The sequence below is a fragment of the Planctobacterium sp. R6 genome (genome assembly GCF_055755215.1).
Genome location: NZ_JBVTQY010000036.1, coordinates 1 through 49,100, shown reverse-complemented (window position 1 = coordinate 49,100; position 49,100 = coordinate 1). Strand labels below are relative to the sequence as shown.

The window sequence follows — 49,100 nt, the reverse complement described above, 5'->3', positions numbered from 1 at the left end:
TTCACTCAAACCTGTCATCCACCCCCTGTCTAACAATACGAAAAACTGAGGCGACAACTATCCTGACACAGGGGGAGACTGCGAGTTACCGTGAATCCAATAATGTAACCGGCGTCCGATGTCTGATAAAGGGTGAAATGCGAAAATGGGTAATGATTACCCTCGCTATCAGTTAACAGTGATAAGTCTATGTCGGCATCTGCAATCAGGTTTTGCAACGACACTGTGCGCTGTTCGCCATCAGGATGCTTTTGATATAGACAAATCGACACATTGCAATATTGTAAAGCCGCCATCGTACCATCGCTAAAAACCGTAAATGTTTTGTAATGAGACTCAGGTAAATCCGGGCTGGTTTGCCAATTTTCGCCATTGTCGACAGAGGTGACAATGGGCGTTACCGAGAGATTTGCGAAATCGCGATACGCAACCAGCAATTCACCTTGAGGATTTATCTGGATAATGGGCAAATCATGAATCTCCGGGCTATTGGTGAGCTGGGTCGCTTTGTGTGGCTGATGGGTTTCCTGACAACTATTTTCAGTTTCACAATATACGGTGAAATTGAAATCTTCTTCTATCTGGTAGGCATTATTTTCTGTTCCGTCACAGTCATAACTTCTCAGGGAGCAATAAATCGTGACCTTGGTTTGGTATTCAATCTGGTAGTCAGGGGCCGGAAAATAAACTCGCCAGGACTGCTGCTGGCTGTCCCATTGCCCATTGAAATAGCCATTGCTGCTTAAACTGGTTATTGGTTGATTGGTTTGTGCATTGTAAACCGTATATTGAAGATTCCAGCCATTGTCAGACAGCAGTGCTTGCTTTTCTGCGGAGTAGCCGCGAACCCGGAAACTGACAAATTGGCTTTGCTGGTAGCTTGCTGTGTTTCCAAACAAGTCGATGAGGTCAACGTTGTCCTGTTGGCCGTCATTGTCATCGTCATTATCCATGTTATCGCCAAAGCCATCATCGTCGAAGTCACTATACTCCTGGGCATTTAGCGGGAATTGATCGTTTTGATCTGTTACGCCATCGTTGTCGTCATCGCTATCGGCATTATTTCCGATCCCATCCAAATCAAAATCAGCCCATTCCGTTACGTCAACGGGAAATGCATCGACAGTATCTTCGTACCCATCATTATCATCGTCTAAATCAGCGTTATTGCCGACGCCATCCGAATCAGTATCTAACCATTCACTGCGTTTTGTGGGAAATGCGTCTTCGTCATCAGGGACGCCATCGTTGTCATCATCGGGATCGGCGTTATTGCCAATGCCGTCCTGATCGGTATCTTCAGACTCATTCGCATCGTCAGGAAATGCATCTATGATATTGGCAATGCCGTCATTGTCCCGGTCGTCCGTCACATTTGCCTGGTTGCAGGCCGTCAGGCCAAACAGACTGATTAATATTAGGGTGGCTAGGGCGTGTTGATCTTTCGTGATTGGTTTTTGAGCGGCATGGTAAAGAGTTATAATTTGCTTCGCCAAAAGTAAAAGAACAACTCACTACCATGCCGAGACTAATGCTAACTGATCAGCGATGGCAAAAGCTACTTCAAGTAATGAAGAGTACTGGCCGCATTTACAACAAACCAGAACATAGAATGACGTTTGAAGGGATATTATTCCGGTTGAGAACCGGCATTCCGTGGCGTGATTTACCCGCAGAATTTGGCAGTTGGAGTGCCGTTTATCGCCGATTCAATTTATGGTCAAAAAAAGGTTTATTGAATATGTTGTTCAATGAGTTAGCCAAATTATCTGATTACGATTGGGTCTTTGCTGACGGTTCAATTATCAAAGCTCATCAGCATAGTACCGGAGCTGCTACTACTGATAATGAATGCATTGGAAAGAGCCGAGGTGGTAACTCCACAAAAATTCATCTAGCCGTGGATAGTGGCGGGCTCCCCATATATTTTGAACTATCAGAAGGTCAGAGAAATGATATCGCTCGCGCTCAAAGTCTGGTTAATCATCTAAGGGAAGTTAACATTTTCGTCGGCGACAAAGGGTACGATAGTGATACATTGAGGAAATATATTGAAGCTAAAGGTGGCGCTTCAGTCATACCAAAACGAAACTATGGTCAGGATATAGACAAAGACAGCGTTGATTGGTGCCTCTATAAATATCGCCACCTAGTTGAAAACGTCTTTGCTCGAATAAAGCATTATCGTTCAATATCAACAAGGTATGAAAAGTTAGCAAGGAATTATGCCAGTATGGTATCACTGGCATTTTCGATGATGTGGCTACCCATGTACTGCTGAGTAAAATATGTACAACAAAGATCAACACGCCCTAGTGTGTAGTGCACGGTTCCTTCTCCATTTTTTATTGCTTTCATGCCTATAGCTATTTGCGCCAAATAATTAGAAATTAATTATCCGGATGCGGGTATTCTCGATGTTTCAGATGAACTTAAACTGAAAATAAGGTTAATCAAAACGCAATAGCTGATTCTGAAAGAGGGGAGGCAGAACTTTGAGCACCGGCCACAGATGCAAAAATGGCAGCGGATTACCCTGCCACCACTTCTATGGTTTGTACTTTTGAGTAGGGCTTGTTACTTTTTTTGCCTTTAATCAGAATTGTGACCGAATGCCTGCCAGGTTCCAGGGCATGGTATTTTAATCTGTAGATCCCGGCTTTGTGCTCCGGTGAAAAGCCGGCTTCATCCTGAAAAGAGATTTCCGGAGACCCATTAAATTTAAACTCAACGTCCTGGTAGCCTTTGGGAATACGATAATAAATTGGAATCGACGCGTCTTTACCCTTGGAAGTAAGCACTTTTTTGGCATGTTTTAATGAAATCGGTGCCACCAGTTCTTCAATGTTGGGAGCCGGATACTGGGCATGCATTACCGGAAAACGACCAAATCCTGCGGTGGCATGCCTGTCACAGGCCTGCGTACTGGTTACCACAACACTGAGCAGCGCCCCTAAAACGAACGTCGCATGTTGAAACCATTTTGTCGTCAATAGTCGCATTATTAATCCTCGTAGGGGGTAACCTGATTCATGGCCAGTCGGTAGGCTGAAACACCCATCGGGTTTTCTTGTTTTTCTATTTTGAGGGTGCCTTCAAACCAAAATGGCTGACTGAGGTGAGTCAGTGTAATTCCTTCGCTGCTTTTGGCAAAGATAATTTGATTGGGTGGTGGCGGTGGCATGTGCAAACAGGCTCCAAAATAGGGAACAATAAAATATTCGGTGATCTTTTCATCATCGGAGGTTTCCAGCGGCACGATAAAGCCCGGGATTTTAATCTTCTGCTCCGCCATCGTTTCAACCACTCTGGTTGAGCGTAGTGCCTGCTGAAAGCGCTGTGCTTTTTCGTCTTCAAAGTTTTTTTCAGTAAAATTATCGACGGAATCTTGTTGGGAGCCATCAGCGATGTCGAATAACACATCTGGCGGATTTAGTAAGGCCTCCAGATCATCCTGTGGGATCAGTTCTATCCATTCAACTTCTTTGTAGACACCGTTGGCCTGGCTAACGGAAAACACGATATTCAAAAGCAGAAAAATGACGATGGCTGTCACGGAGCGCAATGATGACCGTTTAAATGAATTGAAAAGCATAATTGAGTTCAGGGTACAAAAAGGGAAATAAGTTTGTTGTTATAACATAACAAGATGGTGGTGTGTATTCTTAACTGGACAGTTTTGGTGCTGACATGCAAAAAAAAGCGGCAGGTTTGAGATTTTTTTGTAACAATAAATTGCTGTTGATTGAAAATGCGCGGCTATAGGGCTAGCGTCTCATCCTCACTAATAAAACGGATAATAACACATGAAACTTTCTCTACTTGGTTCAGTGATCGCACTGGCGCTAATGGGTTGCAGTGATAATCAAACTGCGCAACAACAAAATCAAACAACTCCAACTGCTGCAGAACAAACTGCTGCACCCACAGCTGAGCAAGTTGAGGCAGAAACCGCACGTCTGAACCAATGGTTCGATGAGAAGTATGAAGAAGGTATCATGCGCAGCCCAATTCAACTGGCATTTTTGGGACGCAAAGAGCGACAGGGCGAAATTGATCAGATGTCTGAGGCGGCCTTAGAAGAAGATCTGGCATTTACCCGCAAAAACCTGGAAGAGTTAAAATCTTCCTTTGATTACAACAAGTTAACCGATGATGCCAAAATATCCTATGATGTGTGGGTGCATGAAGCTGAAGCAGATATAGCCGCAGACGAGTTCCGATACAACGGCTATGTCTTTGAGCAGATGAACGCCATTCACACTTTTTTCCCGACGCTGCTGATTTCTTTCCACACGGTGGAAACCAAAGCCGATATGGATAACTTTATCAACCGCCTGAAAGAAACCGGGCGTGCGTTGGATCAATTGGTCGAAGGCTCTAAAAAGGTAGCAGAAAAAGGCGTCAGACCGCCGTACTTTGCGTTTGAAGAAGTCATTAAATCATCACAGGCAATTATTACCGGCGCGCCTTTTGATGATGGCGAAGACAGCTCTATCTGGAGTGCGGCAAAAGGTAAAATTGCCGCCCTGGTGGAAAAAGAAGAAATCGATGAACAAACCGCAGAGCAGCTGACCAGTCAGGTTAAAGATAATCTGATGAACCATTTTCAACCTGCTTACGAAAGGCTGATTGCCTGGCAAAAACTGGATCAACCCAATGCCAGTAAAGAAGCTCAGGGCGTTAGCGCTCTGCCCAATGGTGTCGCTTATTACAATGAGCGATTAGCCAATCAAACAACTACATCATTAACCGCTGATGAAATCCATGAGATTGGCCTGAGTGAAGTGGCGCGTCTGCGTGAAGAGATGATTGCCTCAAAAGAAGCTTTTGGCTTTGAGGGTTCGTTGGCGGAATACTTTGTGTTTCTGCGGGACACCAAAGATGATGAGCGCTTGTATTATCCAAACACTGACGAAGGTCGTCAGGGCTATATTGATGATGCGACAGCCGCGATCAATAACATCAAAACCTTATTACCTGACTATTTTGGAATCCTGCCAAAAGCTGACATGGTGGTAAAACGCGTGGAGCCTTTCCGCGAGCAAGACGGGGCAGCGCAGCACTATTACCCGTCAACTCCTGATGGCTCACGTCCGGGCATTTACTATGCTCACCTGTCTGATATGACAGCTATGCCAAAGCGTGAGCTGGAAGTTATTGCCTATCACGAAGGTTTGCCAGGTCACCATATGCAAATCGCGATCGCCCAGGAGTTAGAAGGTGTACCCACTTTCCGCACTCAGGCTGGCTTTACCGCGTATATTGAGGGCTGGGCTTTGTACACAGAATGGTTGGCGAAACAAATGCCAGGAACTTATCAGGACCCGCTATCTGAGTTTGGTCGGTTAGGTTCTGAGATGTGGCGTGCGATTCGTCTGGTATTGGATACCGGTCTCCATGCAAAAGGCTGGACTGAACAGCAGGCGGTTGATTACTTCAAGGAAAATTCAGCCATAACTGAAGAGCAGGCGCGTTCAGAAGTGCGTCGCTATATGGTTTTACCCGGTCAGGCTACCAGTTATAAAATTGGTATGTTGAAGATTCAGGAGTTGTTAGCTAAAGCAAAATCCGAGCTGGGTGAGCAGTTTGACTATCGCGAGTTCCACGACGTAATTCTGGGAGGTGGTGCTGTACCATTGTCCGTTTTAGAAAGAGTGGTAGACAGCTGGATCGCGTCTAAAAAAGCCTGATAACTTGTCTTTTTTGTTTTCGAAAAGGTGACCTTAGTGTCACCTTTTTTGTCTCTCCTATAATTTTGCACAACGACTTGAATCTTCAGTCAGGGCACACATATCGGGGCTTATAACAATCTTATAAAGTTTGAAATACATGTATCCCGTCACATTAGAATCCTTATCCGCTACCCGGCGCAGAGCTGCGCAGTTTATAGAAAGTCCCTGGGTTACGCGCATCATCATTACTTTGATTTTACTTAACGCAATTACCCTTGGACTGGAAACCGATAGAGACATCTATGCCCGCTACGGCACTGTATTGCAATGGGCTGATAAGTTTTTACTGAGTGTGTTTACCCTTGAACTGGCCATTAAATTTTATGCCTATCGCGGGCATTTCTTTAAATCCGGCTGGAATGTCTTTGACTTTGTCATTGTCACTATTGCCTGGATTCCTGCCAGTGGGCCATTATCGGTGTTACGCGCCTTTCGTATTCTGCGGGCATTGCGTTTGCTGTCCGTGGTGCCGCAAATGCGACGGGTTATTTCGGCGTTGGGGCATTCAATTCCGGGGATGTCGTCCGTGATTGGGGTGTTGCTGTTGATCTTTTATGTGTGCGCCGTTCTGGCGACAAAGCTGTTCGGGCAGCACCCGGACCCTAATATGCAGGAATGGTTCGGCTCCATCAGTGCATCTGCCTATACCTTGTTTCAGGTGATGACGTTGGAAAGCTGGTCGATGGGCATAGTCCGGCCCACTATGGATATTTTCCCCTGGTCCGGCGTGTTCTTTATTCCTTTTATAATTGTCACCAGTTTCGCGGTGCTGAATTTGTTCATCGGTATTATTGTGGATGCCATGCAAATGGCGCAGGTAGATTCCAGAAAAGAAGACAAGGAAGAAATGAAGGAATTCACCCACGATGAAATTATGCTGTTAAGTGAGCAAATCGATATGTTGCAAAGTCAGTTGAGCAAAATGCAGCAGCAGTTAAAGCGCCCAGGAAATACAAAGCCACTTTGAACATTTCGTCAAAGCGTAAACATTGCTCCTGAGATTAATATCATTGCCACACAAACCCATTATTTTGTTTGGCTCCAACAGGTTAAACAGGTAGATGCCGTCAGTGAGTTGGTAGCATAAGTAGAAGATATGAAGATAAATACTAAACACAATGAAGTTTTTGAGTTTCGCCCAATAACCACCAGTGACAAGGCCATGTTGGTTGAATTTTTTGAAGGGTTATCTCCTGAAACCTTATCTAAATTTGGGCCTCACCCGCTTACCAGCAAATACTGCAATGAAGCACTGATCCCCAACTTAGGAAAAGATGGCGTTTCCAGGTATATTATTGCTTCGAAAGAAAAAGTTGTCGGGTATTTTATCGTTGATTTTAATGAGTATCCGCATGAGAGAGCCAGATACAATGCGTATCAGATTGACCTGGATTTTCGGGTCGATCCGGTATTTGCTCCGTGTATCGCTGATACTTATCAAAACCAGGGAATAGCCGGCAAGGCAATCAAAGCGCTGATAAGCACTTTACAGGACAGCAAGTTGCGAAGCCTGGTGCTTATGGGTGGTACTCAGGAGCCAAATACACTGGCGCGAAACTTTTACAAACGCCATGGTTTTCAGGAGTTAGGTGAGTTTTATACCGATTACAATGGATTGAACAACATTGACATGAGATTGATGTTATAGCGTGAACCGGTAATGATATACGCCAAATTCGCTGCTTCGTTCGAAGTCGACGTTGGCGTTTTCAAAGGCCCAGTTCATGGCATCGTTATCCACCAGTACATCCGCTTTAAAGTGCTTTATTTTATATTCCTTGCCCAGTTGAAAAAGACGCTTGATAAAGAAGCTACCCAGTCCCTGACCCTGCCAGTCGTCCCGCACCTGAAAGGCAATCTCGGGGATGCCATCACTGTCATCTAAAATCCATTGCCCAATGGCGACAATTTCGTGTTTTGCGGTTTCCGGGGGCGACAGGGCGACTAACGCCATATCCTTGCTGTAATCGATGTCTGAATACTGTTTCAGGATCTTTTGTGGCAAGGAGCGCAGCTTGGAAAAATAGCGCATATAAACGTTTTGATCCGATAGTTTATGAAAAAAGTCTCGTAACAGGTCTTCATCCACGGCTTTGATGGGGCGGATCAGCACTTTTTTCTGATGTCTGGTGGTATGCACACATTCCCAGTTTTTAGGGTATATAGACTTAAATGAGTGTCCTGGCTGGGCAGAATGTACCAGATAAGACTGTTTGGCCTGTTCCAGCAGCTTAGCCCGGTATTTGGGGTGTGCGATATCAATCAGCGCCAGACAGCGCTCTCTGATACTTTTACCAAACAGGAAGGCGGTACCGTATTCGGTGATGACATAGTGCACGTCAACCCGGGTAATCGTGACGCCAGAACCTTCCGGCAGTGACATCAAAATATTTGAGTTGCCTTTAATGCTCAGCGAGGGCAGCGCCACTATGGGCTTACCATTAAGTGAATAACCCGCCGCTCTGATGGAATCATCTGAGCTGCCAACCCCGGCGTAAAACCGATTACCTACCGAATCAACCGCCACCTGTCCGGTTAAATCCACCTTCAATCCGGTGATAATGGAGATCAGGTTGTTGTTTACGGCAATCCGGTCCAGTCGATTAACATAATAAGAGGGGTGAAACTCAATGGCCGGGTTTTTGTGGATAGCCTTGTACAGTTCACTATTGCCATAGGCGTGACAGACAATTGTTTTGCCTTGATGCACATTCTTTTGGCTGTTGTTGATCACGCCTTCCTGGATCAGTTTTAACAGTTTGTCGGTGAGCAGATCCGTATGCAGTCCAAGGTTTTTGCGTTTGCGCAAATAGGGAATGAGATCATCTGTCATGGCTGTCAGGTTAAATTTCAACGTGGCGCCATCGGGAATTTCGAACAGGATATTGGCGGCGATTTTATCTAAAACGGTCTTTTCTATTTTAAAATCACCTAACCAGGGAAATAATTCGTCTTTATCGGGCAAAGGGCTGTGATTCTCTGTCCACCAGTGAATGTTTTCAGCTTTGATCAGTGAATTGCCCGCAGTCCAGGGCATATTTTCACAGATTTCGGCAATCACGATTTGCGCCGACTCTACTGCTTCCTGACTGAAATCCACCCCGGTGCCCAGACTACAATAGCCGTTATTGTCCGGCGGTGTTACTTTAATAATGGCGACTTCAATGGGGATGCGCTTTTCCCTGATCAGACGGTGTAACCTGGCACTGGACACCGGCATATAGTCGGTGATGCCCTCACGGATATTTTTGGCGGCGCGATCAAAAGCATAAAAAGCCGTGGTGCGGATTCGGCTGACGTTTTGTTCCAGGTGGGGCAGCTCGCCGCCGGGAATAAATTGCAATATGTTGATATCTACCAGGTTGTGGGCGCCGGTGACGATGGCATTCAATGTACAGTGCGCTGTAGCAGCAGTACTACCAATGAATATCCGGCTCCCGTCGGGTACTTTCTCAGCCACCTGATCAAAGTTGAGCTTCTTAGCCTGCCATTGTTTGGATGCAGCATAGTCAGATACGCTATTCAAGGGCTTGCGAAAGCCTAACTTACGCCAAAACACGGGTGCTCCGAATAATTATGTTGGGGTCATCGGCATCATAGCCAACCTGACAGGCCATTACGACAGATTATTTGCCATGATTAACCCGGTTGAAGCTGTCAGGGCTTCATTTTACTATAGCGCCTTTGTGCATTGTCACACCAATATTTCAGGTAAATTTTGCAGTTCATACAATCACTTCCAATCAGTCAGCATCTTTCTGCGATAGCAGCACAACTGGCAAGTCATAAACGCCTGGTGCTGACTGCAGAACCCGGTGCGGGCAAATCAACCGCCGTGCCTTTGTACTTACTCCAGCAGGACTGGTTAGAGGGTAAGAAAATCCTGATGTTGGAACCCAGACGGGTAGCGGCTAAAGCCATCGCTCATTTCCTGGCGTCGCAATTAGGAGAGGCCGTGGGTCAACGCGTTGGATATCGGGTGAAAAATGAGGAAAAAGTCTCTCAGTTTACCCGATTAGAGGTGGTGACTGAGGGCATTTTAACCCGTCAGTTGCAGGGTGATCCCGAACTGAGCGATGTTGCTCTGGTGATCTTTGACGAATTTCACGAACGCAGTGTAAATGCCGATTTGGGACTGATGCTGGTGAAAGAGGTAATGTCAGCATTGCGGGAAGATCTGCACTGTTTAGTGATGTCGGCCACCATAGATAGTGACGCGATTAGTAACTATCTCGATTCCGCACCGGTGCTGCACTGCGAAGGACGCACCTTTCCGGTAAGTGTGCGTTATCAGGCGAGGCACAACAAACGATTGCAGGAATCGGTGTGGCAGGCAGCACAGGAGGTGGTATGTACCGGAAAAAATGCGACAACAAACCGGGACATTCTGGTATTTTTGCCCGGGCAAGGGGAGATAAATCGCTGCATTGAATACTTTCAGGAAAAGCTGCAAACCGATAATTGCAGCTTGTTGCAATTGTATGCGGCTTTACCACTGTCACAGCAACAAGCCGCACTGGAGCCGGACCCACAGGGACGGCAAAAAATCATTTTTGCCACTAATATTGCTGAAACCAGCTTAACCATTGACGGTATTGGTCTGGTGATCGATTCCGGTTTGGAGCGGCAAATGATTTACGATGCCAAAACCGGAATGTCTCGGCTGGAAACCGGCTATATCGCTAAATCTTCGGCCACTCAGCGCAGTGGCCGTGCAGGTCGAACCGCTGAAGGTCTGGCTATTCGGCTGTGGTCTGAAAGCCAGCAGCAACAGCTGGCAGACTTTCGTCAGGAAGAAATATTGCGCACCGATTTAATGGACACTGTGCTGGAACTGGCGGTATGGGGGCAGCATGATTTTCAACACATTGACTGGTTAACCCCACCGCCAAAAGCGCATTTTGAGCGCAGTGTTCAACTGTTAACCATGATGGGCTTTCTTGAGCAGTCAGGTAAGCCCAGCGATAAAGGCAAACAGGCCTGCCAGCTCCCCTTGTCGCCGCGTCTGGCAGCTGTGTTACTGGCAGCAAAGGGTGAGCAGGAGCAAATGATCGCGGCTGATATCTGTGCGCTGTTAAGCGAGCAGGACGTGCTTCGAAACTTTCACAGCGTCGCCTTTTCTCACCGTCTGCAGGCACTGTGGCAGGAAGCTGACTACAAAAACTGCATTCGCTATCAGGTCTTAAAACAGGTAAAAGCCACAGCATCAAAACTAAAAAAGCGGATGGGGCTTAAACACCTGATATTGCTGGCAACAGAGCAAAGCTTTGACCTGGCTGCCCGGCTGCTACTGGCAGGGTATCCCGATTTACTGGCAAAACAACGTCAGACGCAGGGCAATACCTATTTACTGGCGAATGGCAGGGGGGCTGAATTAGATATGTCTGACCCTTTGCTTACGGCCCCCTGGTTGCTGGTGCTGGATATCAACGCTCAAACTCAAAGCGGACGTATCTGGTTGGCGATGGCCATCAGTGAGCAGAATGTCAGTGAGTTTGCGGCGATACAGGCCAGCAACGAAGAGAGTGTGTATTGGGATGACAAAGCCGGAGCGGCCCGAATTAAAATTAGCCGAAAATTGGGCGCGATCGTCTATCAAAGCCAGATCAGCGCTGACCTGAGCCTACACCAAAAACAGCAGTTTATGCTGCGACAGGTGAAGGATAAGGGGTTGTCCGAATTAAACTGGACACAAGACTGTCACCGGTGGTTACAGCGCGCAGCTTGGCTTGCTTCGGTGGATGAAACGTTTCCCGGCATTAATGAACGCGCGTTATTAAACAGCTTAGAAGACTGGTTGTTACCCTACATAGGCACAACGACAACATTACCCGGATTGCGCAAGGTAAACCTCTTGCCACTGCTCACTGCGACCCTTAACTGGGAGCAGCAAGGATTATTAGAACAGTATGCTCCTGAACAGTTTGTCGCGCCAACCGGCGACAGATTCTCCATCACCTATGATGCTGCCCAGGGACCAATCGTGTCGTTGCAATTGCAGTCTTTGTTTGGGTTAACGGCGACCCCGTTATTGGGGAACAATAAAGTACCACTGCGTTTTGAATTGTTGTCACCGGCAAGGCGGCCCATACAAACCACCAGTGATCTAAACGGATTTTGGCTAGGGTCTTATCATGAAGTGGCGAAAGAAATGCGTGGTCGATATCCTAAACATCGTTGGCCAGAGCAGCCTTTGTTGGAAAAACCGGGCAAGTCATTGAAGAAAAAATCACATTAGCGGGCAAAAACCACCCCGGAGTTAGCGTCTGAGATCATCCTTGGCTCTCAAATTCCGGGGCAGTTAAAAACGAGGTTAGACGCTATCAGGCGTTGTGATCTTCACACTCCGGCTTTTGCTCGCCGTCTTTTTCATCACATTTTGGCTTCTGCTCTTCGTCTTTTTTCTCGCACTCAGGCTTGGTGGTGCCGTCGTCGTTTTTGCAATCTTCCACGCTGCTGACAACTACCGGCTGCAGGGTTTCAAGGGTGTTGGCTGAGGCGCTGGTGAACATCGCTGCAGTGATAAGGTAAGCCAAAGTAACAAATACTGTTAATTTCTTCATAGGAATGTCTCCGTGAATTTAATTGTTTATTTTCTTAATTTGGCTTCGACAGGTTGATTAACACTATCAAAGCTTCGATAAGACTATGGCGAATTCTGTGCCAACTTTTTAAGTCTTTGATATTTATAGAAAATGTTATTTTTGGTGGGGTTTTAATCAGGAATTTTTGTTGGGCAGAGGCAACAGTTTTCAGACAAGGTTCAGCCGGAAACTAATTTGTATGCCTTGGTTATTTTGTAAGGTATTGAAAAATAACAAAAAACATTAACCTGTGGGATGCTTTTCTATACTGTCTCAAAAAAGCGACAGCTTAACAGCGCAGCGCTATTAGCTTAAAGTATGGCCCCAGTTAACAGGTAATTGCAGGGATTTAAAAAATAAACAATGCCTGATATTTCAATATCTTCAATGTCATTGCGCACGCTTATTTTATGGAGCTTTAGCGCTGTTACACTGCCGCTGGCATTGGTGTTGGCCTCATCGATGATGAGTGTAGGAGATGTGTCTTCTAAAGGGGTTAGTGCCGTAAAGCAAGTGGCTGATGTGGTGTTTACCAGTCAACAACTCTCTGCCTTATTGAATAATATGGAGCGCACTGCCAGTCAGTTTCAGGTATTGTCAGATGCGTCCCTTAAGCAACAATATCTGGCCTACCGCACAGAGTTTTTATCTACCGTTGAAAATGCCTACGGTGGGGCGCACTCATTACACCTGGATGAGGTACTCAATCAGTTGAGCGCGGCAGAACAAAAGGTATATGTCCGGGTTGTAGGAGATGAAACCTTTACACTGGCTGCGTTGCAGAGCGGCTTTGGTGAATTGCACGGCTATGCTCAGACACTGTTTAGAATGAATAACGATATTATTTCTGCCGAAATAAACGCCATTGAGCAAAGTGCATCTGAGGTGTCCGATAAACTTTTGCGTTCAACGCTGATTTTCCCTTTTACCTTGTTACTGGCTATTTGTTTTGTGCGAATTATCAACCGACCTCTGAAGCAATTGATGCCTCAACTTAAGCAACTGGAAATTGGTGATTTAAGTCATCCGGTAAAAGTAACCGGGGCCAAGGATATCAGGGACATTGCCGTGACCATTGAGAGTATGCGGGCACAACTTTTACGCCTGGAAGAACAAAAAACCTTAACCTTGCAGCATTTGTCTCATGAACTTAAAACTCCGCTGGCTGCCATAAGAGAAGGCACCGAACTTTTGTATGACGGCACGTCAGGACAGTTGAACGAAGCACAACACCATATTGCCGGGATATTGCGCAGCAGCACCGGTCGTTTGCAAAAGCTGATTGAAGCCCTGCTTGATTTGAATATCATTATTGCTGCTAAACTACCGGAACAAACCCAGTATTGTGATATTGAACAGGTGGTCTCGGGGATACTGAATGATCGCAGCCTGGAAATCAGGGCTAAATCATTAACCATTGCATTCAGCAATAGAACAAAATCACCATTGCCGATGTATGAAGACCATTGCCGGATCGTAATGGATAATCTGTTGTCCAATGCCATCAAGTTTTCTCCTGAGCAGGGCACGATTACGCTGTCGGTGGATAACAAGGGTGAGCAGACTCAGATCGTCGTGGAAGATCAGGGGCCAGGTATTCCGGTGGATGATACTGAGCAGGTATTTGAATTGTTTTATCAGGCCAATAATCAACCAGACAGCAAAGTAAAAGGAAGTGGGATGGGCTTAACCCTAACGCGGGAAATTCTCAATAAGTATGGTGCAAAGGTTTGTATGAGCAATCGTGCAGCACAGCCTGGATGTCAGGCCATTGTTCAGTTGCCAGTTAATACGGAGACAAATTAATGCGTGTTTTGCTATGGGTTTCTGTGTTGTTTTTTATGGCGGGGTGCCAGTCTCTTACAGCATCAAAACAAAAAAACAGCGCAATTGAAATAAAATCAGTGCGCCCGACACAACAGGATTTACCGGAAATTAACTGGAGTGCGCTGTACCTTGAATACAAAGCCATGACAGTGGACGAACTTGAACAGTCGTTGCTGCAATTGCAGGCGGCACCGGTTACAAAAGAATCTGCCATAAGGCAGGTTTTTATTTATCTCACACCACATTCGCCGGTTAAAAACAGCCACATGGGCAGAACACTGCTGCGCCGTTGGCTGTCAGATTATCCGGAAGAAGCGACAGGTCAATGGCAACTATTAATGGATACCCTGACCGAAACCACGCGATTGTCGGAGCGTTTGCAAAAAAATACCGAAACTCATCAAAGCCTGTTGCAGCAGCTGGAACAAGGCAAAGTGCAACTACAGCAACAGATTGAGCAGCTAAAATCTATCGAGCAACATATCAATGACAGAGATAACCGAACCAACGGCAAATAATCCCATGCAACGTATTCTGGTGGTAGACGATGATGAGGATTTGTTGACCCTAATAGCAATGCGGTTACGCGGCGCCGGTTATCAGGTGGACAGCACTTTAAGCAGTGAGTCAGCTTTAGGCATGATAGAGGCCAGTCGGCCGCAGTTATTGATCACCGATATGCGCATGGACGGCATGGATGGTATGGCGTTGTTTAAAGCCGTGCGGGCTAAATATCCGGCATTGCCAGTGATCATATTAACCGCCCATGGCACGATTCCGGATGCCATAAATGCCACTAAACAAGGGGTATTTTCTTATCTGACCAAGCCATTTAACAGTCAGGAATTGCTGGAAAATGTCGCTCAGGCACTGCGCCTTAATCCCACTACCGATTGTGATCCACAAGATGCGCAACAGCTGCCGATGGATCATGAGATCATATACCGCAGTAACATCATGAAAGAAGTGCTTCTGCTGGCCAGTCAGGTGGCTCAAACGGATGTCAGTGTGTTTATTAACAGTCAGTCGGGCACGGGGAAGGAGCTGCTCGCAAAAGCGATCCATCACGCCAGTGACAGACGTAACGCGCCGTTTATCGCAGTAAACTGTGCTGCCATTCCTGAAACCCTTCTGGAATCTGAGCTGTTTGGTCACGTCAAAGGCTCATTTACCGGCGCAAACAAAGATCATCTGGGTCTGTTTCAGGCCGCGGATGGTGGCACTTTGTTTTTGGATGAAATCGGTGATATGCCGCTGAGTTTTCAGGTAAAACTACTACGGGTATTACAGGAAAAAGAAGTGCGTCGGGTTGGTGACACACAATCGGTCAGCATTGATGTCAGGGTTATTAGCGCGACGCATAAAGACCTGGAACAGGCTGTGGAAGACAAAGAGTTCCGCGAAGACCTGTTTTACCGCCTGAATGTTGTGGAATTGCGCTTGCCTTCTCTGGCGGAGCGACGAGACGATATCCCCTTGCTGGTAAATTACTTTTTCCAGCAGATTTTGCAACGTATCCAAAAGCCGCTGACAGGTTATACCGATGAAGCAATGGCACTGCTGATAGCAGCCCCCTGGCCGGGCAACGTCAGGCAACTTCAGAATGTTGTGGAACAAACGGTAGCATTGAGTCAGGGGCCATTGATCTCCGGTGAACTGGTGCAGCGGGCATTACGCATGAAATCCCCTGATACCCCATCACTGTCTTCAGCAAAAAATGATTTTGAACGGGCTTATCTGGCGGAACTGTTAAATGCGACGCTGGGGAATGTTACCCAGGCGGCAAAAATAGCAGGACGCAACCGTACCGAGTTTTACAAATTGCTGGACAAGCATCACTTAAAACCCGAACAATTTCGCTAGTTACCGCATTAAAGCCCATGACTGCTGAATGTGCCGTTGATATCCGGGTTGCGTCGCTGAACGGGGTGTGACTGTGCATTTTTTGTGGCCAATCCAATAAAAATCAAAAAAATTAAAAAAAATTTCATTGCATAAAAATGGGTAATGGCAAAGGTGGGTGCAGGAGGCTTATTTGCTTGGTACTGGCTCTGCTAAGGCAATTGTGTTTAATGGGTTTAGGTTTAGTAAAAGTATCCCTGATGTTGGGTCTGTCAGGGTAGCGTTGAGCTGAATAATTATGGGTTTTTTTGCATTTTAATCTATCGTACTGTGATGCCTATCCTAATTTGTTCGTCTTGTTTCACCTATCCCTAAATCCCTTAAGTTGATTTAACTGAAAAGCTTGTGATATACCTTGAGTAGTTCAAAAATAAAGCAAAAGTGAGCTTGTGGTGAATACCTTTCTTGCAACAGCATCTGACAACTGCGCGCCTTCAAGGCAGTCACAGTGTGTTGATGTTGCTATGCCAGCCACTCATTGCGCTTTGCTATCCCATACCATTACCTATCCAGAATGCTCAACAGATTACCATCTGTCTGAGTGGTTTGACGAATAGTCTCTATCTGAAACTGCCCGATATTTCCGCTTGCAAATAGCGGGCGTATTCCTGCAAGCAAAAAACAATAAAAACAATCAAAAACTGTTAACAACAACTGTTGGAAAAATCTATGAAAACATCAATGAAACTGGTGTCTACCATGACACTTTTGGCTTCGTCTGTGGCCAATGCCTGCCTCACGCAGGAAAGCGAGTCGAATAACGCTGAATCCAATGCTAATGACGGCATCTGTAGCGGTGTACTGATTGAGGGAAGTATCAGCTCCCGCAATGACAGGGACTGGTATCGATTCGATGCCGCCAGCAGCGGTACTATCAGTATCTTGCTGGATCACAATGGCAATGACGATTTCGACTGGGATCTCTATCGCTCTACCGGCAGCGCTATTGCCTCCGGGGCCACCATCGCTGTACCTGAAACCGGATCATACTCTGGTGGTGCCGGTGAGTACTTTTTGAAAGTGAGCCGCTATAGCGGTACGGGGTGGTATGATCTGACTATTAACTACCCTGACAGTGGTTCAGGTGGTGGTGGCGGTTGTACTCAATACGGCGCTCGCCCGAGCAAACCCGGTGGATTACAGGCGTTTATCAGTGGCAACGCTCAGGATGTTTGTATCGCTGAACCGGCACAAGGGGCTGTGTTGTTAATGGGCGGCGGTCCTGATGTGGATGCGTCGTTTAGCCAGCGGGTCAATCCGCATATTGATGGTGGTGATGTTGTCGTGTTGCGAACTTCTGGCACTGATGCTTACAACAGTTACCTGCTGCCGTTAACCGGCGCAAATTCGGTTGAAACAATTATCGTAGATACTGTTTCCCGTGCTAATTCCGATTATGTGGAATGGGCGATTAAATCTGCTGAATTTGTGTTTATCGCCGGTGGTGACCAATCTGATTATCTAAATCAATGGCAGGGCACTAAGGTGCAGACAGCACTGCAACACGTCTATAGCAACAACGGTATCATTGGCGGTACATCGGCGGGCAATGCGGTACAGGGTGAGTATGTGTACGACCCCGACGGGGTGTTAGGTGCTATCAGTGAAGAAGTGGTAACCGATTTATGTCATGAAACCGTGAATATCTCGACTAACTTCCTGAATACCCCGGTGATGGCAAATATCATAACTGATACGCATTTCGCAGAGCGTGACCGCATGGGGCGGATGGCTAACTTCCTGGCTAATATTGGTTCTGGTAACACCGCCATCGGCGTAGATGAAGACAGCGCCTTGTTTGTTACCGAAGATGGCAATGGGATTGTTGATGGCACCGGCAATGTCTATATTTTAAAAACTGACGGACAAACCAGTTTTACGCAGGCCAGTTGTGGTCAGGCACTCATTCTGGATGATCTGCTAAATTATCGTTTGCAGCCCGGAGACACGTTTAATGTGTTAACCGGCGCATCCAGTGTGAGTCCTACGCGGCTCGATATCGATGGCCGGTACAGCAACTTTTATAATCCGGTCAATCCCTATTAATTGTTAAAATCACGCACCATTTCTGTCATTGAAGTGGTGCGTCTTTCCACCTGTCTTGTTTACTGTGTCGTTCATCTAAAAGCACTGGAAAATCTTGCGCTTTAACACTGTAATTCCGCTGTTATGCCCGCGTAGGATTTACTGGAACAAACATGAACCTCACTCGCTCATCAGTTAAAAACCCGGCTGCCGTGTTGGTTATTGTGGCCCTGGTGTTCATCTTTGGCGTTATTGCCATGTTGAAATTGCCCATACAATTAACACCGGATATTGAACAACCTCAGATAACCATATCCACCGGGTGGCGAGCGGCTGCACCGGAAGAAGTGGAATCCGTGATTATTGAGCCACAGGAAAATGTGGTGAAAAACACCCGTGGCGTGGTGGATGTGGCAACGAACATCCAGCAAGGATTTGGCAATATTACTCTGACGTTTGATGTTGGCACCAACATGCAGCAGGCCATGCTGGATGTGATCAATAATCTCAATCAGGCACCGCCACTGCCTCTGGACGTATTTGAACCTGTAGTCGCTACCGGAGGAGGCCGGGGCGGACCCAACGCTGCTTCTTTACTGGTGCGTCCCGTTCCCGGCAATGATTTGGCTGACATGGCGAATCATCAGGCCTTAATTGAAGATGTGATTGAGCCCCGCTTAGCCCGTATCTCTGGTGTCGGACAGGTCAATCTGAATAGTCAGCGCCCCCGTGAACTGCGTATTACCTTCGATCCTTATAAATTGGCGGCTCTTGGTATCTCAATCGGCCAGGTGGCCAATACGGTTTCCAGAGCGTCAGATGTGTCGGGTGGCTTTGCGGATGTCGGGCGTCGCCAGTACACAGTCCGATTTGCCGGGCAATACGATTTACAGTCTCTGTCTGACATGATCATTTCTTATAGTGGCGATCGACCGGTATTTTTGAAAGACGTGGCCAAGGTGGAAAACACCCTGGTTGACCGCTTTGGGTTTACACTGCGAAATGGTGCGCCCGCCTATTACATCACGGTCAGTCGTGGCAATGAAGCCAATACCGTCGCCTTATTAGATGACATTAACCTGGCCATAAAAGAGCTTAATGAAGGTCCGCTGGCAGAGGTTGGCCTGATGATCGATTTGAGTTTTGATTCATCGGTGCATATTCGCAATGCGTTGTTACTGGTAAAGAGTAATCTGGGACTGGGCGTCTTTCTGGCTTTGGGCATCTTGTGGTTGTTTTTGCGCGGTTGGAAGGCCACCTTGATCATTGCTACCACCATTCCGTTATCTGTCATGGTGGCATTTCTGGTGCTCAGTATGTTGGAGCGCAGTCTGAATGTCATCTCTCTGGCAGGCGTGGCGTTTGCTGTGGGACTGGTTTTGGACGCCGCCATTATCGTACAGGAAAACATCGTGCGTTTGCGCGGTGAAGGCATGGAAAACAAAAAGGCCGTGGTTAAAGGCGCGACTCAGGTTGCCGGTGCTTTGTTTGCATCCACCGCCACCAGTGTCGCGATTTTCTTACCTATCTTGTTTATGAAAGGTATAGAAGGGCAGCTATTTTCAGATCTGGCCCTGACCCTCTCCGTTGCGGTTATTGCTTCGCTGGTAACGGCGGTGACCGTGTTGCCCATTGCCAGTCGGTATCTGTTGTCAGATGCGCAACAGCAAGATCCGCATGAAGGCTATTGGCAAAGACTGACCAGTCTTATCATGGCGTTAACCAATACCGCTCAAAGGCGATTAGGCTGGATTGTTGGTTTAATGCTGGGGTCGGTGCTGGTAACCACCAGCTTAATGCCGCGCACGGATTTTATGCCAAGAGCCCCGATTGATGGTTTCTTCTTTTCCCTGAATTTGCCGCCGGGCGGCAATATCGAGTTTCTGGACGAAGAAATGGCAAATCGCTTCCGGGATAGAATTCAGCCCTATCTCGACGGTGAACTACAACCCAAAGTTAAAAGCTATAACTTCTACAGCTACGGCCCTGATTCTACTGGCGGATTTATTTATGCCGATGATCCTACCCGGGTGGAAGAATTAATGCAGGTAGTGCAAAACGAGGTACTGGCCGGTTTGCCTGACACCCAGGTATTCTTGTTCCGTGGCTCTATGATAAACGTGACCGGTGGCGGCAATGGTCGCTCGGTTAATATTGATCTACAAGGGCCGGATATGGAGCCTCTGATGGCTGCAGCCCAGATAGGTATTCAGACCATTCAGGCGCATTTACTTGGCACCAGCGCGCAACCCGTACCGGCTTTGTCGATGGCCGAACCTGAGTTGCGCTTGATACCTGATGATAGGCGCATCACGCAGGCGGGACTAAACCGCAGTGATGTGGCCAACGCTGTGCGGGCTTTTACCGACGGACTGTTTGTTGCAGAGTACTTTGACGGCAATGATCGCATGAATGTGATTTTACGCGGCTCACAATGGACTGATCCTGATGAGTTTGCCTCATTGCCGGTTTATACCCCCCTTTCCGGTATTCAGACCCTGGGCGAGTTAGCTACGGTGACCCGTACTGTCGGACCCAGCCAGTTGCGCAGAGTGGATGGTAAACGCACTGTTACCCTGATAATACGGCCACCGGAAACCTTGTCCCTGGAAGAAGCGATGGCACAGTTGGAAGAACATGTGATCCCGGCTATCAAAGCAGAACTTCCGGCAGACGCTAATTTACTGATCAATGGCAATGCCAACCGAATGCAACAGGCGATTTGGGATATGTTGCAGAACTTTGTGTTAGCTCTGGTAATTTTGTTCCTGCTGATGACGGCGTTGTTTAAATCCGCCAAAGACAGCTTTTTAGTGCTCACCGTAATGCCGATGGCGTTGGCCGGCGGGGTGTTGGGATTATGGGTTCTGAACCTGTTTACTTTCCAGTCGTTGGATCTGCTAACTATGATTGGATTTATCATCCTGTTGGGCTTGGTGGTAAACAATGCCATTTTACTGGTGGATCAAACCCGTAGCTCTGAACGGGATGGATTAAGTCGTCGGGAGGCCGTGAGCCAGGCGGTGCGTATTCGGGCACGTCCGGTGTACATGAGTACCTTAACCAGTTTATTTGGCATGTTGCCCTTGATGATCTTACCTGGCGTAGGGTCGGAAATTTATCGTGGGCTTGCCACGGTTATTGTAGGTGGCATGGCGATCAGCGCCATGTTTACTTTGATTTTGTTGCCAGCCCTGCTGCGTATCGGAGAGCAACAACAGGAAAGCCACTATACTTCTTCAACATCAGACTTTGCGGGACGGGGGTCAGTCTAATGAAAATTCACATGAAACTATCAACAGGACTTGCCTGTTTATTGTTTGCCGTTAACGTGTCAGCCCAGCTGGTACCTGCCAAACCCGTCAAGGTTGGCACAGTGGAAAAATCCGTTTTTGTTCCAACGGTGGATATTGTGGGTAGTATCTACAGCCGCAATAACGTGCAACTCACCGCCGGTGTTGGCGGACGCCTGGAGTTTGTGGCCGAGCCTGGTACTTATCTTTTGCAGGGCGAAGAAGTCGCCAGAATTGATCAATTACCATTGCAACTACAACAGGCTGAGCAACAAGCAGAAATCAGGCGCGAGCAAATCAATATCAAATACCTCGCCCGGGAAGTTGAGCGTTTACAGAATCTGCGGGAAAGCAACAGCGCTTCGGCATTTCAACTGGATCAAACCCAATCGCAGTACGACCTGGCTCGCGCCGACCTGGAGATAGCGCAACTTCGGTTGCGTCAGATCAACGATCAGTTGAGTCGGGCGATTGTCAAAGCGCCGTTTGATGGTGTTGTGACTGAACGCGTCAGAGAGGCCGGTGGCGATGTGAATCGCAGTGATGTACTGGTGACGATGCTGGATACTGAAAACCTCGAAGGCCGTATTTTCGTACCTGTAAAATACCTGCCTTTTATACGCACCAGTAAAGATGTATCGATCAAATCTGCGAATAATCAAATTAATGCGCAAATTAAGGCCATTATACCGGCTGCCGACAGACAATCTCAGTCGTTTGAATTGCGGGTTAGCTTGCCGGCCGGTGCCAATGAAAGCTGGACCAGCGGTGAACTGATAACCGCCACTATTCCGGTACGGGCACCGCAGGAAACGCTGACCGTGCACCGGGATGCGTTAATTCTCCGAAAAGAAGGCACCTTTGTAGTGGTTATCGATGATGAAAATAAAGCCCACCGACATCTGGTGGAAGTGGGACAGGGCATGAAGGAACGGGTGAGTATTCAAAGTGAAGCGATTCAGGCGGGCGATAAAGTGGCGACACGAGGCGCAGAGCGTATTCAGGATGGTCAAACGGTGACGATTGCTGTGCCCAATGCCTGACACATAACCGCAGGCCATGCTGCAAGCACTGGCCTGCCACCCTAATCACTGAATGATATTTGATTTAGGGATCCACTTTTCACTGATTTTGGTCAGTACGCCGTTGTCCGATAACTCCTGTAATGCACTGCTGATATCTTCCCGGTGTTCAAACAAAGGGCTGGCCTTGCTGATCACGGTAAACGACTCCAGTACCGTTGATGGCTGATAAATGGACTTTTTCATAATGCGTTTCAGGTGGGGGCTTTTAAATTCGACGCCATCAAACAGGGTGTCAAAGCCTGCCAGTACATCAATGCGTCCGGCAATTAACAACTCGATACCGGTTTCACGATTTTTAACATCCATTTTAAGTAAGTTATCTGCTTGCTCAAACTTTTCAAAATACACGGTGCTGCCAACGTAACCAATAACGAAGTTGTCCTGTTGTAAATCCTTGAACTCATCGATGACACGTTTGTCGTCGTAGCGTTGGTAAAACACGGTTGAATGCACATCTTTCAGGTAAGCCGGTGGGACAAATTCCAGAAAAGCGGCCCTGGTGCTGGAATAAAGTAAGGAGTGCGCCATATCCACATTTCCATCGCGCAATACGCGCATACAGGCCGACCAGTCGCACTCGTAATAGTCGTATGTAACCCCCAGTGTCTTAGCTAAAATTTGTGTCAGATCATGTTCGAAACCGGCATAACTGCTTCCTTTTTCAGTTTTACTGATGATCATATAGGGCGGAAGATGATTGGCGATCAGGCGAATTACCGGGCGTTCAACCGCCGGCATGAGCTTTTCCTTGCCCTGCAGAGAAAAGCTGCAGAATAAGTATGTTACAAGGGTAATCCAGAAAAACTTACTCAAAAATAAATACAACAGAAATTTACCCAATTTACTTTTATCATTATAGTTATCAGGGATTGCATTGAACTCCGGGACGTCCAAAGTCACCTGAATAACCTAACATTTGGCGAAGGCTTATCTGTAGCCTTCATCTTACTCGGGAGTGAATAACTATGATGGCATTTAATAACAATGATATACAAAAAGCGCTAGGTCAATTAAACCTTAGTTGTAAAAATGAATGGAAGTTGGTGGATGGGTCGTTGCAAAAGCGTTTTAAGTTCAGCAATTTTATTGAAGCCTTCGGTTGGATGAGTAAAGTGGCTATTGTCGCTGAGAAAATGGATCATCACCCGGAATGGTTCAACGTCTACAATAAAGTCGATGTGACACTGGTCACTCATGATGCCAATGGCATTACCCAAAAAGATTTTGATTTGGCCAATCAGATGGAGTTGTTAGCTCAAAGTCGGTAAATAAAATCAAAGGCGATAGCCAGCACTACACACCGAATATTCCGTAAAGATCTGGTGCTAAAGCCCATCCCTGGAGCAGAGATATTATGGCTCCTGCAGGGTATTATCCTGGGGGAAGTGAGCCTTTAGGGCGGTCAGCTGGCTGTCATAGTGACGCCATATCCCTTGTCCTTTGCGGTTAATCGGCTGTTTAACCTGCTCAGAGCTGGGGGTTTTTATGGCTCTCTCGGTTTCGTAAAAGCGCAGGCAGCTTTCTTCGAAGGGCAGATTGCAAAATGCCAGAATTCGCCTGACCTGGCTTTCAAGATCATCCAGGACATCTTCATGTTGCACCCGCAATACGAAACCGGGCAATACTTCATCCCAATGGGCCATCAGTTTCTCGTAAGCCAGATAATAGCGAGCAAGAGTGTCGAGACTGTAGGAAAACTCCTGTCCTTCACCAAATAGTTGTTTGTAGCCACTGAAACAACAATCCATTGGTGCTCTGCGGGCATCAATGACTTTGGCGTTGGGTAAGATCAGCTTGATCAGACCAAGGTGCAAAAAATTGTTGGGCATCTTATCGATGAAGTAAGGTTTGTTGCTGCGATACACCTGGGTGTCCTGAATATATTGCTCACCAAATCGGACGTAATAGCCAGAATCGATTTGTGTCAGGTTGTCCGGGTAGGCATTTTTGTTGCCCCGCAGGCGAGTAACCAGACTTAAAATGTTATGCAATTCCATCGTTCCCTCAACCTGCGAGTGTGACGCCAGAATTTGTTCAAGTAGAGTTGAGCCCGCTCTTGGTAACCCTACGATAAATATCGGTGCGGCATCATCACAACCCACATCCGGTAAATTGGTAAACAGGGCACGATTGCAGTGGGCTATTTGGCGCTCAACCTGTCGCTCAACACTGGCAATATCGTAATTGAGTTGCGCTTGCTTTAACTGGTTACCCTTTTGAAAATGTTCAAATGCCAATGGGTATTGTTTTTTGTCTTCATAGGCTTTGCCCAATGCAAAATGAAGATGAATTCGGTCATCGGTGCTGGTGTCGTCTGTCCTGGTCAGGGATGTCATGGCTTGCAGTTCTACATCCTGAAACTGATAGGTTTTGGTATTCGCCAGACTCCAGTAGGCATCACCAAAATCTGGTTTGATTTGCCAGGCGGTGCGGTAGGCCGCAATGGCTGCCTGCAATTGACCATCGGCTTTCAGGGCATGGCCCAATAACAGGTTGATGTAAGGCTGTTGTTCATCCTGAGCCAGCAGTGCCTGATACAGTGTCACAGAGCCCTGAATATCGCCAATACCCAGAAGCGCTCCGGCTTTGGCCAGTAAAAACGATTTTTCCTGCGGGTAGTGTTGTAAAAGTGTGTCACAGGTTTGAAGAGATTGCCGAAATTTGCCAATTTGATTGAGTAATTTTATGTATTCCAGCCCGGCATAATAGTGATCGGGATACAAGGCAACACAGCTTTCCAGCACAAACTCTGCTTCGGCATAGGCTTTGAGTTGCAAACCGATTTCGCCCAGTAATGTCAGGGCTTCTGCATGGTGTTTGTTCTGACTTAAGAACTGGCGGCATAACTTATCGGCTGTGTCTAATTGTCCCTCATACATGAGGTCTCTGGCACCTAAGATGGGCTTTGGCAGCGCCGAAAGTCGCTGGGTCTGTTTGCGGGCCAGTGCCAGAGCCTGACTATTTTGTGATTGCTGATAATAACTTTCTAAATAGCGCCAACTGGCCAGTAATGCCGGATTCAGTTGGGTTGCTTTATAAAAGTGTTTTGCGGCGTCATGGGGTTGGTTAAGCGCAACATAACAATGCCCCAATTCTTGCCAACACCTGGCGTGTTCGGGATACTGCTGAATAAGTTGTTGATTGCTGCTAATAGCCTTGTCAGGAGTACCACTTAGCCGGAAAGCAACGGCCAGCAGGTAGTGCAATTCCTTTTGACTGGCGACATCTTGTTCAGTCTTTATGCCGTTTTGGGCCAGCTTTATGGATTCGGCAAACTGCCCCTGGGCTAATGCCTTTTTAATCTCTGCAATCATCAATACGCCTGGTCAATTTTACGCGTTACGGTCTCATAAAAAAGGCAGGCTGAAAAGCCTGCCTGGTGATATCGAAATTATGTTGCCTCAGAACATATCATAAGAAAAACGCACCCCAACAGTACGTGGACGGTTTGTGACCACTTTGGGAGTAAATTGCTGATTATCGATGTGCAATATCGCGCTCTCATTGGTGATATTGTCAACGTATAGCTCAATTTTCCATTCGTCGTTGGTAACACCCACCGCCAGGTTGGCTAACAGGTAACTGTCCTGAACATAACGTCCACCGCGAAATACCTCGCCATTAGAGTCGGTATAGGTGACACCTTCGTATTCAGCGGCTTCATCCTGGATTGTGAGTCCGGAGCCCGTGCCGTAAACTAACTGCGTGGTATCTTCCAGTACATAGGCATCCATTTTCATGCTGGCCAGACGGTCACCGGTGTAAACCAATGAACCGTTTATGTAACCGCTGAGATCACCTTCCAGGTCAAAATAATACCGGGCGCGTAAATTACCGGAAAAATCAGACGAGTAGGGGAGTTCACTGCCGATGGGTGGTGCGATTCCTTCCAGTTCAGGATTAATGGCAGTCAGCTCAGTGTCCAGTACACTGAAAGCACCATTAATGATCAGGTTCTCGGTGGCCACCCAGGTAATATCTCCGTCAATACCTCGAATTTCCGCATCACCGACATTATCGGTAAAGACCAGGAAGCTGATATTGGTGGGGTCAAACCGAGACGTTTGCAAGTCTGTGATATCCGAGTAATAGGCAGTGGCATTCACCCGCAGAGTGCCATCCAGGAAGTCACCTTTCATGCCCAGTTCGTAGTTATCCAGGGTATCGGTTAATGAGTAAACCGGTATGCGGAAACCGTCAAAGGCGCCATTTTGATTTGTGGCAAGCCCGCCACCCACGCGATTGGTTACCGGTGGTCTGAAACCTTCCGAGTAGGTCGCAAACAGCAATAAGTCCCGGTTAACTTTCCAGTCAACAGAGAACTTTAAAATGGTATCATCAACCGTGAGCACTCCGTCATCATCTAACAGGTCTACTTGCAGTTGCCCGGATTCAATGGCCGCCTGAATCAATTCAGGATCTTCGCCTACAGCCATTAATTCATCAGGGTCCAAAGTACCAAAAGCCCGTAACCGGCGGGACACATCAACCGTTGTGGTTGAGCCTTTGTATTCGTCTTCAATTTCGTACCAACGGGCACCGATTGTGGCGGTAACGGAGTCTGTGATGTCGTATTCCAGATTACCAAATACGGCAATTTGATTGATGTCGTGGCTGACATCATTTACAAAGCTGACATCCGGCTCGAATGGGCCACCATCACTATTGATGCCTTCTGTACCAACGGTGGTGCGCTGCATATCAGAGAAGAAGGCCAGGTCAGTATTGCCCAGCTTAAATCGGCCTATGGTGTCCAGGGATTGTTCATCTAAAAATATCCCGGCTGTTAAACGCCAGCGATTAGAAGCATCAGTATTGAAGCGAAACTCGTGCGTTGTTCGGGTCGTTTGGGTGTCTTCTTTATAGAATTTACTCGGATCTAAACAGCGCTCATCTTCCGGAGTTTCCGCCTGATAATGATTACACACATAATAGGCGGCAAATAAGCCACCATTAGTGTAGCCGGTGTAATCTACATTGGACTCGATTTCCCGATTCAGGTAACCACCTGTGTATACCAGCTCTAATTGATCCAGTCGTCCTTCAATCGTCCAGGTGGTTAAGCCAAACTCGTCTTTGTTGTCATCAGGCTGAAAGCGGTTGGTTGAGCTTTCACCTTCGAGATTAGGATCGTAGGCAAATACGCCTTCAGTTTCCAATACCTGTTCAGTATGTTGGATTAAGAAAGACCAGTCCTGATTATCGTATAACGCACTAAATCTCGCCCCTGTGTACTGGGCATCGTTAAAATCATCTTCTACCAGGGAATTGTTGGTGGGTGAGACTACCGGTGTGTTTTCCGGATCGCTCAGCGGACCACCTGAAATTCTGTCGATAACCACGGCACTACCGATATAACCACCTTGTCCAGGTTGATTGGGAATATTGTCAATCCAGCCCCCCTGTTTATCGTTGTAGGCGGCGATACGAATACCAAAATTTTCCGATACCGGCGCGTTTACGTAGGCTTCGAATGTATTGCTGGCTTCACCGCCATCGGTTGTGGACAGGTCCAGATCAATTCCGGCGGTAAATCCGCTTAAATCTGGTTTGTTGGTGATAATACGCACCGTACCTGCCTGTGAACTGGCGCCAAACAGGGTACCCTGTGGACCTGGCAGTACCTCAACCCGTTGAACGTCAGTGGCGAAGATGTCCATGTTTCTGCCTTGCATGGAAACCGGTTGTTCATCCTGATAGAAGGCAACGGAAGGTTGCAGGGCCTGAACAGACGACACGGCAATGTTTGTTTGGGTGGTGGCCGCGCCGCGAATATAGATTTCGTTTTGCCCCGGGCCTGTGCCCTGAAATACTACGTTGGGCAGAAATTCGACATAGTCCTGGAAGTTGTCTATGCCTAAGTTTTCAAGTGCGCTGCCATTGATTGCGGTAACGGATACCGGTATTTCCTGAACTGATTCGGTTCTCTTGGTGGCGGTAACTTCAATGGTTTCAAGTGCGGCCTTGCCCGTGGATTCCTGGGCGTTGACGCCCGCTGTTGCCAGCGCGGCAATGACTGCACAACAAATTCTGGATTTATGCATTGTGTGACCTATGTGTGTGTTGTTGTGATTGCGGTGAGTATTAATGTTCCCTGGGAACTTATAAGTATTTCTATTTAAAGCTTAAATGTATTTCCTGAAAACTGCAAAATAAGTATAGTTCTAATGAATAGAGTTGAGGTGAATAGAGGCTGTGTTTCCCTCAAAAATGAAATTATTAAGCCATATTAATGTATTCGATACTTAAAATGGCCTTTATAGAATATGTCATTATAATTAGAATACGATTTTAAATGCTGAGTTTCAGCTAATCCGATTACTCAAGGAAGGCCCTCACGCGTGATTTCCGCCAGCACATTTCGACATCTGAATTTAAATGTTTTTATCGTTGCAACTATCAGCATTACGGCGCTGGTGTTGTTTACTTTGCTGGCACCGCAATTCGCTGAGTCATTTTTTGATACGTTGCAAAGCGAAATTGTCAGTAGCGGCAGTTGGTTTTACGTCTTAACCGTAGCCGTTATCTTAGTGACGACACTGTATCTGGGGTTGTCGCAATACGGTGAAGTAAAACTTGGGCCAGATCACGCTCAGCCGGATTACAATCTGGCCACCTGGTTATCTATGTTATTTGCGGCCGGAATGGGCATTGGCCTGATGTTTTTTGGCGTGGCAGAGCCGCTTATGCATTTTATGGCTCCGCCTACCGCAGAGCCTGGTGGCATCGAAGCGGTAAAAGAGGCCATGAAAATGACCTTTTTTCACTGGGGCTTACACGCCTGGGCCATTTATGCCATTGTGGCGTTAATCCTGGCTTACTTTAGTTTTCGCAATAACTTACCATTAACCTTGCGCTCTGCGCTGTACCCAATTATTGGGGACAGGGTGCGCGGCTGGGCAGGCCACTGGGTAGACATATTTGCGGTGGTCAGTACCATTTTTGGCGTTGCCACGTCATTGGGCTTCGGTGCTGCGCAAATTAACGCCGGGCTGGCCTATTTAACCGGTATTGAGGTAAATACCAGCAATCAAATTTTGTTGATGATTGCGGTTATTGCTGTGGCTACCGTGTCTGTAGTGTCAGGGCTGGACAAGGGGATTAAGATCCTGTCTCAAACCAATATGATGATGGCCGTGGCCTTGCTGCTGTTTATACTTATTCTTGGTCCAACGGTGTTTTTGCTGCAGGCCTATTTGCAAAACACCGGGGATTATTTATCTGACCTTGTGCGCAATACCTTCAATTTATTTGCCTATCAGAAAAAAGACTGGATAGGCGGCTGGACCATCTTTTACTGGGGATGGTGGCTGGCCTGGGCACCGTTTGTGGGGATTTTTATCGCCCGCATATCTAAGGGCCGCACGATACGGGAATTTATTCTTGGTGTGATGTTTATTCCCACCGCCTTTACCTTGTTTTGGATGACCGTGTTTGGCAATACCGCCATTGATTTAGTGCAGAATTTCGATTCGAATTTAGGGGCACTGGTGAATGAAGATACCTCCGTCGCCCTATTTGTTTTTCTTGAGAGCTTCCCGTTTTCTGACGTTCTGGTGGTGCTGGCGTTACTGATGGTGGTGGTGTTTTTTGTGACCTCCTGTGACTCCGGTGCAATGGTAGTAGACATGCTGTGTTCCGATGGTAATAACAACACGCCTGTTTGGCAGCGCATTTACTGGGCGTTGGCGGTTGGTGTGGTAGCAATTGTATTGTTGTTCGCCGGTGGCCTGTCAGCATTACAAACCATGACGATTGCCACCGCCTTGCCATTTTCCATTGTCTTGCTGCTGGCTATTGCCGGTCTGATAAAATCACTGCGTATCGAGCGTCATAAAAGAGAAAGTCTGGCCTTTAGTTCCGGGCCGTTAGTGACCTGCACCAACAAAGAGGGCTGGCGTGAGCGACTGGAGAGCATTGTTACTTATCCCAACAAAAAAACCGTGGAACAGTTTCTCGACAATGTCGTTAATGAGGCGTTTGAATCGGTGCGTACAGAGTTGCTGCAATATCAACTCGAGGTGGAGATAGTTCGCAAAACCAAAGCGATAGAAATGATCGTAAAACACGGCGAAGAAATCGAATTTGTTTACGGTGTGTACCGGCGTAAACACGAGCAGCCAGATTATGCCGCAAATGAGGCCGAAAGCCTGGACAATGATCATGAACAGTCTTACTATCGCGCCGAAGTTCACTTAAGAGAAGGTGGGCAGGATTACGATATTATGGGATGGTCCACAACGGCGGTTATCAACGACATCATCGACCAGTACCATAAACATCAGCATTTTTTGCATTTGATGCGTTAATGCTTAAAAACCCGTGACCGGATTGAGATATGGAAAAAGACGAAGAATTATTGGTAGCCCTGAGAAAGGTGATTCGGGCTATTGATCTGCGCTCCAGGCAGCTCAATCGGGAAGTTGGTTTAACCGGTCCACAATTGTTAGTGATGCAAAACATCGGCAAAGTGCCGGGGATCATGGTTCGTCAGATAGCTGACAATATTAATTTGAGTGCAGCAACCGTCACCAGTATATTAGATCGTCTGGAAGCGCGGGAGTTGGTGCAACGCATCCGCAGTACTGAGGACAAACGGCGGGTAGGGGTGTTTCTGACCGAAAAAGGTCAGGAGTTACTTAACGAAGCTCCGATGCCGTTTCAGGAACATTTCCTCAATCGTTTTGCCAGTCTTGAAGACTGGGAGCAAAGTTTGATGATTGCAACTATCCAGCGACTGGCCAGTATGATGGATGCCGAGAATCTGGATGCTGCACCGGTATTGGAAATCGCCAGTTTTGACGACAAAACGGCGCATGAGCCGAGCAATAAATAAACCAGGTTTCACTTTTATGCTTTTAGGTGTGCTGACTTAAACACCCAATTACCTCTCCGGCCATGTGCTTTTTTGCCCGGTAATAATGTCACATTCAGCACCCGTCGAAAGTCGTCGCTGTAACGGCTTTCCCCACGACCCGTTTTTAAATTTAAACAGGTAAAAACTTATGGGTGATATTGTCATCGTCGGTGGTGGTGCCGGAGGCTTAGAGCTGGCCGTAAAACTGGGACGCTATTTCAAAAAATCTGATACCAACGTTCTGTTGGTAGATAAAAATCGAACACATATCTGGAAGCCCTTGCTGCATGAAGTGGCAGCAGGCTCTCTGGATGCGGACATTGATTGTCTGGACTATCTGGCACTGAGCCAGAAAAACGGTTTTCAATTTCAGTTAGGAGAAGTCACAGGACTTGAACGTGCCACTAAGACCTTGAAGCTGGCGGCAATGGTCAGCGACAGCGGTGAGACCATCTTACCCGCACGAGAGATAGTGTATGGCAAGCTGGTATTTGCACTGGGATCAGTGACCAATGACTTTGGCACCCCAGGAGTTAAAGAGCACTGCATCTTTTTGGATTCGGCTGGCAGCGCGCAACGTTTTCATGTGCAACTGCTGAACGAGTTTTTAAAACTGCAATCGGATAGCAGTAAAAGCAAACTGGACATTGCCATCGTCGGTGCCGGTGCAACGGGCGTAGAGTTGGCCGCAGAACTCTATAAAACCGCTGAATTATTAAAAGCCTATGGTTATCAAAATGTGTCCTCGGCAAAACTGAATGTCACCGTAATCGAAGCCGGTCCGCGCCTGTTACCGGCGTTACCAGAGCGCATAGCGCAAAAGGTGGCCCATGAACTGCGTAAGCTGGGGGTTTCTTTGATGCTGAATACCGCGGTATCAGAAGCCAGTAAAAACGGACTACAGACCAAACAAGGTGACTTTATACCGGCTGATATGTCGGTTTGGGCCGCTGGTATTAAGGCGCCGGAATTCTTATCTGCGCTGGATGGTTTGGAAACCAATCGCATCAATCAGCTGGTGGTGGATCGCACTTTGCAAACCAGTAACGATGCCAACATCTTTGCGATCGGAGATTGTGCCCATTGCATCATGCCGGATGATACAAAAGTACCGCCGCGAGCGCAGTCTGCACATCAGATGGCCAGTTGCCTATTTGATAATATCAAACGCCTGCACACCGGGCAGCAGGCTAAAGCGTATCAATACGTAGATTATGGTTCATTGGTGTCGTTGTCGTCCTATTCAACCATTGGCAGCCTGATGGGAAGCCTGTCCAAAGGCAGTGTGTTTATCGAAGGCAAATTAGCGCGAATGGTGTACATCAGTTTGTATCGCATGCATCAGATGGTGGTGTACGGCAAATTGAAAACCCTGTTTTTTATGCTGGTTAATCGCATCAATAAGCGGTTACGGCCTACCTTAAAATTGCATTAAACCGAGGCGGTGTAGTATCCGCCCTGGCTTGTTATTAGCCTAAACACAGAGGGGTCGTACTCAGGTACGGCCTTTTTTGTTTTTTGACTATGCTAATAGTAACGAGGTTTAGCAATGGGCAAGTGATGGCGTTATTGGGCACGTTGATAGGTGGCATTGGGTTATTTCTGTTGGGCATGATGCTGTTAACCGATGGGCTGAAACAATCTGCCGGACAACAACTGGAACAATATTTACACGCCGGTACCCGTTCAAAAGTCAGAGGCTTCGCTTCCGGTTTTACGCTGACCGCACTGGTGCAATCTTCCAGCGTGGTGACCGTTGCCACGATTGGGTTTGCCAATGCCGGATTGCTGACTATCGGCCAATCTGCCTGGGTTGTGTTTGGTAGCAATGTCGGCACCACTATGACCAGTTGGATAGTGGCGCTGGTGGGCTTTAAAATTAAAGTAGAGTTGTTTGCTTTACCTCTGGTGGGCATGGGCGCCTTCCTGCATATTTTATCCCGTGGGTCTCGCCTCAAAGCACTGGGTTTGGCTGTTTCCGGCTTTGGATTGTTGTTTATCGGCCTGAATACATTGCAAGGAGCAATGCAGGGCTATCAGGGGGATTTTAGTTTTTTATTGTCTCGCCAGTCGGAACTTTACCAAATCATCCTGTTTACACTCATTGGCTGCATTATGACCACGCTGATGCAGTCTTCCAGCGCTGCTATGGCTGTGATCTTGACTCTGGTTAATACCGGTAGTGTTCCGCTGGTATTGGGCGCAGCGGCGGTGATAGGCGCCAATATTGGTACCACCTCAACCGCACTGTTAGCCACCATTGGGGCTACAGCAAACGCAAAACGCGTGGCCTGGGCGCATGTGATTTTTAATCTGGTGGCCGCCGTTGCGGCATTTGGCATGTTGCCACTGGTGTCAGAGATATTCACCATTGGCTACGAGCGCAAGTTAATGGGCGGCAATGCCGCTTTCTGGTTAGCTGTATACCATACACTGTTTAACTTTGTTGGGGTGCTGATAATGATATTTATCGAACCCAGAATCACTGCGTTTCTGACAACAAGGTTTGTTGAGCAGGATCGCGCCCTGAAACTGCAATATGTGGATGCCACCTCCACAGAAGTGCCAGCCATCGCCGCTCGCTCAGTGATAAAAGAATTTGAGCATTTGGTAAAACGGTTAAGCGAGCAATTTGCCACCTATTCCACCGAAGAAACCCGACAAAATGGCGCTCAATTGCGCGCCTTGCTCGGTAAATTGGATGGTTTTGTTGTTAAAGTACTCAAACAACCTATGGATAATAATCTGGTGGAAGGGTTTAATCTGGCAATCAAGAATAGTCAGACCCTATCCAACTTAACGGTTTTGGTGGAAGACCTGCACCACTTAAGGGATTCCCTCGGCAATTCAGTGCTAACCGAGACGTTGAACGAGCTGACATTAACGTTTCAGTCAGTGCCGCTGCAGTTGGTAGCCGGAATGCCGGTTTCAGCGCTCAAAATTGCCCTCAAAGAATTAGAAACCAAAAGCAGCGATGTAAACGATAAGGTGTTTCAGGCACTGCAAAATAAACAGATCCACGAAAAGCAATTACGCGACGCCAATGCACTGCTGGATGTGCAAAAGCGCATTGCCAAATTGCTGGTTAAATTACAGAAACGACGAGAAGCAATGGCTGCTCTGGTGTCTGAATGAGCCTATTGCCGGATACCGGTTCCGGACAAAAACCGTGTTTGAAACGCTGCCGTTTTGGCATCAGGTTGTGAGCGCTCGACCACCTGTAATTTTGTGTAATGTCAATTTTTTTACTCCTAAAATATGCTGCCTGCGTCGAAGTTGCCGTGATTATGAAAAATCTCTGACTTCTTAATTATTTCCAATGTAAGGACAAGTACATGTCAGAATCAAACCAATACCTGCCACATGGTAGCTATCTTCTAACGGCTAAAGATGTGGAGGTGTCTATCAATGCCATCAGCACCCGTGTTGACGGCTCACATAACCCCAATGCTGCCGTGACATACCCGGCCACCGAAGCCCGTCATATTGGCGACATTATTAATGAAAACGGTAACCTGGTTGTGGGAGGCGGCAACGGAAGCAGGCCAAACCCGACCAATCAGTTCGGTGTTTTCGTACCTGCCGGTAGTTATCAATTAACCAGTATTGGCATTCACGTTACCATTCAGGCGCTATGTAAAAAAATCGATGGAAGCTGGGTGCGCTCTGTGCCGGTTCGCTACACTGCCAAAGACGCTGCGCAACTGGCAGATATATCCAATATCGACGGCCAACTGACGTTAGCTGAAAAGTAACGGTTTTTATTCAGAAGGGCAGAGTAGCAGCAAATCCGGCGGCACTAACGCTAACCACGATCTATGTTATTTTTACTCTGCCCCGTAAACGCCGCCCTCCCGAATAATATCGACCCGCCAGGCTCAATTAACCTGTAATGGATTGTAATACCCATCACCCCGAATACTTCATAGTCTTTTACTAAGCCTTGCGGTAAATGCGGTTAAACAACAGGGCGACTCACTAATTAAACTTGTTAAGAGGAAAGACTCATGGCGGCAACTTCAATTGAAATTAAATTGGTAATGCAAGGTGGTGGCGACTATCAGGAAGGCGTATCCGGATTGGTAGTAGGAAATCTGGTTGACCCTAATACCGGAGAATACTGGTACGGCCCATGTGATGCGAATCCCTGGACCTGGCATAACGAAGGTTCTAACGTAAATAGTTTTGCTCTGATGGCTAACTATGCTTATGGCAACAACGAAGCGACAGCATTTTCACAACTGGTGATTGAACCTCAGAATTTGTCGGCAGGAAATCACAAAGTTGTCGCTGTGCTGGAAACGGCTGATATCGAGGGTAGCGATACTAACCAGATTTTGCGTTTTAAAAGCGTCACCCTGGATGGTGCTGCCAGCCACGATGTGAATATCACTGAGTGGGGCAATGGACAGCAACCAACATCCACTTTTGCGCAAACGGTTGCCTGATGGGCGAACAAACATGACTTTGGGTTTTGCTGTTGTACAGCGACAGCAAACCAAAGTCACTTTAATTTCTATTGTTAGTGGCCCAACGGTTTTTCAGCGATATTCAGGCATAGCCTGTCCTAAGTGAGACTAATATTCAGCTGGTTTGTTTGACTTTTTTCGGCGCTGCAGCCTAATTAATCTACTGGCCTTTGTTTGAAGTCATTGTCGGGGCGCCGACTGCGCCTTAAGGAGACCGGGCTGTGAAGTGATCCCCCTTAAGAATCCCCCGCAGCCCCTGACGCGCAACAACATAAACATCGCCATCAGAACAACGACGACCATCAACGACAGCATCCTTGTGCCGGGCATTGATTGAGCTATCATCCCTGATAGCTCTCATCGTTGTTTTAACTGATGTCTTAGTTTATTGCGCGTAAAGGGAGTTTCGGATTAGCACTTCGAACAAATATTGGTTTAATCGAGCCTGAAGGCGAATCTGTTTTGCTTTGTCTTTAAATGAGTTCTTTTGTTTCTGGACACTATGGTCATTAGATGAGCATTCATGTTCTCGCCTTGCTTTTCATACTTGAATGGTAAAACTTACAGGTTAAATTATGAGCACATTATTTAATTAATTTATGCGGTTGCACTGTGCAGAAAAGCAACGGATAATCAGTTGCGCAAGTAATGAATAAATTTCAGAAAAATTCAGATCAGGGATAAATCAGGATGAAGAAACGAATGTTAAGTGTGCTCTTGCTGGCAGCCTTAAGTGCACCACAGGTAATGGCGGGAACTGTAACTGCCGAGAGTCTTCTCAATAACGCTCAGTCAGGTGAAGAACATCAGCATCGAGGGCAACATAAGCATGTACAAACCTTTACTCTGAATCTGTGGGCACCTGATGAAATACCGCCAGCAGAAGCCAAGCTGGCGGAAGTAGGGGATAGCTATCATTACCTCTACACTCCGGAAAGCCTGAACTTTTCAATGGATGACACCAATCGCATCGTTAAATTCCGCTTTCATGATGATACCCAAAATCGCTATCAATTTCGCTGGATAACCGCGCAACACCCTGAAGATGTCACACTCACCAAAAAGACTCCCAGCAAAATAAATCTGGCCTTAGATGATGGTGAAATAGCCGAAAGTACCTATTTTGAAGTGTGGGTTTACGACACCAAAACCGGACAGCGTTTCATGTGTGACCCGGATATTGAAATTATTAGACCACCTAATTAATGGTTCATTTGCTTGTAATCACGTGTAATTGAATCAATGGAAAAGGTTTTTTAATCTTTAGTTAAATTTAATGTTTTAAAGTCAATTAAATTCAGGAGAATGATAATGTCAAATGCGGATGTTAACCTGGTTATAGAACCATGGACTACGGCCAATACTCATTTTAACTTATATGTTGAAAACCCCGGCACTGAAGAAGAGTTTTTAGTTGCCGAATTTGCAGGTAAAAAATTTCCGTTAACTGGAGATAAGCCCTTTGTTGAATTGACCTTCATTGGTAAATATGATCCAGACAGCTACCAAACCGGAAATCTGTTGTTCAATATCAAGACATCGGGATATACATTTCACAAAAACGATCATGGCATTAAGCCCGATAGTAAAACTGGTGATTTTAATGTTACTGCAACATTGCAGACCCAAACCACCTGCGATGTCGGCCTGTCAATGGTTCAAAGTGAGGAAGGGAGTTTTAGTTTTAACTTTGACCTGAAGAATAATAATGGCGGTAAGAGTCACTTGTTTGACCCAGCTATAATAATAATAAGACCACCACAGTAATAATTCATGTATTACAACGTGCTACCTTTTGATTGTTCTCAATTGCAATCAGCTTTTCAAACTCATTAAACTGACATAGAGAATCAAACCAAGGGAAACTAAACCAAATTTTGCCTATCCCTTGGTTTACTGCTTCCTCTATATATAATAATGCAGAATTAGGCTCGTTTAATTTAGTTGATATCATTGCGAATGCAAACAACATGTTAGGATGGTTGGGCGATAGTTGTTTTGCTGAATTTATTGTTTTCAGGGCATCATCCAATTTACCCAGATGCATTAGAGCTTGAGCTTTAATAATAAGATTAGCTATATCTACACTTTTTTCAGTGACACTTCGTATTTTTTCGTAAATGTTAATCGCTTGGTCATACTCTCCTGATAACAATAATGCATCAGCATAGTTCAGTAGGTATCCTGGGTGCTCTTGATCATATTTTAGTGATAACTTTGCGTATTTGGTGGCGTTCTCATAATCCTCATTGAGTAAACTAACCACCGACAAGTTAGAATAACTGGCACCACTCGGCGACATTTTGGTCATTGATTCATAAATTGTAATTGCATTGTCCAGTGATCCTTGCTGCAAGTAGATGCCAGCCAACAATGTATTTACACTGTTAAGATTTCGATTGAGAGCTCTTGCACTTTCCAAACTTTCTAAAACAAGTTTCTGATTTCCCATCCACCAGTAATTGACGGCTAAATGGTAATAAGCAATAGCTGTTGGGCGTATTTTAATCGCCTTTTGATACTCAAAAACTGCATCTTCAAAACTCTTGGTCTTCTGAAAGTAATTAGCTCTGAGTAGGTGCAGCTTTCCTTTGGGCAGTTGGCTTGTATGAAGTTCGCTCAAAATATTATTAGCTACATCATATTGCTCTTGTTCTAATGCTAGCGCAAATCCATCAACCAAATAAAGTTCCGAACGTTGTATCTCGCTGGGTACTGACCTATATACTGTCAATGCTTTAGATATCAATTGATCGTTATTGTTGTTTACATAAGCTTCTAAGACCAATTCAAAATACAAACTATAAACCGGATAAAAATAAGCATTGTTTTTAATCAATGCTTCCAGTCTTCCCAGCGATGCCTGGGTGTATTGTCCTTCGGTATACACCTGATAATAAATTTCCAAATACTCAGCATAATCCTCTTCGGAAATCACCAGAGATTTAGCATTAAGTTCGGTGATATTGCTATAAAGATTAGTTAGCTGAGTTTGCGCAAACTGATAAATGGGCTGATAGCTTTCCAAATAGATGGGATTTTGCAGGCGGTTGGTGGTGTGCCATTTGGCTTCTTCGCCGTTATTGTCAGGTGTTTGATTATAGAGAGACAACACCAGTTCGCAGTGTTGTGCGTTACATATCAGTTCCGGTGACACTATGTCATCAGCACCGGTACTTTTACCTATGAGGGCGATATCCCCCTGGGTATCGTCCAGTTCGGCTTGCGGGATTAGCATTAAATGAGGAGTGCTGATGATTAACTGTTGCAGCGCATCTTCGATACTGGTGAGTACCAGGTTTTTTTGCAGGCTGGATAACGGCTCGGTTTCGGTGATTTTAGGCTTCAGTACCGCTACATAACGGGTTTCCGGAGGCTGGTTGTTGAACCAATATAAGCCAATACCTAACAGTGCCACCAAAGCCAAGGCGAGAGCAGGTATTACAAAGGCTTTTTTGCGTTTCGGTACAGGCAGAGTTTCAACCGTTTGGGTTTCCATACTCAGCACATCTTGCCGCTCTAACATGCGTATTACCTGCTGTAACTGATCACAGGTTTGTTTTGCCGTTGGACGTTGTGATGCGGTTTTATGCAATAGCCGATTAAGCAATATTACCAATTCTGCAGGCAGAGCAGGGGTAATGTGACCGGCATCCATGGCTTTGCCATTGACTATCTCCTGAGCAATGTCTGAAGCGGTGCTTTCTGTTGGGGTATCCTGCAGGTTTAAACCTGAGTGTCCGGCAAAAGCGTGCTTGTCGGCCAACAATTGAAAGGCCAGTAAACCAAAGGAAAACAGATCTGACGCGGTGGTCACTGCCTGATTTTGCAACTGCTCCGGCGACATCCAGGGCAGACTACCTCTGATTTTTTCCGAGGTTTTACTGTTTTTATCTACTGGCTTTGCGATACCAAAATCAGAGAGTTTGGCAATTACGTTTTCACTGTCTCGCGTATCCAGCAAAATATTATCGGCCTTGATATCACTGTGGATTATGTCGTGCTTGTGAATGGCTTCCAGCCCCTGAGCAATTTGATACAGGAGTCGCAGTTTCTGGCGCAAAGTCAGGCTGGTTTCCAGCTGATATTTTTTCAGCGTGATTCCGGGCACGTACTCCATTACTATCGCTGGCGTGGGTTGTTCGATAACCGAGTGAACCTGAACTACATTGCTGTGATTTATTTTTGCTAAGGTACGGGCTTCTTGCAGAACGGCTTCAGTATATTTGGCATCTGTTATGTGGCTGTGCAGCACTTTAATGGCGACTTTACGGGCGAGTGCTTGATCCTCAGCGAGATAAACGCTCCCCATGCCGCCCTGACCCAGGGGTTTAACCGTGTTATAGCCTTGAAGCTGAGGAAAACTAGTTGAATCTGAGTGCGGTGTACTATCGTTCAATGCTATTGCCACTGGTTATTTGCTAAGAAAACATGCCATAGCCGGGCCGGCTTTTAACTATAATAATGGCTTTTCTGGATAAAATGCCAGACGTAGCGGGACTAAAATTCAAAATGTTTTTCTAAACACATTCAAGTGCTTGTGGGAATTGGCATTCCAGACTTGCGCCTTTGTAAATCGAAAAATGTTCACCACCGAAGCGGATCTTACCATTTTGACGTTCGAACAGGCGGTCGGCATTGTCGATCTGGCGTACCTGATCAGTAAATTGTTTGCGCGCCCGATGAATAAGAATATTCAGGTGATTGGTGTCCATTCCCAGATCGCGGGACAGCATTTCCATATCTACCCAACCCTGACTTTCTGCATCAATGCCCTGATTTGCATGGCGGGCTTTTTCTCTGGCCAGATGCAGGGTTAAATAATGATGGCTACGCACTTTAAAATCCACCTGACTTTCGGGGGTTTTTAATTGCAGGTGGGTGCTTTCTTCATCCAGGCTAAGGTCAAACCGAAACGCCAACTGCGCAATTTCGTGGTGTTCCAGCAACTGTGTTTCGTCGATGCGACTGAATAACTGCAGACGCCAGTTTTCAGCATCAACCAAAATTTGTTCACCATTAAACACCTTCCTGGGTGCTAGTTGCGTGCGTAAATCCTCGTAATACCATTGTTGTTCCAGATCGTTGTAATACAGAGCAACCTGCAAGTTAGTTTCATCCGGTAACAGATTGTAATTACTCAAAAATATGGCGCGTTCAAGGGGGGCATCGGATGTTGCGGGCAGTAACAAGTTTTGTGGTGCATCAATGTCCAGCACTTTGTACAAATGCTCACGGGTATTGCAAAGTTGAATAGTATCTCCCGGCTTTAATGGGTAACTTTCACCTTTAACGAGTTTGTGCTCGTTTAGCCACACCCCGTTTTTACTCTGATCCCGCAATTGCCACTGCTGGTTTTCCCACTCGATTACGGCATGAACTTTACTGATAGCCGGGCTGTGTAACAAGGTGTCCACGGCGCCGGTAAGTCGCCCAAAGCGATGATAACTTTTAAGATAAATTGGGGTTTGGGTTGATTCGATTCTGATCAGTGCCATAGAGCTTCAATGCAATACTTGTTGGGTTTGAATTGTTATAAGAGTATCTGTTGTATCGGCCTGTAGTACGACAATTTAAGAGCGGTACAAACAGAACCTGTTGATCTTTGCTGCAAAATTGTACAGCAATGATCAACACGCTCTAATAACAGCCATATCTAAAACTATTTTACGCAGATTTTTCCTTAATTGTGAATGTTATCTTTGCCAACCATTAATAGACAAAACAGCATACCTGCTCAGAATTAAGGTAGTCAGGTGTTGCGCTGGATTTTAACGTGGCTGAAAAACAGAAGCGTGGTGACAAGCAATAACGGCAGCAATGCAATGATAAAGGTATTGGTAAATGCGATGTCTAGTTGCTTAGATGATGCGTGAGGCAAGCCCGGGGCTGGCAATTGATTTGAAAATATTGCACCAGACAATGCCGTGCCTGAAAGAAGACCAAGTTGCTTAATAAGATTAATGAGTCCAGCAATTTTCCCTGTTTGGCCTTGCTCTGCGGCGAGCATGATCTGGCTGTAACACGCTGCGAGATAGAGTTGCCTGCCACACGCCATGACTACCAAAGATATAGCATAACCTGTCATGGCAATTAGCGGTGGCATAAATGCATAGCCCAAAGTGCCAACACAGAATACACAAAGCCCCGAGAATAACGCCCGATGGGTACCTGTTTTGTCTACCAGTTTTCCAGCCGGAACTCCTATGATTGCTGAAGTTATGGGGCCGATGGCCAACATAACTCCCACCCACTCAGGTGCAAGGGCTAAACCCCTGGTCAGATAATAGCTGCCAATGATAAGTGTGGACATGGCCGTCGCATCAATCAAAAAACTGCCCAGTAAAATCAGGTTGCGCTGTTTATTACAAAATAAGGCTAAGGGGAGTAATGGGGATTTAGCCGCGTACTGCGCTCTGATAAACATCAACAGGCTCAATATGAACAGTGCCAGATATTCATGGTTCAGGTTATGAGTGGTAAGCAAAACAAAGCTTGTGCAGGCAATAATCAGGAAAGTGGAGCCGGTCCAGTCAAACAACTGCTTTGGGCTGTGTTGTGATCTGTGGGAGGACGGTAGCATAAAGTGGCAGATAAACAGGCCAACTAAAGCTATAAGTGCGAGCAGCCAAAATACTGCGCGCCAGTTGCTAAAGTACAATAAGGCACCTGCGATAACCGGCCCGATTGCCGTGCCTGTGGCTGTTGCTGAGGCCATTAACCCCATTGTTTTTCCGTTATGACTTTGTTGTGAGTATTGTTTCGCAGCAGACCAAACCAAAGCCAGCATGACAGCAGCAGAAATGCCCTGCAGTATTCTAAACAGGACTAAAGCGAATATCGAAGGGGATAATGCGCACCCAATTGAAGACAGGAAGATGCCAAAACAACCCAACATCAAGGATTTGTTGCTACCATAGTTATCGCCAATACAACCGGCAATAAGCACCAACGACGTGGTGGCAGTCAGGTAAGCCAGTTGTACCCAATTAAGTTGATTCACTGGTGCGTTAAACTCAACAGCAATCTGAGGAAGAGCAACATTTATCATGCTAATCGCCATTGCAGGCAAGAGCAGTAGGAACGCCAAAGAGAAAAACACCGCCCGGTTGTTAGTGGTCATAAGTATCAGCAGTTGCAAAATTTGGGACTGGGAAATAGTATGCAACTTCAAGTTAACTTTAAGTCAAGAGGCGAAAGATGAGGACCATAGATATTGCTCAATTAGCAAAAAAGTCAGGCATTCCGGCATCGACATTGCGCTACTATGAAGAGAAAAACATGATCCGCTCTATTGGCCGCAATGGCCTGAAACGGGTTTATGATGAATACGTGTTGGAGCAGTTGCAGTTTATCGCTTTGGGACAACGTGCCGGGTTTTCACTGCAAGACATTCAGTCTATGTTGGTGACAAAAGGTGGCTTTGAAGTGAACCGTGACATGCTTTCACAACGAGCAGAAGACATAGCCCGTGAAGTTAAACAACTGAAAGCGATTCAACGGTGTCTGGAGCACGCCGCAAAATGCACTGCTGAACGGCACTCGGAATGCCCCAAGTTTCAACGCTTGTTATCCGTAGCGGCAAAAGATGCCGCCAGAAAAAGAAAGTAATGGTGCTATCTAAAATCGCTTCATGCGCCCTGATGTTATTTCCTGTGTAAAGTCACAACTGGTGAATCTGAATTGCATAAAGTTGTCACTGAGGCAGTGAGTATCGTGAATATCACCAGGTAAAAACACCCGGCAGTCTCCCGCAGCCAGCACTTCTTTGCCTCGATTTACTAATTGTTCGTTTCCGTTGTTGTCAGTGAGAATCTTATAGGTGTTCATGGCTATAGTTCCCGATAGTACTGCATATAGCACCCAGCCATTGCCATGATCATGTGGCTGACGGTAAAAATCAGCCGGTTCGTGATGGGCCAGCAGCATAAATCTGTGTTGCTCACTTTCATACAGCGTTTTTGCAGCAGGTTTTTCGTTAAATAGTGCGGCAAGCCATGGTTCTTTGGGGGGACTTTGGGTTAACGCCGTCAAGGCTGACTTTAAGCGATTGACATTGTCGCTGTTTAATCCGCTCCAGTTGTTTTCCGCCTGATGGATAAACTGTTCAAGGCTGCTTACTTTTTTAGGCTCAAGGCTGTTTTCTAATTTAGGCTCAAGGCTGTTGTGTTTCATAAATTGTATCCTTTTGAATTAGGGGAATTCAGAGGATAAAACTTCAAGTTAACTTTAAGTCAAGGGGATGTGTCGGATTATTATTCCAGGTTCACCATCGCATTTTGATGATGTCAGTTTCGGCGCTTAAGGATTCCACCAGGATGATATTTTGCTGGGACGGATTGATGTGAAAGTTCAACCGATCCATTGCTGGGTGAAGTGGTGCACTATGGCGACAGGGTGATTATTGAGCACCCAACTGCTTGTTGGTGTTATTGGTATTGTGAGCTGGGCTTGAGTAATTCAACTGGCTGCAATGGGGTTTGGTTACGGTTCTAATAACAATTTGGGGATTTATTTATCGAGTAGATAAAAATTAATTTTAACCTTAACAGGTTGGGAAAGTGTGACATATTTCAATCAGGCTATAATGAAATATGTCACCAAACACTTTTACATGAAAAAGCTCATTAGAGAGTCAAGCCAGGTGTTCAATGTGTATGGATCGGGAATTTTGCTACCGCCAGCCAGTACGCTTCCAGAAGCCAATGAACAAACCAGTGCTAAAGCGATGTTTCTAAATTTCATATTAATTCTCCAAAGTTTTGATTTATGACGTGTGGGAGGTGTCCCACACATGGTGTTATAATGAAAGAGTCACCTCAATTGAGCAAGTATCAAGATAGATTAATAAATGGGCACTTTATAGTTTTTATGCTTTTAATTCTTGAGTTTTAAGATATCGGATACTTTCTACTACAAGCATGTAGAGAATAAATAGTGTGATTGATTGGCTGAGGTATGGGAAAGAATAGTGAATTATTAGAATTTCTTTCAGCCCAAAAAGATGTCTTAAGAAATATTCAACGATAGCCAAAGAATACAGAAAGAAGAATGCTGAATTAGCACCCAATAATTTAACTTCCAGATCCAGTGAGCTACCACTTTTGCCGGTTAAATCAATGAGCCAGAAAGAGCGTCTTACAATGGCATGCCTTACCAGCAACGTGGCTGCCATCATGTAATTCATCCAGAGAATGTATGGGGCGTTGTAGTCTGTTAAGTGCCAGTAAATTTCAGCGAGAATGCTCGACGAAAGTACAAAAATTAAAAAAGCTCTTAACTTACCATCTGCTAGTGAGCCGGCAAGCCCTATGAACAAAATGTATAGCGGAATTTTGAACAGGACTGAGTTGTCCATTGTTCTCCATGCTAGCTCTTCTGCAGCACGTTCAAGGATGAAGATACCGGAGAGAGTGAGAAGATCTCTGTTTCTTCGAAATACCAGTGCGATAGAGACAAAGCCTATCAACGCCAGTAAATCAAAAAATGTAGAGTTGCCAAGATAGGCTGCACCACCAACCAGTAATACAGAAAAAACAACGCCTGTAATGGCTCTTTCTGCGAAAGCAAGTAGCATCGAGGATTAGAATTTAAACCAGCTTAGAACAAAGTCTCTAAAGGATTCACGAGTCTCTGGTTTTGCCTGACTTCTACACACTTCCCACCATTTCTTTTCTGTTGAGGCCAGAATATTCTCTATCTGTTGCCTGTGGTTGTTTTCAATACCAACAACCGTTTCTCTGGAAAGTCCCAATCTTTTAGCTAGTTCTTGCTGCGTTAACCCATTGTCTTTGCGCAATGCACGAAGTAGTTCGGCCTTTGCAATCATCTTGGGATCAGTAGATTTCTCTACTTCGGACTCGGAATTTGTTCTTTGAATTGTTGAATTCTGCATCTTATTCTTCGTTTTCGCTTAGCGCTATTTGGAGTTATTATTTTCCCATAGTTCAAAACTGTAACACACAATCTGAAATTTAAAAAATTAATGATGGTTCTATTGTTTCTCTATTGTAACAGCCCGCTAATTACGCACGAAGTACCTGATATTCATGGCGAATTTTATGAGTGAAACGAAATACGCCATTCTCAAACATGTGAGATGGCTTTGTCAGGAAAATTTTGTTATTAATTGGGGCAGGGCAAAATCTACTCAAAATTTGGCTAAAACTTACCTGACGTCCAGGTTAAACGCCATAAGTCAAACTGACTGCAAGAAGGAGAAAATAATGTCAGATAATCAAGAATCATCGTCAGAAACTCAGTCATTGTCGTTAAAAGACGATGCTGCAAAAACAAGCGCTCTGGTAGCTTACGGCCTTATGGTGGTTGGATTGTTCACCGGGATCTTCTGGATAGTTGGTGCTGTGTGGGCAATGGTTAAAAAGGAAGAAGCACAAGGTTCATTGTTTGAAGACCATTATGCCAACATTATAAAAACCTTCTGGTGGGGACTTGGTATTTCCATTGTGGGGTTTTTATTAATGGTTATCATTATCGGTCATTTTATTTTGATGGCAGTGTGGATATGGTCGATTTATCGAATCGTTAAAGGTCTTGCCAGGCTGACATCAAACAAAGCCTATCATTCATAAACACATCATCAGTGTATAGTACACAGTCTTTACCGGAAGGTGGTATGGCCCAAAAAAAGTCCAGGTTGTCTGGACTTTAATCACAAACACGCTAGGAAATGATACAAACTAAAGTTGGCAACTTTAAAGTGGGTGTCATGCTAATTCACAAAAACCAGCTTTTCACGGACTGGCTTCAAATATGCGGGGTTTGAACTGAGTGAAATGTGCAGGAGATTAGGTTGTAATTGTGCAAATAAAATACTTGGGTTAGTCTTGGATTAAGTTTTTCACTTTCAACCTGATTGTTATGAACAAGCACGGCAATAATCCTCGTCCTAATGATATTGAGCTTCAGGATATTGGGGCGCAAATCCGGAACCGAAGCAACACCATCTATCAAAAACCCGCAGATCAAAAGCAAGGTATTCGTAACAACAATGGTGCAATGAAACCCAATTCTATCGGTCAGAATGCGCGCAAAAATGCGCCTCATGAGATGGAAATGATTGAGTTGCCGAAAATGAAAATGCCTGGTGTGGCGCAGCAAATGCGTAATACAACGATGCAAAAAGTACATGCCGAAATTGGCAGTAACCGCAGCCCGGTGATGGGAGAGGCCAATGAAAAACGCAACATTGGCTTAATGATGCGAGACGCCAGGCTGGACTATCAAATCGATCGTTCTGGCGATCATAAAGGCTTTTTTGGACGGGCCGCTAATTCCGGTAAACAGGCATTCAAAGACCTCGATAAAGTGAAAACTGCCGTTACTTTAATTCCGGGTGTAGGTCTTATTAGTAATATCCGGGATGCATACCATTCCAAAAATCGGGCAAGTAGACTTTCCACCCAAAAAGAACAGTTTAACAAAGAAGCCGCGCCATTGTTTGAGACTGAGTCTAATCGGCTAAAAAATGCTTCCACTTTTTCCGCGTTAAAGGTGGCCGATCCTACCCCTTACGGTCTGTTTTCTAAAGGCGTTGTTTATGGCAATACGGGTAAAGATATCGCGACGGATAAATCCAGAAACCAACGTATTGATGCCTCCATTTTGCAGCAGCGACAAAATGAACCAATGTTGCCAATTGAAAGCCACAATGACAATCAGGCTAAAAGACATAAATTTGCGACCCAACAAAATCAGCAACTTTTTGATCTCGCTGTCAATGATCGTAAAGCCAACCAGGCGGCACGTAATCTGTTGACCAGTGCTTTTGTCAGCAATGCCAGGGGGCATCAGTCGGAACTTAAGCACCACAGCAAAACCTTGAGGGGCGTAAAAGGACACATAAGCCCCCCGCAAGGCGTCGATACTACGCCCAATCTCAAGCCTTCTGAAGTTAAACGTCAGATACAAAGTGAGCAGGCAATTAAAAACCTGAGGAAAAAGTAAAATTTCTGAATTGGTTTTAGTCGTAAACCAGAACAGTTTATTGGCAATTTGTTGAGGCACAGAACGGACATCACAAGTGCTTGTGGCACAAATGTGGCACTTTGTGCTGTTTGTGAGGGGGCATTGGTAGTGTTAATTTTGGCGTAAAGCCTTAACTAAGCGGGGCATGCTGAAAAATGGTGGCCCCACCTGGAATCGAACCAGGGACCTAACGATTATTAAACTTCATTGGCAAGCGGGATGCCCCTGTAATATTGAGAGCTTTCCAATGGTCACGACCAGCAATTTGCAGATATGGTTACCACCATTGAACTAATTGATGCAACTCAAGTTGTTTCTTAGCAGTTCTTCATTAAACTTTAATATGGTAGTATAAAGTAGGATTAAATCTCCGCAGAGTTTCTTTCATTGGAGGTAGATTATGGCAATGGTCAAGAAAAGTATTACAGTTACTGATCAACAAGAGCAATGGATGAAAGCTCAACTAGCAACTGGTAATTATGCTAGTGATAGCGAGTTATTGCGAGATTTGATCAGAAAAGAGCAAATGCGAACAGCAGAGATTGAAGCGATACGTATCAAACTAATCGAAGCTGAGCAAAGCGGTTTAGTTGAAAAATCACCGAGAGAAATATTAGCTAGTTTCAAGGAAGAAGCGCGCAATAATGGCAAGTTATAAACTCAGTGCAGCAGCAGAATCAGATTTAAAGCGTATTTGGCTACGCGGCCTTGATGATTTTGGTGAAAGACAAGCTGACGCCTATTATTTCAAGTTTTTTGACCGTTTCGAACAGTTGGCAGAACAACCTTATATTGCTCCTGCCGTTGATGAGATCAGGCAAGGCTATCGTCGAGCAGTTTGTGGTGTCGATAGCATCTATTATCGCATTTATGGAAATAGCATTGAAATAATGCGAGTGCTAGGTAGGCAGGACGCTCTGCTCAACCTTTAACGGTTGTCAGGTTAAATTAAAATGAGCAAAAGTTCTTTATCAGACAGGCTCTTAGAAATTGATAATCGGCTTCAGCGACTCGCTGAAGAAAAAGAATCATTGTTAAATGAACGTAATAGTATTCTTGCACAACAAGAAGTCGAGCTAGCCAAACACTTTAACCAACACGTTTCACCTGAAGCTAAAGTCGATTTATTCATTTCTTGTTTTAAAGGTCGAAGTGACGTTTACCCGTTTCGCTGGGAATCACAAAAAGGGCGAGGTGGTTATTCGCAAGCCTGTTGGAATGAATGGAAACCTAAAATCTGTAATAAACCACGGATTAGTTGTAGAAGTCGGCATCTGATCTGACGAATACCAGTTTTTGGTTAGGTGTCTCGTCAGATTAGTTTGCGCTCAGATT

General features: G+C 45.9%; 41 protein-coding genes. 26 read left to right on the top strand and 15 right to left on the bottom strand.

Going from position 1 to position 49,100, the window contains the following annotated elements:
- Positions 1 to 29 precede the first annotated feature (29 nt).
- Positions 30 to 1,373, bottom strand: a complete 1,344-nt coding sequence (locus AC0J20_RS18445) for a thrombospondin type 3 repeat-containing protein (RefSeq protein ID WP_473022853.1) — start codon at positions 1,371 to 1,373, stop codon at positions 30 to 32.
- 146 nt (positions 1,374 to 1,519) lie between these two features.
- Here AC0J20_RS18445 and AC0J20_RS18440 point away from each other — a divergent pair, with 146 nt between their 5' ends.
- Positions 1,520 to 2,281 (top strand): IS5 family transposase, encoded by a 762-nt coding sequence (locus AC0J20_RS18440; protein WP_473022852.1) that lies wholly within the window; start codon positions 1,520 to 1,522, stop codon positions 2,279 to 2,281.
- A gap of 250 nt (positions 2,282 to 2,531) precedes the next feature.
- On the opposite strand, the gene AC0J20_RS18435 is transcribed toward AC0J20_RS18440, so the two are convergent.
- Both AC0J20_RS18435 and AC0J20_RS18430 read right to left on the bottom strand, forming a co-directional pair.
- Entirely contained in the window at positions 2,532 to 3,002 is a 471-nt protein-coding gene (locus AC0J20_RS18435; RefSeq protein WP_473022851.1) for a hypothetical protein, read from the bottom strand.
- 2 nt (positions 3,003 to 3,004) lie between these two features.
- Positions 3,005 to 3,595, bottom strand: coding sequence for a DUF3299 domain-containing protein (locus AC0J20_RS18430; protein ID WP_229526972.1), 591 nt, complete (start codon positions 3,593 to 3,595; stop codon positions 3,005 to 3,007).
- Between the two features lie 211 nt (positions 3,596 to 3,806).
- Between AC0J20_RS18430 and AC0J20_RS18425 the strand changes: the two genes are divergently transcribed.
- The 3 genes from AC0J20_RS18425 to AC0J20_RS18415 all read left to right on the top strand — a co-directional run bounded on the left by AC0J20_RS18425 (position 3,807) and on the right by AC0J20_RS18415 (position 7,383).
- A complete protein-coding gene (locus tag AC0J20_RS18425; RefSeq protein ID WP_473022850.1) occupies positions 3,807 to 5,693 on the top strand; it encodes a DUF885 domain-containing protein in 1,887 nt (628 codons plus the stop codon).
- A 139-nt stretch (positions 5,694 to 5,832) separates the two neighbouring features.
- On the top strand, positions 5,833 to 6,702 hold the full coding sequence (locus AC0J20_RS18420) for an ion transporter (RefSeq protein ID WP_229526974.1): 870 nt from the start codon (positions 5,833 to 5,835) through the stop codon (positions 6,700 to 6,702).
- Positions 6,703 to 6,831: 129 nt separating this feature from the next.
- Complete coding sequence (locus AC0J20_RS18415) at positions 6,832 to 7,383, top strand: GNAT family N-acetyltransferase (RefSeq protein WP_473022849.1); 552 nt, start codon at positions 6,832 to 6,834, stop codon at positions 7,381 to 7,383.
- Here the strand turns inward: AC0J20_RS18415 and AC0J20_RS18410 are convergent.
- Complete coding sequence (locus tag AC0J20_RS18410; protein WP_473022848.1) at positions 7,378 to 9,294, bottom strand: acetyl-CoA hydrolase/transferase C-terminal domain-containing protein; 1,917 nt, start codon at positions 9,292 to 9,294, stop codon at positions 7,378 to 7,380. The two genes, AC0J20_RS18415 and AC0J20_RS18410, sit on opposite strands and share 6 nt — an antisense overlap.
- Before the next feature lie 159 nt (positions 9,295 to 9,453).
- Between AC0J20_RS18410 and hrpB the strand changes: the two genes are divergently transcribed.
- Entirely contained in the window at positions 9,454 to 11,973 is a 2,520-nt protein-coding gene (gene hrpB / locus AC0J20_RS18405) for an ATP-dependent helicase HrpB (RefSeq protein ID WP_473022847.1), read from the top strand.
- 85 nt (positions 11,974 to 12,058) lie between these two features.
- Here hrpB and AC0J20_RS18400 read toward each other — a convergent pair whose 3' ends face one another.
- Complete coding sequence (locus AC0J20_RS18400; protein ID WP_229526978.1) at positions 12,059 to 12,298, bottom strand: hypothetical protein; 240 nt, start codon at positions 12,296 to 12,298, stop codon at positions 12,059 to 12,061.
- Positions 12,299 to 12,682: 384 nt separating this feature from the next.
- On the opposite strand from AC0J20_RS18400, the gene AC0J20_RS18395 reads away from it, so the two are divergent.
- The 6 genes from AC0J20_RS18395 (at position 12,683) to AC0J20_RS18370 (ending at position 22,409) form a co-directional block, all read left to right on the top strand.
- A complete protein-coding gene (locus tag AC0J20_RS18395; protein ID WP_473022846.1) occupies positions 12,683 to 14,125 on the top strand; it encodes a sensor histidine kinase in 1,443 nt (480 codons plus the stop codon).
- Positions 14,125 to 14,664, top strand: coding sequence for a hypothetical protein (locus tag AC0J20_RS18390; protein ID WP_473022845.1), 540 nt, complete (start codon positions 14,125 to 14,127; stop codon positions 14,662 to 14,664). Before AC0J20_RS18395 ends, AC0J20_RS18390 begins: the two co-directional genes overlap by 1 nt.
- Complete coding sequence (locus AC0J20_RS18385; protein ID WP_473022844.1) at positions 14,633 to 16,009, top strand: sigma-54-dependent transcriptional regulator; 1,377 nt, start codon at positions 14,633 to 14,635, stop codon at positions 16,007 to 16,009. The genes AC0J20_RS18390 and AC0J20_RS18385 overlap by 32 nt, the downstream gene beginning before the upstream one ends.
- Before the next feature lie 708 nt (positions 16,010 to 16,717).
- Positions 16,718 to 18,094 (top strand): cyanophycinase, encoded by a 1,377-nt coding sequence (locus tag AC0J20_RS18380; protein ID WP_473022843.1) that lies wholly within the window; start codon positions 16,718 to 16,720, stop codon positions 18,092 to 18,094.
- A 152-nt stretch (positions 18,095 to 18,246) separates the two neighbouring features.
- Positions 18,247 to 21,348 carry an efflux RND transporter permease subunit gene (locus AC0J20_RS18375; RefSeq protein ID WP_473022842.1) on the top strand — a complete coding sequence of 1,034 codons (3,102 nt, stop codon included), beginning with the start codon at positions 18,247 to 18,249 and terminating at the stop codon, positions 21,346 to 21,348.
- An 11-nt stretch (positions 21,349 to 21,359) separates the two neighbouring features.
- A complete protein-coding gene (locus AC0J20_RS18370) occupies positions 21,360 to 22,409 on the top strand; it encodes an efflux RND transporter periplasmic adaptor subunit (RefSeq protein WP_473022840.1) in 1,050 nt (349 codons plus the stop codon).
- A gap of 45 nt (positions 22,410 to 22,454) precedes the next feature.
- On the opposite strand, the gene AC0J20_RS18365 is transcribed toward AC0J20_RS18370, so the two are convergent.
- On the bottom strand, positions 22,455 to 23,189 hold the full coding sequence (locus tag AC0J20_RS18365) for a substrate-binding periplasmic protein (protein ID WP_473022839.1): 735 nt from the start codon (positions 23,187 to 23,189) through the stop codon (positions 22,455 to 22,457).
- A 230-nt stretch (positions 23,190 to 23,419) separates the two neighbouring features.
- Here AC0J20_RS18365 and AC0J20_RS18360 point away from each other — a divergent pair, with 230 nt between their 5' ends.
- Positions 23,420 to 23,719, top strand: coding sequence for a 4a-hydroxytetrahydrobiopterin dehydratase (locus tag AC0J20_RS18360; RefSeq protein ID WP_229528009.1), 300 nt, complete (start codon positions 23,420 to 23,422; stop codon positions 23,717 to 23,719).
- A gap of 84 nt (positions 23,720 to 23,803) precedes the next feature.
- On the opposite strand, the gene AC0J20_RS18355 is transcribed toward AC0J20_RS18360, so the two are convergent.
- Together AC0J20_RS18355 and AC0J20_RS18350 are read right to left on the bottom strand one after the other, a co-directional pair.
- On the bottom strand, positions 23,804 to 25,765 hold the full coding sequence (locus AC0J20_RS18355; protein ID WP_473022838.1) for a tetratricopeptide repeat-containing sulfotransferase family protein: 1,962 nt from the start codon (positions 25,763 to 25,765) through the stop codon (positions 23,804 to 23,806).
- An 87-nt stretch (positions 25,766 to 25,852) separates the two neighbouring features.
- Positions 25,853 to 28,495: a TonB-dependent receptor gene (locus AC0J20_RS18350; RefSeq protein WP_473022837.1), complete on the bottom strand. Its 2,643-nt coding sequence runs from the start codon at positions 28,493 to 28,495 to the stop codon at positions 25,853 to 25,855.
- 297 nt (positions 28,496 to 28,792) lie between these two features.
- Between AC0J20_RS18350 and AC0J20_RS18345 the strand changes: the two genes are divergently transcribed.
- From AC0J20_RS18345 to AC0J20_RS18320, 6 genes are all read left to right on the top strand, one after another.
- Entirely contained in the window at positions 28,793 to 30,760 is a 1,968-nt protein-coding gene (locus AC0J20_RS18345) for a BCCT family transporter (protein WP_229526988.1), read from the top strand.
- 29 nt (positions 30,761 to 30,789) lie between these two features.
- Complete coding sequence (locus AC0J20_RS18340) at positions 30,790 to 31,287, top strand: MarR family winged helix-turn-helix transcriptional regulator (RefSeq protein ID WP_229526989.1); 498 nt, start codon at positions 30,790 to 30,792, stop codon at positions 31,285 to 31,287.
- Between the two features lie 169 nt (positions 31,288 to 31,456).
- Complete coding sequence (locus tag AC0J20_RS18335; RefSeq protein ID WP_473022836.1) at positions 31,457 to 32,743, top strand: NAD(P)/FAD-dependent oxidoreductase; 1,287 nt, start codon at positions 31,457 to 31,459, stop codon at positions 32,741 to 32,743.
- 125 nt (positions 32,744 to 32,868) lie between these two features.
- Positions 32,869 to 34,443: a Na/Pi cotransporter family protein gene (locus tag AC0J20_RS18330; RefSeq protein WP_473022854.1), complete on the top strand. Its 1,575-nt coding sequence runs from the start codon at positions 32,869 to 32,871 to the stop codon at positions 34,441 to 34,443.
- A 200-nt stretch (positions 34,444 to 34,643) separates the two neighbouring features.
- Positions 34,644 to 35,063 carry a hypothetical protein gene (locus tag AC0J20_RS18325; RefSeq protein WP_229526991.1) on the top strand — a complete coding sequence of 140 codons (420 nt, stop codon included), beginning with the start codon at positions 34,644 to 34,646 and terminating at the stop codon, positions 35,061 to 35,063.
- 252 nt (positions 35,064 to 35,315) lie between these two features.
- Positions 35,316 to 35,756 (top strand): hypothetical protein, encoded by a 441-nt coding sequence (locus tag AC0J20_RS18320; RefSeq protein ID WP_473022835.1) that lies wholly within the window; start codon positions 35,316 to 35,318, stop codon positions 35,754 to 35,756.
- Positions 35,757 to 35,982: 226 nt separating this feature from the next.
- Here the strand turns inward: AC0J20_RS18320 and AC0J20_RS18315 are convergent, their stop codons facing one another.
- Positions 35,983 to 36,138: a hypothetical protein gene (locus tag AC0J20_RS18315; RefSeq protein WP_473022834.1), complete on the bottom strand. Its 156-nt coding sequence runs from the start codon at positions 36,136 to 36,138 to the stop codon at positions 35,983 to 35,985.
- Between the two features lie 329 nt (positions 36,139 to 36,467).
- Here AC0J20_RS18315 and AC0J20_RS18310 point away from each other — a divergent pair, with 329 nt between their 5' ends.
- Together AC0J20_RS18310 and AC0J20_RS18305 are read left to right on the top strand one after the other, a co-directional pair.
- Positions 36,468 to 36,983, top strand: a complete 516-nt coding sequence (locus tag AC0J20_RS18310; protein ID WP_473022833.1) for a hypothetical protein — start codon at positions 36,468 to 36,470, stop codon at positions 36,981 to 36,983.
- A gap of 105 nt (positions 36,984 to 37,088) precedes the next feature.
- Complete coding sequence (locus AC0J20_RS18305) at positions 37,089 to 37,544, top strand: hypothetical protein (RefSeq protein ID WP_473022832.1); 456 nt, start codon at positions 37,089 to 37,091, stop codon at positions 37,542 to 37,544.
- A 4-nt stretch (positions 37,545 to 37,548) separates the two neighbouring features.
- Here the strand turns inward: AC0J20_RS18305 and AC0J20_RS18300 are convergent, their stop codons facing one another.
- The 3 genes from AC0J20_RS18300 to AC0J20_RS18290 all read right to left on the bottom strand — a co-directional run bounded on the left by AC0J20_RS18300 (position 37,549) and on the right by AC0J20_RS18290 (position 42,900).
- Positions 37,549 to 40,176, bottom strand: a complete 2,628-nt coding sequence (locus AC0J20_RS18300; protein ID WP_473022831.1) for a protein kinase domain-containing protein — start codon at positions 40,174 to 40,176, stop codon at positions 37,549 to 37,551.
- A 121-nt stretch (positions 40,177 to 40,297) separates the two neighbouring features.
- Entirely contained in the window at positions 40,298 to 41,275 is a 978-nt protein-coding gene (locus AC0J20_RS18295; protein WP_229526997.1) for an FHA domain-containing protein, read from the bottom strand.
- Positions 41,276 to 41,529: 254 nt separating this feature from the next.
- Positions 41,530 to 42,900, bottom strand: a complete 1,371-nt coding sequence (locus AC0J20_RS18290; RefSeq protein WP_473022830.1) for an MFS transporter — start codon at positions 42,898 to 42,900, stop codon at positions 41,530 to 41,532.
- A gap of 77 nt (positions 42,901 to 42,977) precedes the next feature.
- On the opposite strand from AC0J20_RS18290, the gene AC0J20_RS18285 reads away from it, so the two are divergent.
- The gene (locus AC0J20_RS18285; RefSeq protein ID WP_473022829.1) at positions 42,978 to 43,388 is read left to right on the top strand and encodes a helix-turn-helix domain-containing protein; all 411 of its coding nucleotides are present in this window, start codon (positions 42,978 to 42,980) and stop codon (positions 43,386 to 43,388) included.
- A 9-nt stretch (positions 43,389 to 43,397) separates the two neighbouring features.
- Here AC0J20_RS18285 and AC0J20_RS18280 read toward each other — a convergent pair whose 3' ends face one another.
- The 3 genes from AC0J20_RS18280 to AC0J20_RS18270 all read right to left on the bottom strand — a co-directional run bounded on the left by AC0J20_RS18280 (position 43,398) and on the right by AC0J20_RS18270 (position 45,672).
- Positions 43,398 to 43,952, bottom strand: coding sequence for a cupin domain-containing protein (locus tag AC0J20_RS18280; RefSeq protein WP_473022828.1), 555 nt, complete (start codon positions 43,950 to 43,952; stop codon positions 43,398 to 43,400).
- A 694-nt stretch (positions 43,953 to 44,646) separates the two neighbouring features.
- Complete coding sequence (locus AC0J20_RS18275; protein ID WP_473022827.1) at positions 44,647 to 45,354, bottom strand: hypothetical protein; 708 nt, start codon at positions 45,352 to 45,354, stop codon at positions 44,647 to 44,649.
- Between the two features lie 6 nt (positions 45,355 to 45,360).
- A complete protein-coding gene (locus AC0J20_RS18270) occupies positions 45,361 to 45,672 on the bottom strand; it encodes a helix-turn-helix transcriptional regulator (RefSeq protein WP_473022826.1) in 312 nt (103 codons plus the stop codon).
- A 331-nt stretch (positions 45,673 to 46,003) separates the two neighbouring features.
- On the opposite strand from AC0J20_RS18270, the gene AC0J20_RS18265 reads away from it, so the two are divergent.
- From AC0J20_RS18265 to AC0J20_RS18245, 5 genes are all read left to right on the top strand, one after another.
- Entirely contained in the window at positions 46,004 to 46,369 is a 366-nt protein-coding gene (locus AC0J20_RS18265; protein ID WP_229527002.1) for a DUF4870 family protein, read from the top strand.
- Between the two features lie 289 nt (positions 46,370 to 46,658).
- Positions 46,659 to 47,744 carry a hypothetical protein gene (locus AC0J20_RS18260; RefSeq protein WP_473022825.1) on the top strand — a complete coding sequence of 362 codons (1,086 nt, stop codon included), beginning with the start codon at positions 46,659 to 46,661 and terminating at the stop codon, positions 47,742 to 47,744.
- A gap of 421 nt (positions 47,745 to 48,165) precedes the next feature.
- Complete coding sequence (locus AC0J20_RS18255) at positions 48,166 to 48,423, top strand: ribbon-helix-helix domain-containing protein (RefSeq protein WP_473022824.1); 258 nt, start codon at positions 48,166 to 48,168, stop codon at positions 48,421 to 48,423.
- Positions 48,410 to 48,697, top strand: a complete 288-nt coding sequence (locus AC0J20_RS18250) for a type II toxin-antitoxin system RelE/ParE family toxin (protein ID WP_473022823.1) — start codon at positions 48,410 to 48,412, stop codon at positions 48,695 to 48,697. The genes AC0J20_RS18255 and AC0J20_RS18250 overlap by 14 nt, the downstream gene beginning before the upstream one ends.
- 21 nt (positions 48,698 to 48,718) lie before the next feature.
- On the top strand, positions 48,719 to 49,048 hold the full coding sequence (locus AC0J20_RS18245) for a TOTE conflict system archaeo-eukaryotic primase domain-containing protein (RefSeq protein WP_473022822.1): 330 nt from the start codon (positions 48,719 to 48,721) through the stop codon (positions 49,046 to 49,048).
- Positions 49,049 to 49,100 lie beyond the last annotated feature (52 nt).

What these genes read in the sequence shown, in the direction of transcription:
- AC0J20_RS18305 (WP_473022832.1), top strand. Translation starts at nt 37,089, where the DNA reads ATGTCAAATGCGGATGTTAACCTGGTTATAGAACCATGGACTACGGCC.
- AC0J20_RS18275 (WP_473022827.1), bottom strand. Translation starts at nt 45,354, where the DNA reads ATGCTACTTGCTTTCGCAGAAAGAGCCATTACAGGCGTTGTTTTTTCT.
- AC0J20_RS18260 (WP_473022825.1), top strand. Translation starts at nt 46,659, where the DNA reads ATGAACAAGCACGGCAATAATCCTCGTCCTAATGATATTGAGCTTCAG.
- AC0J20_RS18270 (WP_473022826.1), bottom strand. Translation starts at nt 45,672, where the DNA reads ATGCAGAATTCAACAATTCAAAGAACAAATTCCGAGTCCGAAGTAGAG.
- AC0J20_RS18415 (WP_473022849.1), top strand. Translation starts at nt 6,832, where the DNA reads ATGAAGATAAATACTAAACACAATGAAGTTTTTGAGTTTCGCCCAATA.
- AC0J20_RS18325 (WP_229526991.1), top strand. Translation starts at nt 34,644, where the DNA reads ATGTCAGAATCAAACCAATACCTGCCACATGGTAGCTATCTTCTAACG.
- AC0J20_RS18375 (WP_473022842.1), top strand. Translation starts at nt 18,247, where the DNA reads ATGAACCTCACTCGCTCATCAGTTAAAAACCCGGCTGCCGTGTTGGTT.
- AC0J20_RS18295 (WP_229526997.1), bottom strand. Translation starts at nt 41,275, where the DNA reads ATGGCACTGATCAGAATCGAATCAACCCAAACCCCAATTTATCTTAAA.
- AC0J20_RS18390 (WP_473022845.1), top strand. Translation starts at nt 14,125, where the DNA reads ATGCGTGTTTTGCTATGGGTTTCTGTGTTGTTTTTTATGGCGGGGTGC.
- AC0J20_RS18360 (WP_229528009.1), top strand. Translation starts at nt 23,420, where the DNA reads ATGGCATTTAATAACAATGATATACAAAAAGCGCTAGGTCAATTAAAC.
- AC0J20_RS18335 (WP_473022836.1), top strand. Translation starts at nt 31,457, where the DNA reads ATGGGTGATATTGTCATCGTCGGTGGTGGTGCCGGAGGCTTAGAGCTG.
- AC0J20_RS18425 (WP_473022850.1), top strand. Translation starts at nt 3,807, where the DNA reads ATGAAACTTTCTCTACTTGGTTCAGTGATCGCACTGGCGCTAATGGGT.
- AC0J20_RS18440 (WP_473022852.1), top strand. Translation starts at nt 1,520, where the DNA reads ATGCCGAGACTAATGCTAACTGATCAGCGATGGCAAAAGCTACTTCAA.
- AC0J20_RS18315 (WP_473022834.1), bottom strand. Translation starts at nt 36,138, where the DNA reads ATGAGAGCTATCAGGGATGATAGCTCAATCAATGCCCGGCACAAGGAT.
- AC0J20_RS18380 (WP_473022843.1), top strand. Translation starts at nt 16,718, where the DNA reads ATGAAAACATCAATGAAACTGGTGTCTACCATGACACTTTTGGCTTCG.
- AC0J20_RS18435 (WP_473022851.1), bottom strand. Translation starts at nt 3,002, where the DNA reads ATGCGACTATTGACGACAAAATGGTTTCAACATGCGACGTTCGTTTTA.
- AC0J20_RS18255 (WP_473022824.1), top strand. Translation starts at nt 48,166, where the DNA reads ATGGCAATGGTCAAGAAAAGTATTACAGTTACTGATCAACAAGAGCAA.
- AC0J20_RS18320 (WP_473022835.1), top strand. Translation starts at nt 35,316, where the DNA reads ATGGCGGCAACTTCAATTGAAATTAAATTGGTAATGCAAGGTGGTGGC.
- AC0J20_RS18420 (WP_229526974.1), top strand. Translation starts at nt 5,833, where the DNA reads ATGTATCCCGTCACATTAGAATCCTTATCCGCTACCCGGCGCAGAGCT.
- AC0J20_RS18370 (WP_473022840.1), top strand. Translation starts at nt 21,360, where the DNA reads ATGAAACTATCAACAGGACTTGCCTGTTTATTGTTTGCCGTTAACGTG.
- AC0J20_RS18280 (WP_473022828.1), bottom strand. Translation starts at nt 43,952, where the DNA reads ATGAAACACAACAGCCTTGAGCCTAAATTAGAAAACAGCCTTGAGCCT.
- AC0J20_RS18400 (WP_229526978.1), bottom strand. Translation starts at nt 12,298, where the DNA reads ATGAAGAAATTAACAGTATTTGTTACTTTGGCTTACCTTATCACTGCA.
- AC0J20_RS18355 (WP_473022838.1), bottom strand. Translation starts at nt 25,765, where the DNA reads ATGATTGCAGAGATTAAAAAGGCATTAGCCCAGGGGCAGTTTGCCGAA.
- AC0J20_RS18365 (WP_473022839.1), bottom strand. Translation starts at nt 23,189, where the DNA reads ATGCCGGCGGTTGAACGCCCGGTAATTCGCCTGATCGCCAATCATCTT.
- AC0J20_RS18340 (WP_229526989.1), top strand. Translation starts at nt 30,790, where the DNA reads ATGGAAAAAGACGAAGAATTATTGGTAGCCCTGAGAAAGGTGATTCGG.
- AC0J20_RS18385 (WP_473022844.1), top strand. Translation starts at nt 14,633, where the DNA reads ATGACAGAGATAACCGAACCAACGGCAAATAATCCCATGCAACGTATT.
- AC0J20_RS18310 (WP_473022833.1), top strand. Translation starts at nt 36,468, where the DNA reads ATGAAGAAACGAATGTTAAGTGTGCTCTTGCTGGCAGCCTTAAGTGCA.
- AC0J20_RS18250 (WP_473022823.1), top strand. Translation starts at nt 48,410, where the DNA reads ATGGCAAGTTATAAACTCAGTGCAGCAGCAGAATCAGATTTAAAGCGT.
- AC0J20_RS18265 (WP_229527002.1), top strand. Translation starts at nt 46,004, where the DNA reads ATGTCAGATAATCAAGAATCATCGTCAGAAACTCAGTCATTGTCGTTA.
- AC0J20_RS18245 (WP_473022822.1), top strand. Translation starts at nt 48,719, where the DNA reads ATGAGCAAAAGTTCTTTATCAGACAGGCTCTTAGAAATTGATAATCGG.
- AC0J20_RS18285 (WP_473022829.1), top strand. Translation starts at nt 42,978, where the DNA reads ATGAGGACCATAGATATTGCTCAATTAGCAAAAAAGTCAGGCATTCCG.
- AC0J20_RS18350 (WP_473022837.1), bottom strand. Translation starts at nt 28,495, where the DNA reads ATGCATAAATCCAGAATTTGTTGTGCAGTCATTGCCGCGCTGGCAACA.
- AC0J20_RS18395 (WP_473022846.1), top strand. Translation starts at nt 12,683, where the DNA reads ATGCCTGATATTTCAATATCTTCAATGTCATTGCGCACGCTTATTTTA.
- AC0J20_RS18330 (WP_473022854.1), top strand. Translation starts at nt 32,869, where the DNA reads ATGGCGTTATTGGGCACGTTGATAGGTGGCATTGGGTTATTTCTGTTG.
- AC0J20_RS18290 (WP_473022830.1), bottom strand. Translation starts at nt 42,900, where the DNA reads ATGACCACTAACAACCGGGCGGTGTTTTTCTCTTTGGCGTTCCTACTG.
- AC0J20_RS18430 (WP_229526972.1), bottom strand. Translation starts at nt 3,595, where the DNA reads ATGCTTTTCAATTCATTTAAACGGTCATCATTGCGCTCCGTGACAGCC.